We start from the raw sequence: 57,671 nt of genomic DNA on the forward strand, positions 1-57,671 counted from the left end.
GAATCGCTGGCGTGGGTGGGGGGGGGGGGGGGGGTGGCGCCCGGCTGACCGGGGGGGCCGTCGCCGCCCGGGCTTCTTTCGGTTCCCCCCGCGGGGGGGGGGGAGCCCGTGCCCCCCCCCCCCCGCGGCGATGTTTCACGTGAAACGGCGCTCAGCGACCGTAGCGGCGCTCCCGTAGGGAGTAGGAGCGCAGGGCACGCAGGAAGTCGATCTCGCGGAAGTCCGGCCAGTAGGTCTCACAGAAGTGGACCTCGGCGTACGCCGACTGCCAGAGCAGGAATCCGGAGAGGCGCTGTTCGCCGGAGGTGCGGATGATGAGGTCGGACTCGGAGCGTGTCTTGGAGTACAGGTGCTTGGAGATGTGCTCCATGGTGAAGGTCTCGATGAACTCGTCGATGTCGCCGCCCTGGGAGCTGTGCTCGGTCAGGGCGGAGCGCACGGCGTCGACGATCTCGCGTCTGCCCCCGTAGCCCACCGCGACGTCGACCTTGGTGCCGCCCTTGCGGTCCTGGGTGGCGGCGGTGGCGGTCTTGAGGCGGCTCGCGGACTCGGCCGGCAGCAGGTCCAGGGCGCCGACCGCTTCGACGCGCCAGGGGTTGCCCGGCGCGGCCAACCGCTCGACGACCTCGGCGATGATGTCGATGAGCGGGTTCAACTGCTCCTCGGGCCGGTGGAGGTTGTCGTCGGAGAGCATGAACAGGGTGACGTGTTCGATCTGTGCGGAGTCGCACCAGCGCAGGAAGTCCAGCACCTTCGCGCCGCCGGCCCGGTAGCCCTCGCGGGGGTCGTCGATGCCCGACATCTTGGCCCACCGGCGGTTGCCGTCGAGCATGATGCCGATGTGCTGGGGGCGTGGGCGTCCTTCCAACTCCCTGACCAGCCGCTTCATGTAGAGCGCGTCGAGAGCGGCTCGTACCTTCGCCCGCATGGTCAACCCCTTCCACCTCGTCGGTAGCGACCGGACGGCTCCGACGGCGATGAGCCCCGTGGCACCGCCCCGCAGGGGTGTGGCGCTGATGCCCTGTGGAGTGACGATATCAAGAGCGGACAGCACCGCCCGGGGGCCGAGAGGCGCCCGTCCTGGGGCCCGTTCCGGTTGTGGCGTGTGGGCCGGAGCGCTGTTCCGCGTGGTCAACTGGCGCTTTCCCTCCGGTCGTTGGTGATCATCCGGGCAGCGCGTGCGGCGTCGGGTGTGGTGCGCGGGTGAGGACCGTGAGGAACGTCTCCGCGCCGCCGGGCGCGGCGGCGGCACCGCGGTGGGCCGCCTGGATGACGCAGAGCGCCTCCGACATACGTTTCCGCAGGTCGGAGGCGCTCTTTACGGTGGAGCCTAGGGGAGTCGAACCCCTGACATCTGCCATGCAAAGACAGCGCTCTACCAACTGAGCTAAGGCCCCTCGCGAGGCGGTGTCGGTCCTGGTGTCGCGGGCCGCCGGTCGCCGCAGACAAGAGTACCGGGTCGCCCCCCGTATCTCACAAATGATTGGGGGTCCCGGGGAACGACCACGCTCCGTAAGATGCTCGGCGTGGTTCGCTGGAGCGAACTGCGGTTTTTGGGGAAGCGATGGGGAGACGCAATGGACGCCGCACAGCAGGAAGCCACCGCAAGAGCGCGGGAACTGCAGCGGAACTGGTACGGGGAGCCGCTGGGGGCGCTCTTCCGCAGGCTTATCGATGATCTCGGTCTCAACCAGGCTCGTCTCGCGGGAGTGCTGGGGCTGTCCGCGCCGATGCTGTCGCAGCTGATGAGCGGCCAGCGGGCGAAGATCGGCAATCCCGCGGTGGTCCAGCGGGTGCAACTGCTGCAGGATCTGGCGGGGCAGGTCGCCGACGGCAGTGTGAGCGCGGCCGAGGCGACGGAGCGCATGGACGAGATCAAGAAGTCGCAGGGGGGCTCGGTGCTCAGCAACACCACCACGACGACGAGCAGTTCGGGTGCGCCCACGGTCAAGCGGGTGGTCCGTGAGATCCAGTCGCTGCTGCGCTCCGTGGCGGCCGCCGGGGACATCATCGACGCGGCGGACGCGCTCTCCTCCTCGCATCCGGAGCTGGCGGAGTTCCTGCGGGTGTACGGCGCGGGCCGCACCTCGGACGCGGTCGCGCACTACCAGTCCCACCAGAACTGATCCCGGGATCCGGTCGCCGAGGGGGTCGGCGGCCGGGTCCGCGGGAGAGCGCGACAGGTCCCAGGGGAGGAGCGGCGCACAGCCATGGGTGAGGTCTTCGCGGGCCGGTACGAGCTGGTCGATCCGATCGGCCGGGGCGGGGTGGGTGCCGTATGGCGTGCCTGGGACCACCGGCGCAGGCGTTATGTGGCCGCGAAGGTGCTTCAGCAGCGGGACGCGCACTCGCTGCTGCGGTTCGTCCGCGAGCAGGCGCTGCGCATCGACCATCCCCATGTCCTCGCGCCCGCGAGCTGGGCCGCCGACGACGACCAGGTCCTGTTCACCATGGACCTGGTCACGGGTGGTTCGCTGGTGCACCTGGTCGGGGACTACGGTCCCCTGCCGCCCGACTTCGTGTGCACGCTGCTCGACCAGCTCCTGTCGGGCCTGGCGGCGGTGCACGGGGAGGGTGTGGTGCACCGTGACATCAAGCCCGCCAACCTGCTGCTCGAGGCGACGGGGACGGGCCGTCCGCGGCTGAGGCTGTCCGACTTCGGTATCGCGATGCGGCTGGGCGAGCCCCGGCTGACGGAGACCAACCTCGTGGTGGGGACGCCGGGTTACCTCGCGCCCGAGCAGATGACGGGGGCGGAGCCGGACTTCCCGGCGGACCTGTTCGCGGTGGGTCTGGTCGCCCTGTATCTGCTGGAGGGGGCGAAGCCGGACACCAAGGCGCTCGTGCAGCACTTCGCCGAGTACGGTACGCCGCCCGCGCCGCGAGGGATTCCCGAGCCGCTGTGGCAGGTCGTGGCGACGTTGGTGCAGCCGGATCCGCCGGCGAGGTTCCGCACCGCGACGGGGGCGCGCAAGGCGCTGGCCGCGGCGGTCGAGCTGCTGCCGGAGCCCGGCCCCGACGACGAGCTGATCGAGATATTCGACCAGGTGGGCCCGCTGCCACCGGGGTTCGGTCCCGAGGGGCCCCTCAAACGGGCGTCCGGCGTGGACGACGTACCGACGGACCCGCGACGGCCGACGGACCCGGCACCCTCCCCGCCCGCGGCCGCTGCGCCGCGGACCCCTTCCTGGACATCGGCGCCCCCGCCCGGCCCGTTTCCGGCACCGGACCTGCCCCCGGCGCCCCCGCCGCCGGGCGGCCCGCGTCCCGATCCGGGCGGCCCGCACCCCGATCCGGGCGGCCTCCGTCCCCTGCGCGACCGGACGCCCTCCGGCCCCGCCACGCCCCCGGCGCTCCCGCCGCCGGGCGGCCCGCGTCCCGATCCGGGCGGCCCGCGTCCCGATCCTGGCAGCCCGCACCCCGATCCGGGCGGCCTCCGTCCCCTGCGCGACCGGACGCCCTCCGGCCCCGCCACGCCCCCGGCGGGCACACCGTCGATTCCGGGGCCGGTCCCGCACCCCGCGGGTCCGCCGTCCGCCCTCGACGGCACCCCGGCCGCACCGGCCGGTACACCGCCGACCGGGACCGGCGCCCCGTCCGCCCCCCACGAAGGCGACGGCATCCCGCCGGCCCCGGCCGCCACGCCGTCCGCGGTGGCTCCCGGGGCCGAGCGGCGGGGCAGGATGTCGGAGACGGGGAGTTTCCACCTGCCGCCTCCGCTGCCGACCGTCACATCGGAGTCGGAGTCGGAGTCGGAGGCGAAGCCCGCGTCGGCGTCGGCGTCGGCGTCGGCGTCGGCGTCGGCGGCCGATGCGCAGCCGCCCGCCCAGAGCCCGGCCTTCACGGGCGGCCCGCACGACCAGCCGCCGTACCAGCCGCGATACCAGCCGCCGTACCGGCCGCCGCAGGTGCCGCCGCTTCCCGCTCAGGCCCTCGCGCCGTCCCCGCGGCAGCGTGCCGACGCGCCCACCGCCCCGTACACGGCCGGTGCCCCGCGGGCCGCCCCTCCCGCCCAGCACCGAGGGACACGGCGGCGCCGCCGTTCCGGGCCTCCGGCGAGGGTGGCGTTGCCGCTGCTGCTGCTCGCGCTGGCCTGTTACGCCGTGGGTTTCTGGGCACTGACCCGGACCTGAACCCGGCTACCGGAGGGTTCAGGGCCTGCGCCGGGCCGCCGCCGTCCACAGGGCCAGGCCGAGGAGGAGCAGGCTGCCGGCGCCGATCCCGCCGACGGCGACCGCCTTCATGGCGAGGTCGTCGTTCGCGGCCCCGGGCTCCGGTACCGCCACCCGGTCCTGTGCGGAGACCTCGAAGAGGCCCTGCGGCCGGGACTCCCCCGCGTAGTCGGGGCCGGTCCGCGCCGCTCCCCCGAGTCGTACGCGCAGTGTCAGCCCGAAAGGGCCCTGGCCGAAGCCGTCGGCCACCTGTGCCGCGAGGTGGACCACGACGTAGTAGTCACCGGCGAACCGCAGCGCGCCGACCTGTCCGGCCGTGGCGTACCGGTTGGAGTACGACACGGGCGGCAGCGGAGCGAGACCCACGGTGGTCTGCCGGCCGGTGTAGCCCCTGGCGGCGGCGTCGACCTCGCCGCGCACGGGATTGTGCAGCGCCAGTCGCAGGGCGCCGGTGGCGTAACCGGAGGCGTCCGCGGAGCCGGCCAGTTCGGCGGTCGCGTACACCTGGCGGCCCCAGTCGACCGGCACCTTGTAGTAGAGGGTCTCCCCGGGCCGGATGTCGTCGCGCCAGACTCCTTGCCCGACGAGGGTGGCGTGGGCGAACCCGCTGCCGCCGGGCCTGTGTTCCGGCTCGCCGGCGAGGGGCTCGGGCGAGGCGGAGTCCCAGGCCCCGGGCGTCCTGGTCGCGCCGGTACCTCGCGGGCGGGATTCGGTGGCGGCGGTGAGTTCCAGGTCCCAGGCGTCCGGCGGGGAGTCCTGGGGCCGGGTCCGCTCGACGGTGACGTAGTAGGTGCCGGGGTCCTGGCACCGGTTGGTGCCGGAGCCGAGCTCGCGCATGCCCCAGGCGGTGACCGGGCGGGGGCTGTGGGCGGCGCCGAACGTCGCGCTGTCCACGGAGCAGGAGCCGCCGTCGGCGTCCCGGACGGAGACCCGGATGCCGTCGACGGCGGTGACCTCGCCGTCGGCGCCGGGTACGGCGGTGACGGAGACGTAGGCGTCGGAGGCGGCGTCGAGTTCGAGGCGGTAATAGAGGGTGCCGTTCCGCGGCAGGGAACTGCGGTACGTGGAGCCGGCCTCCAGCGGTTCGGCGCCCGGGGCGGACCCCGCGCCCGCGAGACGCGGGGCGCCGTCCGCGAAGTCGTATCCGGTGCTCGCACCGGCCGCGCGGGCCGTGGCGCCGGGCAGGGCGGCCGCGGGCGGGGCGGCCGGCAGGGCGACTGCGGGCGGGGCGGCCGGCAGGGCGGCTGCCGTGGCCAGTACGGCGCTCACGACCGCCAGCCGTGCCGGCACCGGCGGGCGGGCGGGCACCGTCGGCCGCTCGCGTCCCGTTCCCCCGGTACGCCGTCGAGCCGTACACCACCGTCCCATGACCCGCCACCCCTCGCGCTCACCGGCTCCGCGCCGCCCGCCCCTGAGCGGACCGCGCCCCATCCTGCCGCGCCCCCTCGCGCTCGCACACCCCCCGCGCTCCCGCACCCCGCACCCCGCACGGCAAACGGCAAACGGCAAACGGCAAACGGCAAACGGCAAACGGCAACACAAAACCCCGACCGTTTGGCGGCCGGGGTCTGCTCAGGACCGGATGTCGGTCGTACTCACGAACCCGTGGGCACGGAGTCGGTCGCCTCCGTCCACAGATCCTGCTCGGCGCGATCCGCCTGGATCTGGCGGTACACGAGGAGCCCGCCGATGGCGGCCAGTGCGACCAGGAGAAGCTTCTTCACCGCGCGACCTCGTCTTTCCTTGACGTAGGGGACTTCTGGCGCCCGACTATACACACCGGCCGATACCGATCGGTGACCTGCGTCGGTGGTCAACTGCCCGCCGCCGGAACCCCTTTAGAAGCGGACGAAGCCGTTCTGATCGGAGGGTGATCACACCCTCACACGCTGCGGCTTTCGCCCGCCTTCCTCTCTTATTTGCACCTTTTATGGGCTTCTGAGGCCATTCGGGTGGTGTTCATCTGAACATCGACGCGCCACGGGCGTCGGTCCACCACATCGCGACGCTCATACACATCATGAGGAAAGTACGCAAATCGCCCAACCCGAAAGTGAGGGGCCATGGCCCGGAACAAGGTCCTGACGCTCTGGACCACCATCGTCACCGCCTTCCTCGCGCTGTGCACGGCGCTCGGACTCATCACGACGACGGCCGCCGCGGCCGTACCGCAGACCGGAACGCACAGCAACAGCGAGAGCGCCTCCCCCGAGGCGGCACCCGCTGCCGCGGCCGCTCCCCGGTCCTGGTCGCGCACCGGCTCCCTGCCCCCGACGATGAAGCAGCGCATCCGGGCCGAGGCCCACGGCGCGGCACCCAGTTGCCGCCACCGCCCGCTCGCCGGCACCACCGCCAGGACGACGGCCACGGCCACCGGCCTTCCGTGCGACGACACCGCCGCCGCCGAGCCCTCGGCCCAGCACACCATCCCGCTGCAGCGCTGAGCGGCCCGCGCCACCCCCGACCCCGACGTAACGGCGATCTGCGTACAGCACCACACGCGAGAAACGGCCCGGCCGCTCGACAGAGCAGCCGGGCCGCCGCCGTGTACGGGTGCACGGCGCCCCCGCCGACCCCCGGTCCCCACGGCCTCTCCGCGGGTCGTAGCCTGCGACCGCGACGACGGACCAGACGACGAACCCGACGACGGACCGGATGCGGTGAGTGCCAGTGCCAGAGGCGTACGAAGTGACCGCGGACGGTCCGCGCCGCCCGATCCGAGCCGGTGCAAGGCGGTGAGTGCCGCCGCGAACCGGCGCGTCGTCGTCGTCACGGCCGTGCACGGCCCCTCGGCCCCGTTCCTGCCGCAGGCCCACGCGTCGTTGTGCGCCCAGGAGTTGCCCGAGGGCTGGGAGTGGCGCTGGGTGATCCAGGAGGACGGCCGTACGCGGGACGTCCGGCCGCACGTGCCCGACGATCCGCGTGTCGTCTTCCGCCAGGGCCGGCCGGGGCGGCAGGGCGGGCCCGGCGTGGCCCGCACGATGGCCCTGGCCCACGCGGACGGCGAGTACGTGAAGGTCCTGGACGCCGACGACCGGCTCACTCCTGGCGCCCTCGCCCGCGACCTCGCCGCCCTGGAGGCCGACCCGGCGCTCGGATGGGCTACCTCACGGGCCCTGGACCTGCTGCCCGACGGTTCGACGGCCGGCTTCCCCGGCGATCCGGTGGACGGGCCGATCGAGCGCGGGGAGGTGCTCGACTTCTGGAAGGCGAACGGGTTCCGCGCCCAGGTCCACCCGGCGACCCTCCTGGTACGGCGTCGACTGCTGTTCGCCCTCGGCGGCTGGATGGCCCTGCCCGCGTCCGAGGACACCGGTCTGCTGCTGGCGCTCAACTGCGTGAGCCGGGGCTGGTTCTCCGAAGAGGTGGGCCTTCTCTACCGCAAGTGGGAGGGCCAGGAGACCGGCCAGGCATCCCATGCGGACCCCGTCGAACGCGACGCCCGGATGGCGGTCGTGGAGGCCAGGGCACGGGCTCTGATGTCCTTCGGCCGACGCCCGCCGGAGGACGCCGGCCGTCCGCGCGAGCGTCCGTGAGACAGGCGGCACGGCCCCGGACGGCCGGGCACAGCCCCACAGCGAACCGGACGGACGGCACAGCCCCGGACGGCCGGGCCCCCCACAGCGAACCAGTCACGGCAGCCGCTCCGCGTCGACGCGCGAGAAGATCAGGTCGCTCTCCTCGGTCACCGGCCCGCGCCAGCGAACCGGCGCCCGGGGCTCACCGCTCAGCGCCGCGGGGTAGCTCCCGGACGCGTAGTCGTTGGCCAGCCGGTAGACGTGGAACCCGGCGTCACGCATCACCGTGAGCAGGTCGTCGGCCGAGTCCCCGAGCCGGCTCATGCGCTCGGGTGCCACCTCGACGGTGATCTCCACGTCGGACCGCAGAGCGCCCAGCATCGGTGCGAGACCGCGCACGACGCTCCCCTCCGCGCCCTCGACGTCGATCTTGATCACCCGGGCGGTCGCGATCTCCGCCGGATCGAGGAGTTCGGGCAGCGGCCCGGCCCGTGTCTCGAAGCTGGACTCCACCGGGCCCTCGTACGGGACGATGCTGTTCGCCCCCGTGTTCCGTGAGCTGGCGAGCAGGAAGGTCAGCGTCCTGGTGCGGTCCGAGACGGCGGCGTTGAGCGCGCGGATGTTCCCGAGGTCGTTGAGCCGGGCGTGCCGCACCAGACGGCGGTGGAGGTCCGGGGACGCCTCGATCGCGACGACCCGGCCCCCGTCACCGACGAGCCGGGCCGCGAGGACGCTGAAGACGCCGATGTTGGCCCCGACGTCGACGAACCCGTCTCCCGGCCGCAGCCGGCGCCCGAGCCAGCCCGTCATGTGCGGCTCCCAGACGCCGAACAGGTACAGGTACCGCTGGATGAGATCCTGCGTGTCCACGACGAACAGACCGCCGGAACGCGCCTCGACGACTGCCCGGCGGGGGTGCTCACGCAGATGCGCGTTCAGCCAGCGTTCGGCGAGAGCCGCCTTCCCCAGGGTGCCGGGGCCGTTTCGCACGTACCGGGCGGCCAGGGTGACCAGGGCCTCCGGAACCGGGACGATCGATGCACCTCGGATGCTCAGTCTCCTCCCGTGATGGTGATCGCGGCGGACGGACATCCCTCGGCCGCCTCGCGCACCCGCGGGGCGTCGACATCGTGCTCCCGACCGGGCAGGACGGCACCGAGGCCGTCCACCCGGGTGAAGACGGAGGGGGCCCGGTGGACGCAGTCGCCGGAGCCGTAACACTGCTCGGGGTCGACCAAGATCCTCATGCGCACTCCAGCGGCGGTCGGTGTCGGAGCCTTCACGACGTGCCTGCCCGCGGACCGGCGCGCTGAATCCGCCCTGCCCGCCCGCCCGTTGCACCGGTCCTCCCGGTCGTCACCGGCCAGCGCGTGCGCGTCGGCATGGTTTGGCTCCGGTCCCTCCCCTCGTGGGGACCGGTGCCACACCATGCCGGCGCCGTTTTCGCGTGCGGTGGCGGTGGCGACAGCGGTACGGGGAACGGGTCGGGGAGGAACGGGCCACCGAAAGCTGACCGAGAACATGCGGCCTCATGGGGTGGCTATCCGAGTGCTGAGCCGCTGACCTGTCCGGGTGCCGCGGGGCCATCTCGCCACTGCGGCGCGATCCTGCCACCTGTGGTCGCCGCAGAGGAGGTTCCTGGCCCATGACACCGATGGAGCCGCAGGTCAGGCATATAGAGTGAGTTTTCCGGTCCGGACGTCCAGGTGCGGGGGAAGTAAGGAGTGGAGACCTTGAGTTTCGACTCAGGGGCACGCACGGCCTTCGCAGAACGCCTCGCACTGCTGTACAGGGAGGCCGGCAACCCTCCGCTCAAGCGCGTGTCCGAGGCCGTCGTCCGGCTCCAGCGGGTCGACGAACGAGGACGGCCCGTTCGGGTCTCCGCCCAGCGGATCAGCGACTGGCGGCGGGCCAGGAACGTGCCCGCCCAGTTCCCCGCCCTCGCGGCGGTTCTGCACGTCCTCATCCCCCAGGCGCGGCGCGCGCGGCCCGTACCCGTCTCCGCCGGACTGTACGACGTGGTCCAGTGGCAACGCCTGTGGGAGCGGGCGGTGGCCGACCCGACCGGCGAACGCCCCGGGCCGTCCGCGGCCGGGGGACAGCCCCCTGCCGAGGCCGCGGCCGCCCCCGGCGGGATCTGCCCCTACCGGGGGCTGGCCGCCTACCGCCGGGAGGACGCCGGCTGGTTCTTCGGGCGGGAACGGAGCACGCGGGCCCTCGTCGCCCAGCTCGACGCGGCGCGGGACACGGGCGGCCTGGTCATGCTCGTGGGCGCCTCCGGCGCGGGGAAGTCCTCCCTGCTGAACGCGGGCCTGGTACCGGCCCTGCGCGACGGCGCGCCGGACACCGGGGCCGGTCCGCCCAGAGAGGTCCTCCAGCTCGTACCGGGGGCCGACCCGCTCGGGGAGCTGACCCGGCTGGTACCGCGGCTCGCGCCCGTCGTCGGCGCCGCTCGGGAGGCGGCGGCGGGGGAGACGGGTCCGGGGCAGACAGGGTCGAGGGAGCCACGAGCCAGGGAGACGGGTACAAGCGAGCCAGGCGCAGGCGAGCCAGGCGCAGGCGAGCCAGGCGCAGGCCAGCCGGGCGCAGGCGAGCCACGAGCGAGAGAGCCAGGCGCAAGGGACACGGCGGCGGCGAAGCCGGGCGACCCCGGGACCCCGGACAGGCGCGACCCCCGCGCCCGGGACACGGACGATCCGCGGACCGAGGACGCCGTCAGGGCGGTCTTCGCGGGCTGGGCGGCACAGGGCGCGTCGGGCGCCACCTCGCCGGACGCCCGCCCGGTCGTCATCGTGGACCAGTTCGAGGAACTCTTCACGCTGTGCGCCGACGAGGCGGACCGGCGCGTGTTCATCCGGCTGCTCCAGGCCGCCTGCGTGCCCGGCGACGGCGGGGACGTCGCGCCGGTGCTCGTGACGCTGGGCGTACGCGCCGACTTCTACGACCGGTGCCTGCGCTATCCCGAGCTGGCCGACGCGCTGCAGCACCGGCACATGGTGCTCGGGCCGCTGACCACCGCGGAACTGCGCGAGGCCGTGACCGCCCCGGCCAGGGCCGTCGGCATGGAACTCGAGCCCGGACTCGCCGAGCTGATCATCAGGGAGGTGAGCACCGACGGCCCGCGCGGGGCCCACGACGCGGGCGTGCTGCCGCTCTTGTCCCACGCCCTGCTGGCCACCTGGCAGCGGCGCAAGGCGGGCCGGCTGACCCTGGCCGGATACCGCGCGGCCGGCGGCATCCAGGGAGCGGTGGCCGCGACCGCCGAGCGGGCCTGGTCGGGCCTGGACCCGGCGGCACGCACGGCCGCGAGGCTGCTGCTGCTCAGGCTGGTCCGGCTGAGCGAGGACACCCAGGCCACCCGCAGGCGCAGCACGCGGCGCCGGCTGGCCGAGGAGTCGGGGGACCCCGGCAAGACCGAGGAGTCCCTCGAGGCGCTGGTACGGGCCCGGCTGGTGACCCTCGACGCGGACACCGTGGAGATCACCCACGAGGCACTGCTGCACGCCTGGCCGCGGCTGCGCGACTGGATCGACGAGGACCGCGCCGGCAACCTGCTGCGCCAGCGGCTGGAGGAGGACGGCCTGGCCTGGGAGGAGTCCGACCGCGACGCCGCACTGCTCTACCGGGGCTCGCGGCTGGCACAGGCGAGCAGCTGGGCCGAGTCGGCCGGCGACACTTTCCTGACCCGCGGCGCGGTGGAGTTCCTGGCCGCCGCGGTCAGGCTGCGCAGGCGCACCGTCCTGGTCAGTCGTGCCGCGGTCTCGGCGCTGGTCGTCCTGGCCCTCGTGGCCGTCGGTTCGGCGGTGCTCGCCTGGCAGCAGCGCAACGACGCCGTGTTCGAGCAGGTGGTCGCGGAGGCGGACCGGGTCCAGGACACGGACCCGTCGCTGTCGGCCCAGCTCGACCTGGCGGCGCACCGCCTGCGGCCGGACGACGAGGACGTCAGGAACCGGCTGATCTCGATCGTGAACGCGCCACTGGCCACCCCGCTCCTCGGGCACACGGGCGCCGTCTACCTGACCTCCTTCAGCCCCGACGGGCGGATCCTGGCGACGGCCAGCTACGACCGGACCGTCCGGTTGTGGGACGTCTCGGACCCCGACCGCCCGAAACAGCTGGGCAAGCCCCTCACCGGACACACCAGCTGGGTGAGTACCGCGGTCTTCAGCCCGGACGGCCGCACCCTGGCCAGCGCCTCGGACGACGGCACGATCCGGCTGTGGGACGTGCGGGACCCCGGCCGCCCGCGCCCGCTCGGTACCCCCCTGCCCGGTCACGGCGGCACCGTCTACCTGCTCGCCTTCACCCCGGACGGCCGCACCCTGGCCTCCGCCCACGACGACCACGCCGTACGCCTGTGGAACGTGGCCGACCCGCGCCGCCCCAAGGCGCTCGACACTCTTACCGGCGCCACCGCCGCGGTGCGCTCGGTGGCGTTCGACCCCGACGGACACATGCTCGCGGCCGGCGGCGACGACGAGAAGGTCCGGCTCTGGGACGTCAGCGACCCCGCCCGCGCGAAGCCCGTCGGCGCACCGCTCACCGGCCACAGCGCTCTGGTGCACTCCGTGGCCTTCAGCCCCGACGGCCGCACCCTCGCCAGCGGCAGCGCGGACGACACCGTACGGCTCTGGGACGTCACCGACCCCGCCCGCGGCAAGCCCGTCGGTGCCCCGCTCACCGGCCACAGCGGCCCCGTCTGGGCGGTGGCCTTCAGCCCCGACGGTGCCATGCTCGCCGCGAGCAGCGCGGACAGTACGGCAAGCCTGTGGAACGTCAGCGACCCGGCCTACCCCTCGCAGGTCGGCGTGCCCCTGGCCGGAGGCAGCGGCGAGATGTACGCCCTCGGCTTCAGCCCCGACGGCCACACCCTCGCCACCGGCAGCGGCGACAGCAAGGTCCGCCTGTGGTCGCTGCCGACGTCGGACATGATCGGCCGCATCGGCGCGTTCCGTCCGGACGGGCGGGTGCTGGCCACGGCGGCCCGCGACGGCAGCGTCCGGCTGTGGAACGTGACGAACCCCGGCCGGCCCGTGTCGCTGAGCGCCCCCTTCAAACAGGGGGAGGGCGACATACGGTCCCTGGTGTTCTCCCCGGACGGCGACACACTCGCGGTGCTCACGGGAGGCAGTTCGCTCCGGTTGTGGGACGTCACGGACCCGGCGCGGCCCACCGCCCACGGACCGCCCGTGGCGTTGCGCACCCGCTACGCGGGCCCCGACACACTGGCGTTCAGCCCCGACGGCCGCACCCTGGCCACGGCGCACGACGACCGCACCGTCCAGTTGTGGAACACCGACGACCCGTCCCGCCCCCGCCGTCTGGGCAAGCCGCTCGGCGGCCACACGGGATACGTCAACACCCTGGTGTTCAGCCCGGACGGCCACACCCTGGCCAGCGGCGGCGCGGACGACGCCGTACGGCTCTGGGACGTCACCGACCCCGCGCACGCCACCCGTCTCGGCACGCCCCGCACCGGGCACCTCGGGCCCGTCAACGCCCTCGCCTACAGTCCCGACGGCCACACCCTGGCCAGCGGCAGCGACGACGGCACGGTCCGGCTCTGGGACGTCACCGACCCGGGCGGAGCGGCCGGGGCCGTGGCCACGCTCGCCGGACACACCGACTCGGTGGTGTCGCTGACGTTCAGCCAGGAAGGCGACACCCTGGCCAGCGGCGCCAACGACAACACGGTCCGGCTCTGGAGCGTCACCGACCCCTCCGGCGCCGCCCCCATCGGCCAGGCGATGAGCCCCAACGCCAAGACGGGCAACTTCCTCTCCTTCAGCCCCGTGCGCCACATGCTCGGGGTGTCCAGCGGCACGGACACCGTCCGGCTGTGGAGCCTGGGCGTCGACGACGCCATCGACCGCATCTGCTCCGCCACCCGGGGGGTACTGACCGAGGAGAAGTGGCACGAGTACCTGCCGCGTCTGGATTACGAGCCACCGTGCGACCGGTGAACCCCTCAGAAACCCCCACCGGGCACACGTGACCTCTGTCACATCCCTGCCACCCGACCGACCAGTCGGCACCCGCCGCACATCGGGCCTTGTTAGCCTTGGCGACAGCCCGACCGCTGGCGCATCCCCCGTCGCCAGCGGTCGGGTCTTTTCGACCGCCGCCCCGCCCCGGAAGCCGCGCACACGTCGAGACCCACGAACCACCCACGCCCACGAACGCCGAAGACCCCCAGCCGCATCCGGCTGGGGGTCTTCATGCTGGTGGGGCTAACAGGATTTGAACCTGTGGCCTCATCCTTATCAGGGATGCGCTCTAACCAACTGAGCTATAGCCCCGCCGCGCTCTGCGGTGTATGTCCCGCGCGCTGACCCCTGAAGATTAGCGCACGAGGCGGGCAGTCCCAAAATCGGTTGTCGCCAGGCCACGGAGCGGGAATCACTCGTCCTCGGCGAGCGTCAGCTCCACGCCGCCGACGAAGCCGGCGGACAGGTTGTAGATGAACGCGCCGAGGGTGGCCAGGGCCGTCGCGAGGACGACGTCGATGACCGCGATGATCGTCGTGAACAGCAGCACGTTGGGCAGCGAGAGGAAGGACTGCAGGTCGAAGCCGTTGGACTCGTTGGAGCCGGTGGCCTCGGAGATCGTGCCGCCGACCGTCGAGAAGACGCCCATGGCGTCCATGACCATCCACAGCACGGCGGACGCGACGATGGTGCAGATGCCGAGCGCGATGGAGAGCAGGAAGCTGACCTTCATCACCGACCACGGGTCGGCCTTCGACACGCGCAGGCGTGCCTTGCGGACCCGGGGCGTGGTGCGGGCGCCGGTGCGCGGGCGGCGCACGGCGGACGCCTTGCCGCCCTGGGTCTGGTAGGCCTGCGGCGGGTGGTAGGGCCCGCCCGGCTGCTGTGGCTGCCGTTCGCCCGGCAGCGGCGAGGCCGCCTGCTGAGTCTGCTGGCCTCGGGTGTCCGTCACAGTTCCCCCCTGGGATCCATGCGTCTTGGACGAGCTCGCCGAGTGCGAATCGGTCGCTCCGTCGTCGATCTTGCGCAGTTGAGTCGTGTGCGAATCCGTCGCACGCGCGGCGGAGCCACGGCCGCCGCCGTCCGTTTCCGTACCCGTGGGGGTACCGGCCGATCCGGCGCCCGTGGCTCCGCTCACGATGACTCTCTCCTCGTGCTACTCGGCCGAGGGCGCCTCACCCTCGTCCGTGCCGGTGGTCGCGGCACCCTCGGCGGTCTCGTCGACGACCACATCGCCGTCGACCTCCTCCGCCTCGCGTCCCGCCTCGGCGTTGCGTGCGATGCCGACGACGGCATCGCGCTTGCCCAGATTGATCAGTTGGACGCCCATGGTGTCACGGCCCGTCTCCCTGACCCCGCTGACTCGCGTACGAATCACACCGCCCGAGAGTGTGATGGCGAGGATCTCGTCGTGCTCCTCGACCACCAGCGCGCCCACGAGCGACCCGCGGTCCTCGACGATCTTGGCAGCCTTGATGCCGAGACCTCCGCGGCCCTGGACGCGGTACTCGTCGACGGAAGTGCGCTTTGCGTACCCGCCGTCGGTGGCAGTGAACACGAACGTACCGGCTCGAACAACATTCATCGAGAGCAGCTGGTCCCCTTCGCGGAAACTCATGCCCTTGACACCCGAGGTGGCACGGCCCATCGGGCGCAGCGTGTCGTCCGAGGCGGTGAACCTGATCGACTGCGCCTTCTTGCTGACCAGCAGCAGATCATCCTCGGCCGAGACGAGTTCGGCTCCGATCAGTTCGTCGTCGCTTCCGTCCTCCTGCTCGCGCAGGTTGATGGCGATGACACCACCGGAACGCGGCGAGTCGTAGTCCTTCAGCGGTGTCTTCTTCACCAGGCCCGCCTTGGTGGCCAGGACCAGGTACGGGACCGCCTCGTAGTCGCGGATCGCGCGGATCTGCGCGATCGACTCGTCCGGCTGGAAGGCCAGCAGGTTCGCCACGTGCTGCCCGCGCGCGTCCCGGCCGGCGTCGGGCAGTTCGTAGGCCTTCACCCGGTAGACCCGGCCCTTGTTCGTGAAGAACAGCAGCCAGTGGTGCGTCGTGGACACGAAGAAGTGGTTGACGATGTCGTCTTCCTTGAGCTTCGTGCCGCGTACGCCCTTGCCGCCGCGCTTCTGGGCCCGGTAGTCGTCGGTCTTGGTGCGCTTGATGTAGCCGCCGCGCGTGACCGTGACGACGATGTCCTCTTCGGCGATCAGGTCCTCGATGGACATGTCGCCCTCGTAGGGGATCAGCTTCGTCTTGCGGTCGTCGCCGTACTTCTCGACGAGCGCGGCCAGTTCCTCACTGACGATCCCGCGCTGGCGGACCGGCGAGGCCAGGATCTGGTTGTACTCGGTGATCTTCCGCTGGAGTTCGTCGTGCTCCTGGACGATCTTCTGGCGCTCCAGGGCCGCGAGGCGCCGCAGCTGCATCTCCAGGATCGCGTTGGCCTGGATCTCGTCGATCTCCAGGAGGCCCATCAGGCCCCCGCGGGCGATCTCGACGGTGTCACTGCGCCGGATCAGCGCGATGACGTCGTCGATGGCGTCCAGAGCCTTCAGCAGGCCGCGCAGGATGTGCGCCCGCTCCTCGGCCTTGCGCAGCCGGAACTTCGTACGCCGGACGATGACCTCGATCTGGTGGTTCACCCAGTGGCGGATGAACGCGTCCAGGGAGAGCGTGCGCGGCACGCCGTCGACCAGGGCCAGCATGTTGGCGCTGAAGTTGCTCTGCAGGTCGGTGTGCTTGTAGAGGTTGTTCAGGACGACCTTGGCGACCGCGTCCCGCTTGAGCACGATGACCAGGCGCTGACCGGTGCGCGAGCTGGTCTCGTCGCGGACGTCGGCGATGCCGCCGACCTTGCCGTCCTTCACCAGGTCGGCGATCTTCTGCGCGAGGTTGTCCGGGTTGGTCTGGTACGGCAGCTCCGTGACGACCAGGCACTGGCGGTTCTGGATCTCCTCGACCTCGACGACCGCCCGCATGGTGATCGAGCCGCGCCCGGTGCGGTAGGCCTCCTCGATGCCCTTGCGGCCCACGACCAGGGCGCCGGTGGGAAAGTCGGGGCCCTTGATGCGCTCGATCAGCGCGTCGAGGAGCTCCTCGTGCGAGGCCTCGTAGTTCTCCAGGTACCACTGGGCGCCGGCCGCCACCTCGCGCAGGTTGTGCGGCGGGATGTTGGTCGCCATGCCGACCGCGATGCCCGCCGAGCCGTTGATCAGCAGGTTGGGAAAACGGGCGGGCAGGACGGTCGGCTCCTGGGAGCGGCCGTCGTAGTTGTCCGTGAAGTCGACGGTCTCCTCGTCGATGTCCCGGACCATCTCCATCGACAGCGGCGCCATCTTGCACTCGGTGTAGCGCATGGCCGCCGCCGGGTCGTTGCCCGGCGAGCCGAAGTTGCCGTTGGAGTCGACGAGCGGCATCCGCATCGACCAGGGCTGGGCGAGGCGGACCAGGGCGTCGTAGATGGAGGAGTCGCCGTGGGGGTGGTAGTTGCCCATGACGTCGCCGACGACACGGGCGCACTTGTAGAAGCCGCGCTCGGGGCGGTAGCCGCCGTCGTACATGGCGTACAGCACCCGGCGGTGCACGGGCTTGAGGCCGTCGCGGACGTCGGGCAGCGCACGCGAGACGATGACGGACATCGCGTAGTCGAGGTAGGAGCGCTGCATCTCCGTCTCGAGCCCGACGGGCTCGACACGCATCGCCAGGGCGTCGCCCTCGGGCGTCGTCACAGGAGTGTTCTCGTCGGTCATTGCTGGTGAAGGTCCTTCCTGGTGCGGTCAGCCGAGACCGACTCAGATGTCGAGGAAGCGGACGTCCTTGGCGTTGCGCTGGATGAACGCGCGCCGTGCCTCGACGTCCTCGCCCATCAGCACCGAGAACAGGTCGTCGGCCTGCGCGGCGTCGTCGAGCGTGACCTGGCCGAGCACACGGTGCTCCTGGTCCATGGTCGTGATGCGCAGTTCCTCGGCGTTCATCTCGCCAAGGCCCTTGAAGCGCTGCACCGAGTCGTCGCGGACGCGCTTGCCGGCGTTGCGGCCCATCTCGATCAGCGCGTCACGCTCGCGGTCGGAGTACGCGTACTCGAAGTCGTCCCGGCCCCACTTGATCTTGTAGAGCGGCGGACGGGAGAGGTACACGTGCCCGGACTCGACCAGCGGCCGCATGAAGCGGAACAGGAAGGTCAGCAGCAGGGTGCTGATGTGCTGGCCGTCGACGTCGGCGTCCGCCATCAGGATGATCTTGTGATAGCGGAGCTTCTCGATGTCGAAGTCCTCGTGCACGCCCGTACCGAACGCGGAGATCATCGCCTGGATCTCCTGGTTCTGCAGGATCCGGTCGATGCGCGCCTTCTCGACGTTGAGGATCTTGCCGCGGATCGGGAGGATCGCCTGGTACTGCGGATTCCGGCCGGACTTGGCCGAACCGCCGGCGGAGTCTCCCTCGACGATGAAGATCTCGCACTTGGTCGGGTCGTTCGACTGGCAGTCGGACAGCTTGCCCGGCAGCGAGGCCGACTCCAGCAGACCCTTGCGACGGGTCAGGTCCCGGGCCTTGCGGGCCGCCACGCGCGCGGTGGCCGCCTGGATGCCCTTGCGGATGATGTCCGCGGCCTCGTTCGGATTGCGGTCGAGCCAGTCGGTCAGGTGCTCGTAGACGACCTTCTGGACGAAGGTCTTCACCTCGGTGTTGCCCAGCTTCGTCTTGGTCTGGCCCTCGAACTGGGGCTCGCTCAGCTTCACCGAGATGATCGCGGTCAGGCCCTCGCGGATGTCGTCACCCGTGAGGTTGTCGTCCTTCTCCCGCAGCATCCTCTTGTCGCGCGCGTACTTGTTGATCAGCGAGGTGAGCGCCGCGCGGAAGCCCTCCTCGTGCGTACCGCCCTCGTGCGTGTGGATGATGTTGGCGAACGAGTACACACCCTCGGTGTAGCCGCCGTTCCACTGCATCGCGATCTCGAGGGACAGGCTCCTGTCCCGGTCCTCGGCCTCCAGGTCGATCACGGTGGGGTGCACCAGCTCTCCCTTGCGGGAGTTGAGGTACTTCACGAAGTCGACGATGCCGCCCTCGTAGTGGTACGCGACGCTCTTGACCTCGTGCTTCTCGTCCTCGCCCGCCTCGTCCGCACCGGCGGTGGCCTTCGCCGACTCGCGCTCGTCGGTGAGGTTGATCTTCAGGCCCTTGTTGAGGAAGGCCATCTCCTGGAAGCGCCGGGAGAGCGTCTCGAAGGAGTAGTCGGTGGTCTCGAAGATGTCGCCGTCGGCCCAGAAGGTGACCGACGTGCCGGTCTCCTCGGTGGCCTCGTGCCGGGCGAGCGGTGCCGTGGGGACGCCCAGTTTGTATTCCTGCGTCCAGCGGTGGCCGTCGGTCCTGACCTCCACCGCGACCCTCGACGAGAGGGCGTTGACCACGGAGACACCCACGCCGTGCAGACCACCGGAGACCGCGTAGCCGCCGCCGCCGAACTTGCCGCCCGCGTGCAGCACGGTCAGCACGACCTCCAGCGCGGGCTTCCCCTCGGAGGGGACGATGCCCACCGGGATGCCACGGCCGTTGTCGACGACCCGGACGCCGCCGTCGGCGAGGATCGTGACGTCGATCGTGTCCGCGTGGCCGGCCAGCGCCTCGTCGACGGAGTTGTCCACAACCTCCTGCACCAGGTGGTGCAGGCCGCGTTCACCGGTGGAGCCGATGTACATACCGGGTCGCTTGCGGACCGCGTCCAGACCCTCGAGGACGGTGATGGCACTGGCGTCGTACGAGGCGGAGACCTCGACGTGCGAGATGCTCACCGCGTCGTTCACGCCGGTGTCGGTGGACGGGTTGTTCTCGTTGGGGTTGCCGGAATCGGCCACGAAGCGCCCTTTCTGGCACAGCACGAGCCGGGCTCGTCGGCAGGTTGCCGGAGCGGCTGCGGCATGTTGCGTTGGTAAGCCTTGATCAGCGTTGCTCAGCTAGTCCCGGACGGTCCCCATGTTCGGGGCGGGATTCCTTCCCATTCTACCGGTACCACTGACACTGATGGGGGTTTGCCGGTACCTGAGTCCGCATGTGCCGCCCTGAACGAGGCTCGTCCGACTCCCGATATACGGATGGGGGCCTCAAGAGGCTCACAACGGCACTCAGCGCTTCGAGGCGTCAACCCTTGGCTACTTGGGAGTCAGATAGCGACACGCCACCGCGCACGGCGATACGGCGCAGCGCGCGCCGACGGTTCACACCGACCGTCGGCACCTGTTTTTGTGAGGTACATCACGCAGTCCTGACGGGGCGCCAGATCGCCCGCAGGTCACCCGTAGGTGTCGCCCGGGCCCTGACTGCCGGGCGCCCGCAACGGCCCGTACCGCCGGCCCGGACCGCCCGGACCACCGGGTCCCAACACCTTGATCATCCGCACCGACCCGTGCCCCAGGTCCTCGTTGAGGCGGGCCACCAGGGTCGGAGCGAGCAGCCGCAGATTCGTCGCCCAGGCCGTCGAGTCACAGCGGACGACGAGCACCCGCTCGTCCTCGTCGTACCGCTCCGGCACACAGTGCTTCGCCACGTCCTCACCGACGATCTGCGGCCAGCGGCCCATCACCCCGCCCACCGCGGCAGGCGTCTCCCAGCCGCGCTCGGTGATCAGCCGGTTGATCGCCGAACCCAGCGCCATGGGGTCACGGCCGTCGGCCCGCGCCCCGGAACGCAGACCACCACGCCGCGCCTGCCTCTTCTGCTGGACCGCGTCCCCCCGCGCGCGCGCCGCTTCTCGTGCCGCCCTGAGGGCCACCCGCGCGAGATCGACACCGGACGGCTCCGGACCGCCCTTGTCCCGGCTGCCGGAAGGCTTCTCGGGGCCCGGCGCGTCCGCGCTCATACGCGCCCCACCGTCCCCTCCGCCACCGTGTACCGCGCCCCCGCCAGCACGGGCGGCACGTCGTCGTCGACCGCGGCGGTCACCAGCACCTGCTCGCCGGGCGCCACCAGCTCGGCCAGCCGCTCCCGGCGCCGCGCGTCCAGCTCGGCGAAGACGTCGTCCAGCACCAGCACCGGCTCGTTGCCCTCCGCCCGCAGCAGGTCGAACGACGCCAGCCGCAGCGCCAGCGCGTACGACCACGACTCGCCGTGGGAGGCATAGCCCTTGGCGGGCAGCGAGCCCAGTTTCAGCAGCAGGTCGTCCCGGTGCGGCCCCACCAGGGTGACGCCCCGCTCGATCTCCTGCTTGCGCGCCTCGGCGAACGCCGCCATCAGCTGCCCGTACAGGTCCTCGCGCGTGTGCGCCTCGCCGGGCGCCGACGGCTTGTACTCCAGGGCGACCGGGCCGCCCCCCGGGGCCAGTTGCTCGTACGCCTTGTCGGCCAGCGGCTGCAGGGCGGCGATCAGGCCGAGACGCCGGGCGAGCAGCTCGGCGCCCACGCGCGCGAGGTGCTGGTCCCAGACGTCCAGCGTGGACAGGTCCATCGTGCGGCCGCCGTGCCGGCGGGCGAGCGCGGCCGACTTCAGCAGGGTGTTGCGCTGCTTGAGGACCCGGTCGTAGTCGGAGCGCACCCCGGCCATCCGCGGGGAGCGGGCGGTGATCAGCTCGTCCAGGAAACGGCGCCGCTCACCGGGATCGCCCTTCACCAGCGCGAGATCCTCGGGCGCGAACAGGACGGTGCGCACGATACCGAGCACGTCACGCGGCCTGACCTGCGAGGACCTGTTGATGCGGGCGCGGTTGGCGCGGCCCGGGTTCAGCTCGAGCTCGATCAGCTGCTGCCGCTCGCCCTGCCGGACCTGCGCCCGGATCACCGCTCGCTCGGCGCCCACGCGCACCAGCGGGGCGTCGGAGGAGACCCGGTGGCTGCCGAGGGTGGCGAGGTAGCCGACCGCCTCGACGAGGTTCGTCTTGCCCTGCCCGTTGGGGCCCACGAAGGCGGTGACGCCCGGGTCCAGGGGCACCTCGACCCGGGCGTACGAACGGAAGTCGGCCAGCGACAGATGCGTGACGTGCATGGTCGTTCGCCGACCTCCCAACCTTCGGGTGCTGCTTACTTCTTCTCGACCGCGTGGCCACCGAACTGGTTGCGCAGCGCGGCGACCATCTTCATCTGCGGCGAGTCGTCCTGGCGGGACGCGAACCGCGCGAAGAGGGACGCCGTGATCGCGGGCAGCGGCACCGCGTTGTCGATCGCCGCCTCCACGGTCCAGCGTCCCTCACCGGAGTCCTGTGCATAACCCCGGAGCCCGTCCAGGTGCTCGTCGTCGTCGAGCGCGCCGACGGCCAGGTCCAGCAGCCAGGAGCGGATCACCGTGCCCTCCTGCCAGGAACGGAAGACCTCGCGGACGTTGTCCACGGAGTCCACCTTCTCCAGCAGCTCCCAGCCCTCGGCGTAGGCCTGCATCATCGCGTACTCGATGCCGTTGTGGACCATCTTCGCGAAGTGGCCCGCACCGACCTTGCCGGCGTGCACGGCGCCGAAGTCGCCCTCCGGCTTGAGGGCGTCGAAGACCGGCTGCACCCGGGCGACGTGCCCGGCGTCGCCGCCGTACATCAGCGCGTAGCCGTTCTCCAGGCCCCAGACGCCGCCCGAGACGCCGCAGTCGACGAAGCCTATGCCCTTGGCGGCCAGCTCCCCGGCGTGCTTCTCGTCGTCCGTCCAGCGGGAGTTGCCGCCGTCCACGACGACGTCGCCGGGCTCCAGCAGCTCACCGAGCCGGTCGACGGTGGCCTGGGTGGCCTCGCCGGCCGGGACCATCACCCAGACCACGCGCGGGGCGCTGAGCTTGCCCACGAGCTCTTCCAGACTGTGGACATCGGCGAGGTCCGGATTGCGGTCGTATCCGACGACGGTGTGGCCCGCGCGGCGGATCCGCTCGCGCATGTTGCCGCCCATCTTGCCGAGGCCGACGAGACCGAGCTCCATCAGTTGCGTTCCTTAGGTGTGCGAGGTGGCAAGGCGGCACCTCCGTACCCGCCGGATGTGCCGCGGCACTTTCGTACCCGCCTCCGAGCCTAAACCCGGACGCCCGTGCACAGCTGTGGGCATACGCGCTCAGACGTACGCCCTCACCTGCGGATTCGTCCCCACCCTGTGGACAGCGCCGATGGTGCGCCGTGCGACTGCGCCGCTCAGCCGCTCAGCCGCACCGGCATGATCAGGTACTTGTAGGCCTCGTCCGCCTCGGCGTCCACCGCGGGCCTGCCGCTGAGCAGCGCGGGCTTCGTGGACGTCGTGAAGGACAGCTGGGCCACCGGGGAGTCGATGGCGCTCAGGCCGTCCAGCAGGAAGGTCGGGTTGAAGGCGATCGAGATGTCGTCGCCCTCCAGTTGGGCGTCGACCCTTTCCACAGCCTGTGCGTCGTCGCTGGAGCCGGCCTCCAGGATGAGCACACCCTGCTCGAAGCTGAGCCGCACCGGGGTGTTGCGCTCGGCGACCAGGGCCACGCGCTTGACGGCCTCCACGAAGGGGGCGGTCTCGATCACGGCGACGCTGTTGAACTCGGTCGGGAACAGCGTCTTGTACTTCGGGAGGTCGCCCTCCAGCAGACGTGTCGTCGTCCGGCGGCCCGCGCCCTCGAAACCGATCAGGCCCTCGCCCGCACCTGAACCGGACAGCGCCAGGATCACCTGGTCACCGCTGGTCAGCGCCTTGGCGGTGTCCTGGAGCGTCTTGGCCGGCACCAGGGCGACCGCGGAGACCTCCGGATTCTCCGGCTTCCACAGGAACTCGCGGACCGCGAAGCGGTAGCGGTCGGTGGAGGCCAGCGTCACCGAGTCGCCCTCGATCTCGATGCGCACACCGGTGAGGACGGGCAGCGTGTCGTCGCGGCCCGCGGCGATGGCCACCTGCTGCACGGCCGAGGCGAAGACCTCGCCGGGGACGGTGCCCGTCGCCTCCGGCATCTGCGGCAGCGCCGGATACTCCTCCACCGGCAGGGTGTGGAGGGTGAACCGCGAGGAACCGCAGACCACCGTCGCCCGTACACCGTCTGTGGAAATCTCCACCGGCCGGTTGGGGAGGGCGCGGGAGATGTCCGCGAGGAGGCGGCCGGAGACCAGGACCGTGCCTTCCTCCTCCACCTCCGCCTCCACCGACACCCGTGCCGAGACCTCGTAGTCGAAGCTGGACAGGCTCAGCTGCCCCTCCTCGGCCTTCAGCAGCAGGCCCGCGAGGACCGGCGCCGGCGGACGGGCCGGGAGGCTGCGAGCCGCCCAGGCCACTGCCTCCGCGAGTACGTCGCGTTCCACCCGGATCTTCACTGTTGCCGCCTCCTGCTGTTGCCGGCGCTGCTCGCTCTGCCTGGCCTTCGTCGTCTGAGTCGGTGTCGTCGGTCCCATGAGGGGCAGAACACCGGGGACCAGTCTGACGCACCCCACTGACAGTAGGTGCCGTTCGGGGTCAAGTCGTGACGAGGGGCGGTCGGGCTCGAGAGGGCGAGTTGTGCACAGGACCCGCTTCTAAACGAATTCCGCACTCTCTCTAGTTGCTAGTAGTAGTAGGGCCTGTGGATACCGTGGATAACCTCGTTTGCCCAGGTCAGGGCAGGTATTTTGTCCACCGGTCCTGTGGGCGGAGCCGGTGGACAACCCGGCGCATCTGTGGAGAACAGAAAGTTCTGCACACTCCGTGCACAGGAGAGGGCGACTTCTCCCCAGCGCCGTCCCCAGCTTTCCCCACGTTTCCCACAGGCCGGCCAGTCACCTTGATGTGACGCCTTTCACTCGACGCGGTGACAGGGCGCGTCACGTTGCCGAACAGTGGACAGACATGTGGAGAAGCTGGAGATCGCTGGGGACAACCCGCTCCAGCCTGTGGGTTGCCCGTGGACAACTGGATGCACAGCCTGTGGATCATTTCTTTGTCCACAGCCTGTGGAGATCGTTCGTCCACGAATCCACAGGGAGCTGAACTGCCCTGATGATTCCTCACCACCCTGGCCTGTGGACAGGATCGGGACAACTTCCCAGTCCCCAAGGTGTGGACGGAAAAAAGTTGCCCAATCTGTGGAGGACGGCCGTAACCCGGCAGGTATTCGAACAGCGCTGTGGACCGCGGCGGGACGAAGCGAGGCCGCCGCACGACCCCGCGGACACGCGAAGGGCGCCCCCAGGGTGTCCGGGGGCGCCCTTCGCGGCCGGTGCCGCGCGGCCGTCAGCCGTTCTTGATGCGGTTGGTCAGCTCGGTCACCTGGTTGTAGATGGAGCGCCGCTCGGCCATCAGATTGCGGATCTTGCGGTCGGCGTGCATCACCGTGGTGTGGTCCCGGCCGCCGAACAGCGCGCCGATCTTCGGCAGTGAGAGGTCCGTCAGTTCACGGCACAGGTACATGGCGATCTGCCGTGCCGTCACCAGCGCGCGCCCGCGCGAGGTGCCGCACAGGTCCTCGACGGTGAGGCCGAAGTAGTCCGCGGTCGCGCCCATGATGGCCGTGGAGGTGATCTCGGGCGCCGAGTCCTCGCCGCCCGGGATCAGGTCCTTGAGGACGATCTCCGTCAGGCCCAGGTCGACGGGTTGCCGGTTGAGCGACGCGAACGCCGTGACCCGGATCAGCGCGCCCTCCAGCTCGCGGATGTTGCGCGAGATCCGCGAGGCGATGAACTCCAGCACCTCCGGCGGGGCGTTGAGCTGCTCCTGCACCGCCTTCTTGCGCAGGATCGCGATGCGCGTCTCCAGCTCCGGCGGCTGGACGTCGGTGATCAGCCCCCACTCGAAGCGGTTGCGGAGCCGGTCCTCCAGCGTCACCAGCTGCTTGGGCGGCCGGTCGCTGGAGAGCACGATCTGCTTGTTGGCGTTGTGGAGGGTGTTGAAGGTGTGGAAGAACTCCTCCTGCGTCGACTCCTTGTCCGCGAGGAACTGGATGTCGTCGACGAGCAGGATGTCCATCTCGCGGTAGCGCTTGCGGAAGCTGTCGCCCTTGCCGTCGCGGATGGAGTTGATGAACTCGTTGGTGAACTCCTCCGAACTCACGTAACGCACGCGCGTGCCCGGGTAGAGGCTGCGCGCGTAGTGCCCGATGGCGTGCAGCAGGTGGGTCTTGCCCAGACCCGACTCGCCATAGATGAAGAGGGGGTTGTACGCCTTGGCCGGCGCCTCGGCGACAGCGACCGCCGCCGCGTGGGCGAAGCGGTTGGAGGCACCGATGACGAAGGTGTCGAAGAGGTACTTCGGATTGAGACGCGCGGTCGGTTCGCCCGGGCCGGTCGCAGGCGCGGGCTGTGCGGCCAGCGGGCCGGGCGCCCCGGTGGCGGGCCCGGGGCCGACGGGACCGCCGCGGTGGACGTGTCCCGATCCGGTCGGGGGCTCGGGCAGGTCCCGGCGTGGCCCGCGCTGGTCGTAGTCCCCTCGCGGCTGCTGGTCGTAGTCTCCCCGGGACTGCTCGTAGTCGCTGCGGGGCTTGTCGTAGTCGCCGCGATGTTTGTCGTACTTACCCCGGGACTGCTCGTAGTCGCCGCGCTGGGAGTCGTACGACGGGCGCTCCGGGGGCTTCGGGCGGTAGTCCTGTTGCTGGTACGAGTCGTGGGAGTACTGCGACGACTCCTGGCCGTACGGCTCCTGCGGCGGGGACGCGTAGGGGTCCCGCTCCGGGAAGCCGAGGCGCTGCTGCTGCCAGCCGTAGTCGTCCTGCTGTGCCGGGCGGGGCCAGGAGCCGGGCTCGGGACGCTGGTATTCCCGCGGGTAGGCGGGACGGGTGGTGGGGAGCTGGTCGGCGCGGTTGCGGCCGTATCCCTCGTACTCGTCGCGGTATTCGTCACGGCCCTGGCCGGGGGCGGGGAGCTCGGACTCCTCGTAGCGGGGCTGGTGCCGTGAGGGTGGTGCCTGCGGAGGGGGGCCGGCGGGGTCGCCCGCGGTGTCGTCGACGGTGATCGCGATGCGGATCGGGCGGCCGCATTCGCGGGTCAGTGTCTCGCTGACGACCGGGGCGAGACGGCCCTCCAGTACGCCCTTCGCGAATTCGTTCGGCACTGCGAGCAGAGCGGTGTCGGCGACCAGCGCGAGCGGCTGGCAGCGCCGGATCCAGTGCTCGTCCTTCGACTCGACGCCTTCCCCGCGGCCCTCTCCGAGAAGTTGCTCCAATACGCGTGGCCACACTGCGGCAAGATCGGCAGGTACGTCAGCCACAGGGCACGCTCTCTCACGAGTCCCTCGAAGGTGTGATCCGGGGACGGGTCGGGATGAAACTCGGGTGGGGCGGGGGCAAGGGAACGAATCGGAGTCCGGTCACGGTAGTCAGCGCGACCGGTAGGGTTCAAGTTGTTGTCCCCAGCCTGTGGACAAGTGTCTCCCGGTCGACGCTGGTTTGACCGAATGGCGCAGCGCCACGTACCGTGACCAGGTCGAGTTGTCGATGGCTGCTGCCGCCTGCCTCCGATGGGCACAGGTCACGTCCAAGGTGATCGAAAAGCGGTGCACTCGGGCGTAACGCGAGCTACTCGTGGGCGCACGGTGACAGCCAGGACGGCACCCCGCCAACCCCGATTCTTTCTGGAGCCCCCGAGTGAGCAAGCGCACCTTCCAGCCGAACAACCGCCGCCGCGCGAAGACCCACGGTTTCCGGCTGCGTATGCGTACCCGCGCCGGCCGCGCCATTCTCGCGACCCGCCGCAGCAAGGGCCGCGCCCGCCTGTCCGCCTGATTCCGGTCAGGTCATGACATCGTGCTGCCCACCGAGAACCGGCTGAGGCGGCGCGAGGACTTCGCGACCGCGGTACGACGAGGCCGCCGGGCCGGCCGTCCGGCCCTTGTCGTCCATCTACGAAGCGGTTCCACGGACCCGCACGCGCCTGGGGAGAGCGCTTCCCCGACACGTGCGGGTTTCGTCGTGAGCAGAGCGGTGGGTGGCGCGGTGGTGCGCAACAAGGTGAAGCGCAGGCTTCGCCATCTGATGCGCGACCGGATCGACCTGTTGCCCCCCGGTAGCCTGGTAGTCGTACGAGCGCTGCCCGGTGCGGGTGACGCCGACCATGCACAGCTGGCCCGAGACCTGGACGCCGCCCTGGCGCGGCTACTGGGAGGGGGCGCGCGATGAAGTACCCGCTGCTGGCTCTGATCAAGCTCTACCAGTGGACGATCAGTCCGCTGCTGGGACCGGTGTGCAAGTACTACCCGTCGTGTTCCCACTACGGCTACACGGCCATCGACCGGCACGGAGCCATCAAGGGCACGGCGCTCACCGCCTGGCGCATCCTGCGGTGCAATCCGTGGTCGCTGGGCGGTGTGGACCATGTTCCGCCGCGCAAGCGTCCGCGGTGGCACGAAATGCTGCGTGCCGCCTGGCGGGCACGGAAGGGCGGGACCTCCGCCGCCGAACCGGCCACCGAAGGACGGCCCGCCCACACGAGCTCGTCCGATTCTTCGAGCCCGGCCGCAGAGACCTCGCCCCATGCCCAAGGAGCATGATTAGTGGACACGATTGCCAGCCTTTTCAGCTTTATCACCTGGCCCGTCTCCTGGGTCATCGTCCAGTTCCACACGGTGTACGGGGCGATCTTCGGACCTGACACCGGATGGGCCTGGGGCCTGTCCATCGTGTCCCTGGTGATCCTCATCCGTATCTGCCTGATCCCGCTCTTCGTGAAGCAGATCAAGGCGACGCGTGGGATGCAGACGCTCCAGCCGGAGATGAAGAAGATCCAGGAGCGCTACAAGAACGACAAGCAGCGTCAGTCCGAAGAGATGATGAAGCTGTACAAGGAGACGGGTACCAACCCGCTCTCCTCGTGCCTTCCCATCCTGGCGCAGTCCCCGTTCTTCTTCGCCCTGTACCACGTGCTCAACGCCATCGCGTCGGGCGACACCATCGGCGTGATCAACAAGAGCCTGCTGGAGAGCGCGCAGAAGGCTCACATCGTCGGTGCCCCGCTGGCCGCGAAGTTCACCGACGGTTCCTCCAAGGTGGAGGCCCTCGGTGCCTCGCTGACCGACGTCCGGGTCGTCACCGCGATCATGATCGTGCTGATGTCGGCGTCGCAGTTCTTCACCCAGCGCCAGCTGATGACCAAGAACGTCGACACCTCGGTGAAGACGCCGTTCATGCAGCAGCAGAAGATGCTGATGTACGTCTTCCCGGTCATGTTCGCCGTCTTCGGCATCAACTTTCCCGTCGGTGTCCTCGTCTACTGGCTGACCACGAACGTGTGGACCATGGGCCAGCAGATGTACGTCATCCGCAACAACCCGACGCCGGGTTCCAAGGCGCAGGCCGCCTACCTGGAGCGCTTGCACAAGAGCGTCACCGAGCACGGCAAGACCCGCAGCCGGGGCGAGAAGGTCATCGTGAAGGCCATCGTCGCCAAGGGGCGGGAGCGCAACGAGGCCGAGCGGAAGTTCATCAACGGTCTGAACAAGGCGGGCATGGCGGCTCAGGCCGACGGCAACGTGGTGAAGAACGACGCCGCTGTCGCCGAGCAGAGCGCGGACGGTTCGACCGTGACGACCACGGTCCAGCCCAAGCGTCAGCAGCCGAAGCGCCAGAGCAAGTCCCAGCGCCAGGCCAGGACCGTCGGTGAGTCCGAGCCGAAGACCTCGCTGACCAAGTCGGACGATCCGCAGGACGGCAAGCAGGAGGACAAGCCTGCCGCCGCTGCCAAGAAGCCGGCTCAGAAGTCCGGCGGCGGTGGCCGCAGCAAGGCCCAGTCCGGGCAGCGCAAGGGCCCGCAGCGGCCCAAGTCCCCGTCCAAGAAGTAAGAAGGAGTCCATCCCGTGACGGAAGGCACCACCTCCGCCGCTGCCGAGGGTGCAGACACCCTCACCCGCCTCGAGCAGGAGGGTGACATCGCCGCGGACTACCTGGAGGGTCTGCTCGACATCGCCGACCTCGACGGCGACATCGACATGGACGTCGAGGCCGACCGTGCCTCCGTCTCGATCATCAGCGACAGCAACAGCCGGGATCTGCAGAAGCTGGTCGGCCGGGACGGCGAGGTGCTGGAGGCTCTGCAGGAGCTCACGCGCCTGGCTGTGCACCGGGAAACCGGTGACCGCAGCCGGCTGATGCTCGACATCGCGGGCTACCGGGCCAACAAGCGGGCCGAGCTGTCCGAGCTGGGCGCCAAGGCCGCGGCCGAGGTCAGGAGCAGCGGCGAGTCCGTGCGGCTGAAGCCGATGACGCCCTTCGAGCGCAAGGTCGTGCACGACGCGATCAAGGCCGCAGGGCTGCGCAGTGAGTCCGAGGGCGAGGAGCCGGAGCGCTGCGTCGTCGTGCTTCCCGCCTGATCGGTTCCCTCGTTCCCCGGCCCCGTCTGTTGCGCAGGCGGGGCCGAATTTTGTCAGCCTGATAGTTCTGGTGGTTCTGGTACCGGCGCCCGGCGCGTCGGTACCGTACGGAAGGACGGTCCCCGTGTCGGAGGCAGCGGAGCTTCCCCCTGTACCCGAACAGGCACATGACGTGTTCGGTGATCGCTACGCGGACGCGGTCCGCTACGCGGAACTGCTCGCCGAGGCGGGCGTGAAGCGCGGTCTGATCGGTCCGCGCGAAGTCCCCCGTCTCTGGGAGCGGCATCTGCTGAACTGCGCGGTGCTTTCGGAGGTCGTCCCCGAGGGCGTGACGGTGTGCGACGTCGGCTCGGGCGCAGGGCTGCCCGGTATCCCGCTGGCCCTGGTGCGGGACGACCTGAAGATCACTCTCCTGGAGCCGCTGCTGCGCCGTACGAACTTCCTGACCGAGGTCGTGGAACTGCTGGGCCTGGACCATGTCACCGTTGTGCGTGGCCGGGCTGAGGAGGTCATGGGCAAGATGCCGCCGGTACACGTGGTGACGGCCCGCGCCGTTGCTCCGCTGGACCGCCTCGCCACTTGGGGAATTCCGCTACTACGCCCGTACGGCGAGATGCTCGCACTCAAGGGCGACACGGCCGAGGAGGAGCTGAAGGCCGCGACCGCGGCGTTGAGCAAACTCGGCGCCGCAAAGACGTCCGTCCTTCACGTCGGAGAGGGTGTCGTGGACCCCATGTCCACCGTGGTGCGGGTTGAGGTCGGCGAAAGTCCCGGGGGTGTGCGCTTTGCCGCCAAGCGGGCCAAGGCGGCTCGGACCGGGCGGACCCGTCGGCGTCGCGGATAGCGTCACGCCTGGTTGCGGCGACCGTGACGGCCCTCAGTCGTTCTGATGGCCCTTGAGGGCTGGCCGTACTCCACACAAGCTGCCCTACCTCCGCACACCGGAGTGTCGCGGCAGTTCGCCACCGGCTGCTGTGCATCGTGTTTCACGTGAAACGTCGCTCACTGCTGCACGGCATCATCAGTCGCGGCCGCGCCGCGGCCGATCCCCGTGACCGAAAGCCTCTCGGGTCGCTCGGAGAGGGCACAGAGTTGTCCACAGAGGTGGATTTCTCCACACAAGGCCAGGCCTCACTGGTTCATGACCCCGAAGGCATGGGAGGCTCTGTTCATTGCGAGCCTGAAGTCGAGGAGAGTGAATCCTTGCGGTCCGACGCCAATATCGCGGGACCGATGACCGATCCGGTCCCCGGTCCCCGTACCGAGTCGATGGGAGCGGATGTTTCACGTGAAACACCGCCTCCGATGGACGACACTCCGATCGGTCGTGCTGCCCAATTGGCGGTGGAGGCTCTGGGCCGCACCGGCGAGGGGCTGCCGCGGCCCGAGCAGACCCGGGTCATGGTCGTAGCGAACCAGAAGGGGGGTGTGGGCAAGACAACGACGACCGTCAATCTTGCCGCGTCACTCGCCCTGCACGGTGCCAGGGTCCTGGTCGTCGACCTTGACCCGCAGGGCAACGCCTCCACCGCGCTGGGTATCGACCATCACGCCGATGTCCCCTCGATCTACGACGTACTGGTCGAGAGCCGGCCGCTCTCGGAAGTGGTCCAGCCGGTCCCCGATGTCGAGGGTCTGTTCTGTGCGCCCGCCACGATCGATCTCGCCGGTGCGGAGATCGAACTGGTTTCTCTGGTCGCACGTGAGAGTCGACTCCAGCGGGCGATCACGGCATACGAGCAGCCGCTGGACTACATCCTCATCGACTGCCCGCCCTCCCTCGGCCTGTTGACGGTCAATGCGCTCGTCGCCGGTCAGGAGGTGCTGATTCCGATCCAGTGCGAGTACTACGCGCTGGAAGGGTTGGGGCAGTTGCTGCGCAACGTCGACCTGGTTCGGGGACACCTCAACCCCACACTGCATGTGTCGACGATCCTCCTCACCATGTACGACGGCAGGACGCGGCTCGCGTCCCAGGTCGCGGACGAGGTGCGCAGCCACTTCGGCGAGGAGGTGCTGCGGACGAGCATTCCCCGCTCGGTCCGCATCTCCGAGGCCCCGAGTTACGGGCAGACGGTACTGACCTACGATCCAGGATCGAGTGGAGCCCTCTCCTATCTGGAGGCGGCCCGCGAGATCGCGCTGAGGGGTGTGGGCGTCAACTACGACGCGACCCACGCACACCTCGGCGCTCAGAATGACCCGAGCATGGTGGAGGGGATCCAGTGAGTGAGCGACGGAGGGGGTTGGGCCGTGGTTTGGGCGCGCTGATCCCCAACGCCCCGACCGAGAAGTCGGTCGCCTCGGCGGCGCTGGGAAGCGTGGCTTCCGCGGCCCCTGGGGCGATGCCTCTGCTGCCGAACGAACGCGGGGTGGCCGCGGCAAAGGTGGCCACACTGTCGCGTGTTTCACGTGAAACGGCAGACCCGGCGGCACCGGAGGGTACGGAGGGGCTTCGGCCGCCCATGGGGGCGTACTTCGCCGAGGTCCCTCTCGACGCCATCACGCCGAATCCGAAGCAGCCGCGCAAGGACTTCGACGACGATGCGCTGGCCGAGCTCGTCACCTCCATCAGGGAGGTCGGCCTCCTCCAGCCGGTTGTCGTTCGGCCGACGGAGCCCGGGCGCTATGAGCTCATCATGGGTGAGCGCCGCTTCCGCGCCTGCCGAGAGTTGGAGCTGGAGGCCATCCCAGCGATCGTGCGAGCGACGGAGGACGAGAAGCTCCTTCTGGACGCACTCCTGGAGAACCTGCACCGCGCCCAGCTGAACCCGCTGGAGGAGGCGTTCGCCTACGACCAGCTGCTCAAGGACTTCAACTGCACGCACGATCAGCTGGCGGACCGCATCGGTCGTTCCCGTCCGCAGGTCTCCAACACGCTGCGTCTGCTGAAGCTCTCCCCGAAGGTGCAGAACCGGGTGGCCGCAGGTGTGCTCTCCGCGGGACATGCGCGCGCCTTGCTGTCCGTCGACGACTCGGAGGAGCAGGACCGGCTGGCCCATCGCATCGTGGCCGAAGGGCTCTCGGTGCGGTCGGTCGAGGAGATCGTGACCCTGATGGGATCCCGGCCGCAGAAGCCGCAGCGAGCCAAGGGCCCACGGGCCGGTTCCCTGGTTTCCCCGGCGCTCTCGGACCTGGCGACGCGGCTCTCGGACCGCTTCGAGACGCGAGTGAAGGTCGATCTGGGTCAGAAGAAGGGCAAGATCACCGTGGAGTTCGCCTCCATGGACGACCTCGAGCGGATCCTCGGCAGCCTCGCTCCAGGCGAAGGCCCCGTACTGCAGAAAGGCCTCATGGACGGCGAGAGCGAGGACGTCGAATCCTGATGCTCGGGTAGGTGGAGCATCCGGCGGCGCTTCAGCTGCCGCAAGGGCGTGTCGTGTCCGGCGCATACCGGAACACGGCCCGCCCTTTGCTTTGTGCCGGTGTCGAGGCCACCGCATCGTGGATACGATGCGATCGGGAGGGCTTTGTCACCTGGCAGTACCTCTGAGAGGAAGGCAGGGGCCATGCGAACGATGAGCCGCACCGAACTGGTGAGCGCGGGCTTGGGGCTGGGCGCGGTCGGTGGGTTCCTCGGCAGCCTGCTCAGGGAACGGAGCGCTCTGACAGCCGCCCGCGACGCGGCAGGCGAAGGAAGTGAGGAACAGCCTTCATGGGGCGTCGGCTCGTACCGCTCACGCTGGACAACCTTCAGGACCTCCCCCGACGCTGTCGCTCGTGCGTCTTCTGGGAACTGGACCCCGTCAGCGGCGAGGCCGCGGTAAAGGCGGGAACACCGGCCCTGGCGAAGGAGTCGTGGATCTCCGCCGTCCTGTTGGACTGGGGCTCGTGCGGCCGGGTGGTCTACGTCGATGACGTGCCCGTGGGCTTCGTCTTCTACGCACCGCCCGCGTATGTACCGCGCGCGACGGCGTTCCCGACCAGTCCGGTATCGTCCGACGCGGTCCAGCTGATGACCGCGTTCGTGATGCCGGGGTATCAGGGCCAGGGACTGGGCCGGGTGATGGTCCAGACGGTCGCCAAGGATCTTCTGCGCCGGGGCTTCAAAGCGATCGAGGCGTTCGGCGATGCCCGCTGGAAAGATCCAGCCTGCGTCCTGCCGGCGGACCATCTGCTGGCAGTGGGCTTCAAGACGGTCCGGCCCCACCCCCGCTATCCGCGGCTGCGGCTGGACCTTCGGTCCACGCTGTCCTGGAAGGAAGACGTGGAGATGGCACTGGACCGTCTACTCGGAGCGGTCCAGAAGGAACCGGTGCTGCGTCCGCTGTAACCAACGAATGGGCCGACCTGTGTAGGTCGGCCCATTCGCGTTTCACGTGAAACATCAGTCGGCGATGAAGTCCTCGAGGTCGCGGACGATCGCGGCCTTCGGCTTGGCGCCGACGATGGTCTTGGCGACCTCGCCACCCTGGTAGACGTTCAGGGTCGGGATGGACATGACGCCGTACTTGGCAGCCGTACCCGGGTTCTCGTCGATGTTCAGCTTGACGATTTCGATCTTGTCGCCGTACTCGGCGGCAATCGCTTCGAGGGACGGCGCGATCTGACGGCACGGACCGCACCAGGCGGCCCAGAAGTCCACCAGGACGGGCTTGTCGTTCTTGAGGACGTCCTGCTCGAAGGAGTCGTCGGTCACATGCTTCAGGGTGCCGGCCACGGCGGGCTCCTTAACTGGTTGGTGCGGGAATGGGGTGGTCAGACGGCGGTCTTCTCGGGCTCCGCTTTGTCCTCGTCGCTGAGGGCGGCGAGGAAGCGCTCGGCGTCGAGAGCGGCGGAGCAGCCGGTGCCCGCGGCGGTGATCGCCTGGCGGTAGGTGTGGTCGACCACGTCACCAGCGCCGAAGACACCCGTCAGGTTGGTGCGGGTCGAGGGCGCGTCGACCTTCAGGTAACCCTCCGAGTCCAGGTCGAGCTGGCCCTTGAAGAGCTCGGTGCGAGGGTCGTGGCCGATCGCGATGAACAGGCCGGTCACCGGCAGGTCCGAAAGCTCGCCGGTCTTGACATTGCGCAGCTTCAGGCCCGCCAGCTTCTGGTCGCCCTGAACCTCGGCGATTTCGCTGTCCCAGACGAACGTGATCTTGGGGTCGGCGAAGGCGCGCTCCTGCATCGCCTTGGAGGCGCGCAGGGTGTCCCGGCGGTGGACGATCGTCACGGACTTCGCGAAGCGGGAGAGGAACGTGGCCTCTTCCATCGCGGTGTCCCCGCCACCGATCACTGCGATGTCCTGATCCTTGAAGAAGAAGCCGTCACAGGTCGCGCACCAGGAGACTCCGCGGCCGGACAGAGCGTCCTCGTTCGGCAGGCCGAGCTTGCGGTGCTGGGAACCGGTGGTGACGATGACGGCCTTGGCCTGATGGACGGTGCCCGCGGTGTCGGTGACGGTCTTGATCTCACTGGTGAGGTCGACGGCGACGATGTCGTCCGGGATCAGCTCGGCACCGAAGCGCTCGGCCTGGGCCCGCATGTTGTCCATGAGCTCGGGGCCCATGATGCCGTCCTGGAAACCAGGGAAGTTCTCCACCTCGGTGGTGTTCATCAGCGCTCCGCCCGCGGTGACGGCACCCTCGAACACCAGCGGCTTCAGTGACGCGCGCGCGGTGTAGAGCGCCGCCGTGTAGCCGGCGGGCCCGGAGCCGATGATGATCACGTTTCGGACGTCGCTCACGGCTTCATTCCTCGTCTCTGGACTGGGTCTTCAGGCCGGGTGGAGAGCTGCACTCTGCACTCTCACCCCACCTAACGGATCCTACGGGGCGCGCATTCCCTCTGTGCCCGGGCACACGGCGACAGGGCCGGGACGCCATGTGTGAAGGAAGCCCGACCGCTACGAACGCGCGTAGGAGTGCTTCAGAAGGATCTTGGCCTTGCCGACCACGGGCTGGTCCACACACGTCGACTCGACGATGTAGGCGGTGACCCGGGTGTCGTTGGAGGCATCGGGCAGTACCACCAGCAGTGCTTCCTTGCCCTTGTAGACACCCTGTTCCGTGGCGATCGCGGGGTCGTCGCGGCCGATGCCCTTCTGAATGCACTCGGGGACCGTCGGCTTCTTGAAGACATGGTTCTCGGCGGTCTGGCCACCGTTCTGGGACTCCATGCCGAAGCTACGCGGTGTGCGGGACCCGTTCTGGGCGCCGTCGTCCGTGAGGAGGCCGGTCACCTTGTCCCTGAGCTGTCCCTCGGAGAACGTGTCCGCGAGTACGGTCTGCTGCTCGTGGGCGGTGTCGCCGGACGGACGCCCCCCGGTCAGGGAGGACACGATGACCGATCCGAGTCCGATGGCGGCAGCGGCGGCCACGGCGCCGAGTACAGCGATTCTTCGTCGTCCTCCTCGCCGGTGGTCCTTGCGGCCGGGGCCGGTGGAGGAGGGGCGGGCGTGCCCGGCCGGCCGGTCGGCCGCGGCTGATGTTTCACGTGAAACACGCACGTCGTCGTCGCCGGAGGAGGTCTCCGCGGGGTGAGGTTCCGCGCTGTCGGCACTCGACAGCGCCTCGGCTGCCAGGGCGGCGTCGATCCGGGCGGCCACGTCGTCCGGCATGCGGGGCGGGGCCGGGAGGGTGCCGAGCAGTCCCTGGATCTCCGCCAGGGACGCGAAGACGTCCGTGCAGAGCTCGCAGCTCTCCAGGTGTCGTCGTACGTCGGTGGTCCGCGTGTCCGGGAGGAGACCTTCGGCGAGGTCGGAGATCTCGGCGACGTCCGGGTGTCCGGTCATGTCAGTCGTCGACGACGTCACGCTCGTCCACCTCCGCCCTTCACCGCGGCTGAATCGCTCGGCCCTGTCTTCGGCGGGCCCGTCCGGTGCGGCCCCGCTGCCGGTGGGACGGATGCACCCTGCGTCCGGTTCCGCCCCGCGTCGGGCTTCCAGTCCTCATCGCTGCCGTCCTGACGCAGGTGGGTGAGCAGCGGCAGGAGTCTGGCTCTCCCCCGGGCGCACCGGCTCTTGATCGTGCCCGTCGGCACGTCGAGGATGCGAGCGGCCTCCGCGACGGGATAACCCTGCATGTCCACCAGGACGAGGGCCGCCCGCTGGTCGGTCGGCAGGGTGGACAGGGCCTCCAGCAGCTGGCGGTGCAGGTCGTTGCGCTCGGCGGGGGCTGACGCCGACTCGTGCGGCTCCAGAAGCTGCTCCAGGCGCTCGGTGTCGTCGACGGGAGCGGTCCTCCGCGAGGCGGCCTTGCGGGCACGGTCCAGACAGGCGTTCACCGTGATCCGGTGCAGCCAGGTTGTGACGGCCGCCTGCCCGCGGAAGGTGTGGGCGGCCCGGTAGGCGGAGACGAGTGCGTCCTGAACGGCGTCGGCGGCCTCCTCGCGATCTCCCAGCGTCCGCAGGGCCACTGCCCAGAGACGGTCGCGGTGCCGGCGCACGAGTTCACCGAAGGCGTCGGGGTCGCCTTCGACGTGCAGGGCGAGGAGCTCCTGATCGCCGATGTCGCCGTATGCGATGTCACCTGCCATCGGCCTCCTCCCCCTTTCCCCGGCGAGCTCTCAGCCCTTGAACGTCACGTCGGTGATCGCCTGCTTGTAGCCCGCGCCGCTGTAGCCGTCGGAAGGGGCGCTCGGCACGTCGGTCATCCACAGCAGGACGTACTGGGTCTTGACGGACTTCGATGCCTTGGCCGTGAGCGAGGTGCCGGTGGTGGTGGCGCTCGCGATTTCCTTCAGGCCGTCGACTCCTGTCGTAGGCGACAGCGAATCGGTGGCGTAGAGGTGCACGGTCGTGTGATCGCCGTTGTACCGGAGCGCTATCGACGCCGCCGAGACCTGCTGGGGCGATCCGAGGTCATAGACGATGCCGACACCGGGCTTGTACGGCGCGAGCTTGGGACCTTCGTTGTACCGCTTCGTGCGCCAGAAGGTGGAGTCGTCGCCGTCGTAGGTCTTGGCCACGTCCTGCGGTGCCTGGGCTTCGCCACTGGCGACGTACTCCTGGGCTCCTTGAACGCTGATCGGCTTGGTCGGCTTGGTCCGCTCGTCGTTCTTGTCGTTGCCGTCCACCGTCTGTGTCTGGTTCTGGTCGTCGGCCTTGCCGCCTCGCTCCATCAGGGCGTCCGCGAGCTGCCAGCTGCCGAGGCCGAGCGCGGCGATCAGCAGGGCCGAGACGCCCCACTTCAGTGCCTTGCCGGTACGGCTCTGCAGTGGGGGCGGCGGCGTCGGCACGGCCTGGGTGACCCCTGGATGCGGTGCCGGACGGCCGTAGGGGCCCTGCTGATAGGCCGTGCGCTGGTACTGGGGCGGAGCGGTGTACGCCGGCTCCGGCGGGCGGATGCGGGGCATCTCGCCGATCGCCTTCACCAGTTCCTCCGGCGTGGTGCACGGGGACTCGTGGCGGGAGGCGGTGGCGCCGTCGTTGGCGAGTGCCCGCATCGCCAGCTCGGACAGACCGCGGTGGACGCCCGCACGGACCTGGTCCGGCGGGATCAGTCCGATGTCCTTGGGCAGACCCGCCAGACCGTGGGCGTCGCTCTCGTACGGCCAGCGCTGGGTGAGGGTGGCGTACAGAAGGGCGCCGATGGCCTCGGTGTCGGTGCGTTGCGGGGTGTCGGAACTGATGCCGCGCAGTGCGGCGTTGACGGCGAGTCCGCGGATCCGCCACTGGCCCGTCGACGTGCGCAGTACCGCGTTGGGGCTCAGGCGCAGATGGGCGAGGCCCTCTCGGTGGGCGGCCGCCATGGCCGACGTGATCTGACTGACCATCTGGTAGGCGTCGTACACCTCCAGTGGTCCGGAGGCGAGCAGTGCGGTCAGCTCGGTGGCGTCGGGGAGCCACTCGTGCACGACGTAGACGAGGTCGTTGTCCTCGACGGCATCCAGTACCTGGACGAAGCGGGGGTCACCGAGCAGGGCGGAGGACCGTGCCGCGGCCAGCACGGAGCGGGCTCGTGGGTGGTCCGCCGGAAGGAGGTGGACTCCGACGGCGCGGCGCAGCTTCTCGTCCACGGCCCGCCAGCTGCTGAAGCCGTCCAGACGGGTGACGCACTCCTCGAGGCGGTAGCGTCTGGCGAGCTTGTGCCCGCTGTGCAGTTCGGGAGGCGAGGACTTGCCGGAATCCTCGCTCGTGGGGTCCCCCTGTGCCTCGTCGCTGTCCGTGTCCCGCTCCCGGTTGTTGGCCACCCCGTCGGCCGTGGACTGGTCCGCCTGCGCGGTCAGCGGCTCATCGCCACTGTTGTCTGCCACGTCGACGGCAGCTGTGCTCCGTTCCGCCACCGCCGTTCCTGCCTCCCCATTCCATGCGCGTCGGCCGACTCCCGATCCGCGCGTCCGACGCCGAACCCAATTGTGCCCACAGTCCGCCGCTATGCACGACACACAGCGGGGGACGATGGTTGTGCGCCTACCCCCGGGCTCAGCGTCCCAGGCGTCCGCGCACCATGCCGACCAGTGAGTTGACTTCCTCGATGCGCATGCGGCGGGCGGCGACGAAGAAGACACCGAACAGGAGCAGTCCGCCGGCCAGCAGCGCGGCGAACGACCCCACGACGTCCTGGCCGAGCGCACGGCTGATCGCGTAGCAGGCCGCGCCGCTGAGCAGGGCGGCCGGGACGGACGCGATGCACAGCCGGGCGTACGTCCGCAGCACCCTGGCGCCGTCCAGGTCCCCGCCCAGCCGCTTGCGCAGCCTGCGCCAGGCGATGCCCACACCGATCACATAGGCCAGGCCGTAGGAGGCGGCCATGCCCACGACGGCCCAGCGCGACGGCAGCAGGAAGTAACACAGGCCCGAGGCGGCGGCGTTGACCACGGCCACGATGACGGTGTTGTAGAAGGGCGTCCGGGTGTCCTCGTATGCGTAGAAGGCACGCAGGACGACGTACTGCACCGAGTACGGAATGAGGCCGAGACCGAAGGCCATCAGCATGTAGCCCATGTTCGTGGCTTCGCTGGTTCCCGAGGAGCCGAACATGAGCGTGCACATCGGGATGCCGAGCGCGACGAAGCCGAAGGAGACGGGAACGATGGCCACGGCCGTCGTGCGCAGGCCCTGCGAGATGTCGTCCCGGACGGCTCCTCCGTCCTCCTCGGATGCCGAGCGGGAAATGCGGGGCAACAGGGCGGCCATCAGCGAGACGGTGATGATGGCCTGAGGCAGTCCCCAGATCAGCTGCGCGTTGGCGTAGGCGGCGAAACCCGTGCCGTCGACGGGCGACGCCTTGCCCGCAGCGGTGGAGAGCTGGATGACGATCATGGCGCCCGCCTGGTTGGCGAGAACGAACAGGACCGTCCACTTGGCGAGGGTGACGGCCTTGCCGAGTCCGTGGCCCCTCCAGTCGAAGCGCAGCCGAAGCCGGAAACCCGTCTCCCGCAGGTACGGAATCATGGCCAGGGACTGCACGATGAGGCCCAGCAACACTCCGACCCCGAGCAGACGCTGGCCCTCCGGCGGAATGCTCGTGACCTTCAGTCCCGAGTTTTCCGCAGTGCCGTAGACCCAGAGGAACATTCCCAGCGTCACGATGATGACGATGTTGTTCAGGACCGGGGTCCACATCATCGCGCCGAACCTGCCGCGGGCATTGAGGACCTGCCCCATCACCACGTGCAGACCCATGAAGAAGATCGACGGCAGGAAGTAGCGGACGAAGGTGATGCCGACCTCGTTCGCGGCCGGGTCGCTCGCGACGGGGTTGGACAGGAGCCGGATCAGCAAGGGCGCGGCAAGGACCGTGATCACAGTCAGCGCGCCCAGCGCCACCATGACGAGGGTCAGCAGGCGGTTGGCGTAGGCCTCACCACCGTCGTCGTCGTCCTTCATGGCTCGTACGAGCTGTGGAACGAAGACGGAGTTGAGGCCGCCGCCGACGGTAAGGATGTAGATCATCGTGGGCAGCTGGTAGGCGACCTGGAAGGTGTCGCCGAGCAGGCCGACGCCCAGCGCCGAGACGATCATCGCCGACCGGATGAATCCGGTCAGCCGCGACACCATCGTGCCCGCCGCCATCAGGGCGCTCGACTTCAGCAGACCCCCCGCCCGTCCGCCCTTCTTGGGCGCGGCCACCGGTGGGGCGGACTCGGGTCCCTGGAGTGGGGCCTCGGCCGCTTCGGGGGTGGGGGCCACCGCGTTCTGGCCGGGCGCGGGCGCCGCGTGCCGGCCGGCCGTCGCAGTGGGGCCGGCGTACTGGCCGGGCGTCGGAGCGTTCCCGTACGGGTCGGGCCCCTGGTGCCCGCCGTACTGGCCCGGTGTCGGTGTCGTGCCGGACTGCCCCGGCGCCCCGCCGTACGGCCCGGGTGCCGGGGCCGGAGCGGGTACGGACGCCTGGTCGTCGTACGAGGGGTGGCCGCCGCCCTGCTGCTGGTCCCGGAACAGGTGGGCGAAGGCGTCCGGCTCGTGGCGCTGGTCACCGGCCTGGCCGACCAGGTCGTCCACGCCGACGAACTGAGTGGTCCGAGGGTCGTCGCCGTACGGCAGGTACTGTGTGGGGCCCTCCGGCTCGGGGGCCGGGGTCTGGGCCCAGACGCGAGGGTCGGGAGCGTAGGGCGACTGGGAGGGCTCGGAGTACAGCGGCTGCTGCGGTGGATACGTGCCCGGAGGCGGAGGGGGGTGCGCCGCGCGGTCGTAGAGCGCCTCGGAGACCGGGTCCTGGGCGGAGAGGTCCTGCGCCCGGTAGGGGTCCTGGTCGTAGGCGTCCTGGAGGTACGTGTCCGCGGGCGGCTGCGGCTGCGGCGCTGGCCGGCCGGGGTCCGGTGGCGGGTCCTGGGGGTGACCCGAGCCGTCCACGGCCTGACCGCGGTCACCGTCGTACGGCGCGTTCATGGTTACCCCACCTCATCGTCCCGGGCCGACCGGCCACGACATCCTCAACGGTCCACTCTCTCACCCGTGCCGGACGGGTCCGCGCTTTCCGCTGCGGTGTCCGGTGTCGGGTCACTCGGCTGCTCCGCGTCGCCTGCCGGGCTCTGTGCCCCGGACTCCTCCACGAGACGTCCGTCGGTGCCTTCCGGGTTCTCCGGGGCGTCCTGGGTGTTCTCCGACGGCGCCGACTCCCCGGATTCGGCCTTCTCGGCGGCACGGGCCACGGCGCGCTTGCGCTGCGTGTACATCCGGAAGCCGGCGAGGACGAGCAGCAGGACGCCGCCGCCGATGACGAGCATCACGGTGGCCGTGATCTCGGTGACCTTCACGTCGAAGGTGACGGGCTCGCCGTACTTCCGGCCGTCCGTCGTGTACAGCTGGGCGATCACCGTCGCCCGTCCGTTGGCGTTGGCCGACGTCGTGAACTTCACCGACTGGCTGTGGCCGCCGGAGACCGAGATCGGCTGCTCCTCGTAGCCGGCACCGCCGATCTCGAGGCGCGTGGGGTTCGTGGAGGTGAGCCGCAGAACCAGGGGCCCGACGTCCTGCACCAGGTTGTTCTGCACCGTCACCGGGATGGTGGCGCTGCGGCCGGAGAGCTTCGTCTCCGACTTGTCGATCAGTCTGACCCGGCCGGACAACCCGTCGAGGTACGACTTCACACCGGCGCGGAACGACTCCGCCTCGGCGGGCCGGCCCCGCCACGACACGGACATCTCCCGGTTCAGGGCACGCCCGAAGGGGGTCACCACCCGGGACGGGTCCGAGAGAACGACCCTGAAGTTGTTCAGTGAGTCCTGCGTCCGCGCGCTCTCCACGAAGGCCGATCGCGGCAGCTCCTTCTTGCGCAGCGCCGAGGGATAGGAGGAGGTTCCCGGTACCTTTTTGGTGGCGTCCGGGTCCGGCTTCGCGGCAGAGGCCGCCGCCAGCTTCTGGGACTCGGACCAGGTGCCGCTCTGCAGGGCACGCAGCGCCTCGGCCATCGCACGGGCCTGGCTTCCCGAGGGCGTGCGCTGCGGGGCGATGACCACGCTGCGCTGTTTGCCGGTCTGGAGGCTCAGCCCCAGACTCTGGGCGAGGAAGCGCTGCACGGCGAGCGTGGAGACGGAGGCCTTGGTCAGGTCGCCCTCGAACGCCGTGGACATCCGGGCGTCCGCCACCACGGCCGTGGTGCCGCCGCCGATGGGGCGGGCGGCGGAGGGCGTGTAGGACAGGCCGCTGCTCTCCTGGAGGCTGTCGCTGCGCGCGATCACCTTGTCGGCGCCCGCGGAGGTGGCGACCTTGACGATCGACCGGTCGACGGCACCCTCCACGGGCCAGGCGAAGTCGGTGTTCGGCTTCACATGGAGAATCGGCTCGACCGTGTTGTCGATGACGTCCGTCGCGTCCTTGAGCTGGCTCAGGGAACCGGTGACGTCCGTGCCGTTGTGGGCCAGGGAGGCAAGGTCGGGGTCGGCGAAGGGGAGGGCGACGACCTCCTTGTCGGCCACCGCGTCCTGCAGGTCGGCCAGCCACTGCTTGGCGATCGCCTGGTGGGTGCCGGCGGCGGTCTTGTCCCCGTCCCGGACCCGGTAGCTGCCCGTCATGGCGTCGACGGAGGCGAGCAGATCCGGATCGACCACCCAGGTGACGTCGAGATCCTTGCCCAGAGTAACCATCTGGTTCAGGCGGCCGCCGGGAGAGATCTCCTTGGCCAGGTCGTCATTGAGGAAGACCGGCGTCTGCTCCTCGTTCGGCCCCGTCTCGGCGGCCATGTGCGTGCTCGAGACGAGCGGCCACAGTGCTGTGGTCCTCATCCTGATGTCGGCCTCCTCGGGCTGCCACGGCAGGAAGGTCCGCTGGATGCCCAGGATCTGCTCCCACGGCTGCGCGGAGGTCTGTCCGGACAGCGAGACGGCGAGTTCGTAGACGCCGTTCTCGCCGAGATCCAGATCGTCGACCGGCACGGAGATGTTGAAGTGCTCGGCGACGCCGGGGGCGAGCTTGGAGAACTTCTCGGTGTACTTGTTGTCGATCTCCGGGGAGATGGAACCCTGGAGATCGTCGCTGTCCTTGGCGATCGCGTCGACCGACGAGCGGGTGTCGATCTCGGGGCCCACACGCAGGCCCACATGGGCGTCGGTGACGGCCCGCTTGCCGTTGTTGGTCACGGTGCCCGACACGGTCACCGTGTCCCCGTCCGTGGGCGCGGAGGGGGCGAGCGAGTCGACCGCCACGGCCACCGAACCCGAGTCGGCGTCGGCCAGGGCTGCGGCCGCTTCCTCGGCGTGCGCCGAGCCGGCGGCGGGCAGCTGGGCCAGGCCGGCCAGCAGCGGCGCCCCGGCGAGCAGTGCCGTGGTGCGCCGGAGCCACCGGCGGGCAGGTGAGGCACTGGTCCCCTGGAAGTCTGCCGCCTCGGCCACGCGCTCGCCCGTCCCTCGTCGTGATCAGTGGTCGTCGGAATGTGCGTCCACGCATGGTAACGATGTGCGGCGAGGGGAAGTGCCGCGGAGTACGCCACAAGATCCGCGCTCAGGCCGGGCGGCCCTGTATGTGCGCCTATAAAGGGAACGGTGTGGAAGTGGGGGATTGGGCAGGCGATCAATGGGGGCGCCTGTCTCCGCCCGGGCCACGTACCCTGTTCTGTTGTGCCGAACGCCAACGAAGTCAGCCCCAGTGCCCTGAGCCGGGAGCAGCACCACGCGGTGAGTGAGCCGCTGCGGGTCGCCCCTGTCGCCGACGATCTCGCCCGCCGTTTTCAGGAGGCCGGGTTCTCGCTTGCCCTGGTCGGCGGCTCGGTCCGGGACGCCTTGCTCGGCCGGCTCGGCAACGACCTGGACTTCACGACCGACGCCCGCCCTCAGGACGTACTCGAGATCGTGCGGCCGTGGGCGGACGCGGTCTGGGAGGTCGGGATCGCCTTCGGCACGGTCGGGGCGCAGAAAGAGGGTTTCCAGATCGAGGTGACCACCTATCGGTCGGAGGCGTACGACCGCACCTCACGCAAGCCTGAGGTGTCCTACGGCGACTCCATCGAGGAGGACCTCGTCCGGCGTGACTTCACCGTGAACGCGATGGCCGTCGCCCTTCCGGAGAAGGTGTTCATCGACCCGCACGGAGGACTCGACGATCTCGCGGCCCGCCTGCTGCGTACCCCGGGTACTCCCGAGGACTCGTTCTCCGACGACCCGCTGCGGATGATGCGAGCCGCGCGCTTCGCCGCTCAGCTCGACTTCGAGGTGGCGCCGGAGGTCGTCAAGGCCATGAAGGACATGGCCGACCGCATCGACATCGTCTCGGCCGAGCGGGTCAGGGACGAGCTGAACAAGCTCATCCTCTCCTCGCACCCGCGCAAGGGGCTGACCCTGCTGGTGGACTCGGGCCTCGCCGACCGGGTCCTGCCCGAGCTGCCGGCGCTGCGGCTTGAACGGGACGAGCACCACCGGCACAAGGACGTCTACGACCACACGCTCATCGTTCTGGAGCAAGCGATGGCCCTGGAGAGTGAGGGTCCCGACCTGACTCTCCGCCTGGCCGCCCTGCTGCACGACATCGGCAAGCCGCGGACCCGCCGCTTCGAGGAGGACGGCAGGGTCTCGTTCCACCACCACGAGGTGGTCGGGGCCAAGATGACGAAGAAGCGCATGATCGCGCTGAAGTACTCGAACGACCTGGTGAAGGATGTCTCACGCCTGGTCGAGCTGCACCTGCGTTTCCACGGTTACGGCACGGGTGAGTGGACGGACTCCGCGGTTCGCCGCTACGTCCGGGACGCCGGGCCACTGCTCGACCGCCTCCACAAGCTGACGCGGTCGGACTGCACGACCCGTAACAAGCGCAAGGCGTCGGCCCTCTCCCGTGCGTACGACGGTCTGGAGAAACGGATCGAGCAGCTTCAGCAGCAGGAAGAGCTGGACGCGATTCGCCCGGACCTGGACGGCAACCAGATCATGGAGATCCTCGGCGTCCGCCCTGGGCCGGCGGTGGGGCAGGCATACAAGCACCTGCTGGAGCTTCGCCTGGAGAACGGCCCGATGGAGCACGACGCGGCGGTGGCGGCGCTCAGGGAGTGGTGGGCCGAACAGGAGGCGTGAACTGCGGAGCGGGTGATGTTTCACGTGAAACATCACCCGCTCCGGCCTGACCTACAGGGCTTACTTCACTTCCTTGAGGCAGAGAACCACATCGTGGTTGTCGCCCGTCTGGTAGTAAGCGATCGTCGCTTCCTTAACGGCCTCGCACTTGCTGTCGTCGCTGGTGTTGTCGAACTTCTCGACGACCTTGTACTGGGCGTCACTTGACGAGCAGTCGACGGATGCGAGGTCGGGACTGACCTGCGTGCCTTCGTTGTGCATGCAGCTGCCCACCGACGTGGTCTCGGCGTCTGACTGTCCCCAGTACCACTTGCCCAAGGCGATCAGAATCGCTACGACGATGACGGCGCCGACGCGCAGCAGCTTCTTGCTGAAGCGGTTGGGACGGCCGGGCGGCGGAACGGTGGCGCCGGGCGGGGGAAACCCCGGCTGGCCGGCCTGCTGCGGGAAGCCCGGCTGCCCCTGGGCGAAGGGGTTCTGTCCCTGGGGCTGCTGCGGGGCCTGCGGCTGGCCCTGCGCGAACGGGTTGCCCTGAGGCGGCGGCTGAGTGGTCACTGGGGGTCCCCCTGAAAATAGGTACGTGTCGCGGACATGGCGCGAGATAAGACGCACGTAAGCTACCGGGTCCCACTGACAACTCTGCACTCCGGTGGATCTCTGTGTCACTGATGTGACACATACTGACGCTCAAACCGGGCCATAGCTGCCGCAACCGCTCCGTAGACCACGGCGACCGTCACGACCAGCGCTACCGATCGGCCGTCCGGCGGCAGCATGAGCGCGGCCACCCCGGCGGCGCCGACGAAGGCGACGTTGAACAGCACGTCGTAGACGGAGAAGATCCGGCCGCGGTAGGCGTCGTCGACCGAGGACTGCACGACCGTATCGGTCGCGATCTTCGCCCCTTGCGTCGTCAGGCCAAGCACGAACGCCGCGGCGAGCAGCGGCACCTTGGCGAACGGCAGGCCGAGCGCCGGCACCAGTACGGTGGCGGCCGCCGCGCAGACCGCCATCCAGCGACCGGGTCCCAGCCGTCCCGCCGCCCAGGGGGTGACCATCGCGGCCGCGAAGAAGCCCGCACCGGAGACGCCCAGCGCCAGACCCAGCAGGGCCAGCCCCTCGTCCGTGTCCGAGGTCAGGGCGTACCGGCACAGCATCAGCAGCATCACCAGCAGGGCGCCGTAGCAGAACCGCATCAACGTCATGCCCGCGAGCGCCCAGGCCGCTTCCCGGCGTGCGGGCGCGGCGAGGTGGCGTACGCCCGCCACCAGGTCGCGGACGGTGCCGGCGAGCGCCGAGGTCAGGCTCGGCGGCACGAGCGCGAGGTCGGGGCCGAGCAGCGCCACGGCGATACGCAGCGACGCCAGCGCCCCGCACAGATAGAGGCCGGCGCCGAGGAGCACCACGGCGGCGTCGGAGTCCGCGACCGCGAAACGCACGACGAAGGCGAGGCCGCCGCCCGCCGTGGCGGCCAGGGTGCCGGCCGTCGGGGACAGCGAGTTCGCGATCACCAGACGTTCGGCGTCGACCACTCGCGGCAGCGCGGCGGACAGGCCGGCGAGAACGAAACGGTTGACGGCCGTGACGCAGAGGGCCGAGGCGTAGAAGAGCCAGTCAGGAACGGACGCGATGATCAGCACCGCCGTCACCGAGGCCAGCACGGCGCGCAGGAGGTTGCCGTACAGAAAGACCTGGCGGCGGCGCCAGCGGTCCAGCAGGACACCGGCGAAGGGGCCCACCAAGGAGTACGGGAGCAGCAGAACCGCCATCGCGGAGGCGATCGCGGCGGCCGAGGTCTGCTTCTCCGGGGAGAAGACGACGTAGGTGGCGAGCGCGACCTGGTAGACACCGTCGGCGCCCTGGGAGAGCAGGCGAACGGCGAGCAGGCGCCGGAACCCCTTCAGGCGCAGCAGGACGCGCAGGTCACGGACGACGGCCATGGGGCACAGCCTCACATACGGGAAGGGTCCCCGGGTCATGCGACCCGGGGACCCTCGGCGGACCGGAGTCCGAGGTGCTCAGCGCTCGACCTCGCCCGCGATGAACTTCTCGACGTTGGCACGCGCCTCGTCGTCGAAGTACTGGACCGGCGGGGACTTCATGAAGTAGCTCGACGCCGACAGGATCGGGCCGCCGATGCCGCGGTCCTGGGCGATCTTCGCGGCGCGCAGGGCGTCGATGATGACACCGGCCGAGTTCGGGGAGTCCCAGACCTCGAGCTTGTACTCCAGGTTCAGCGGGACGTCACCGAACGCGCGGCCCTCGAGGCGGACGTAGGCCCACTTGCGGTCATCCAGCCAGGCGACATAGTCGGACGGGCCGATGTGGACGTTGTCCGCGCCCAGGTCGCGGTCGGGAATCTGGGAGGTGACGGCCTGCGTCTTGGAGATCTTCTTGGACTCCAGGCGCTCGCGCTCGAGCATGTTCTTGAAGTCCATGTTGCCGCCGACGTTCAGCTGCATCGTGCGGTCCAGGACGACGCCCCGGTCCTCGAACAGCTTCGCCATGACGCGGTGCGTGATGGTGGCGCCGACCTGCGACTTGATGTCGTCGCCGACGATCGGGACGCCCGCCTCGGTGAACTTGTCCGCCCACTCCTTGGTGCCGGCGATGAAGACCGGAAGGGCGTTGACGAAGGCGACCTTGGCGTCGATGGCGCACTGGGCATAGTACTTCGCCGCGGCCTCGGAACCGACGGGCAGGTAGCAGACGAGAACGTCGACCTGCTTGTCCTTGAGGACCTGGACGATGTCGACCGGCGCCTCGGCGGACTCCTCGATGGTCTGTCGGTAGTACTTGCCGAGACCGTCGTGCGTGTGGCCGCGCTGGACCTGGACGCCACTGTTCGGCACGTCGCAGATCTTGATGGTGTTGTTCTCGGAGGCGCCGATGGCGTCCGCGAGGTCAAGACCGACCTTCTTGGCGTCCACGTCGAAGGCGGCGACGAACTCGATGTCACTGACGTGGTAGTCGCCGAACTGGACGTGCATGAGGCCGGGGACCTTGGCCGCCGGGTCGGCGTCCTTGTAGTACTCGACGCCCTGCACCAACGATGCGGCGCAGTTGCCCACTCCGACGATGGCTACGCGAACCGAACCCATTCCGGTTGCTCCCTGTGTGTACGAGTGAGGCCCTGACTGGGCGCTCACGTGGCGGTGTCGCCGGGCGTATCCGGCCGGGGGTCGTCCCCCGGCCGGGGCAGGCCGCCCGTCGCTCCAGATGTCGTGTCCTGATGAGCGGTCCCCTCGGCGGCGGGACCCCTGAGGTCCCGTCCCGCCCGCTCGCTCTCGATGAGCTCGTTCAGCCAGCGCACTTCGCGCTCCACGGACTCCATTCCGTGGCGCTGGAGCTCAAGCGTGTAGTCGTCGAGTCGCTCCCGGGTGCGGGCCAGGGAGGCCCGCATCTTCTCCAGGCGCTCCTCCAGCCGGCTGCGCCGGCCTTCGAGCACGCGCATGCGTACGTCACGGGACGTCTGCCCGAAGAACGCGAAGCGGGCGGCGAAGGTCTCGTCGTCGTACGCGTCCGGGCCCGTCTGTGAGAGGAGCTGCTCGAAATGTTCCTTACCATCGGCCGTCAACCGGTAGACGATCTTGGCGCGGCGTCCCGTGAGGGAAGCGGCGGCCTCGTCGACGTTCCCCGGTTCCTCGATCAACCAGCCGTTGGCGACCAGCGTCTTGAGGCACGGGTAGAGCGTCCCGTAGCTGAAAGCCCGGAACACACCCAGTGACGTGTTGAGCCGTTTGCGCAGCTCATAGCCGTGCATCGGGGACTCGCGGAGCAGGCCGAGTACGGCGAACTCGAGGATGCCGGATCGCCGGCTCATCGTCGCCTCCTCTCGCCCTTATGCCGCGCTGATGTATCGAGTCGATACATCAGCACGATAGAACGAGCTTCCGCGCGCGGCAAGAGGGGAACTGGTGAACGGGATCACATCAGGGTTTCATCGCGAGCAAGTTGCCTGATTTGAGGTGAACTTCGGGCCTCAGGGGTTTTGACGGTGCGTAGTGTGTGCGCCATGCAAACCACCGGGAACCGAGTGACGTCCGGGGGCGTCCCTGTCCCCGGTGCAGTACGGGTGAATGCGGAAGGGGCCGCATCCGTACTTCGGGGGGACCGGAAACCAGCCGCCTTTACCAGGCGCGCAAAGGTGCGCCTGCCCGAGGAGTAGTCGTTCGATGAGCGAGCACCGTCGCAAACCGCCGCAGCCGCAGGGAGGCGGACGTGCCGCGGCCCGACGAGGCCAGTCCGGCTCGTCCTCCGGCCGCCGTGCGACACCGCGAGGCGCCACAGGGTCTCCGTCCGGCTCGTACGGTCCGGAGGACGAGGAGCGTGCATACGGGAGCCGTGCCGAAGCCCGGCGCGCGGCACAGCGGAACGGGGGCGGCCGTCGCAGAGCGGCCGAACCGGGCCGCGGCGGCCGACGGGGAGGCACCGGCGAATCGGGGCCCGGGCGGGGACGCGCCGGCGCGCCCGGCAAGAAGCGAATGATCGACTACCCGCGCCACAACAAGGACGGGTGGCAGCGCTGGGTGCCCTCCTGGAGGCTCGTCTCCGGGCTGTGCATCGCGTTCTTCGGCTGCCTGGTCGGCGCCGCCGGCCTCGCGTACGCCATGGTGAGCGTTCCCGTTGTCGACGACTCCGCCACGGCGCAGAACAACGTCTACTACTGGGCCGACGACAGCCGGATGGTGGCCACGGGTGGTGAGCGCAACCGCCAGAGCGTCAATCTCTCGCAGATTCCCAAGGCGATGCGCAATGCCGTCATCTCGCAGGAGAACAAGACGTTCTACTCCGACAGCGGCATCGACCCCAAGGGCATCGCCCGCGCCGTGTTCAACATGGCCAAGGGCGGCGAGACGCAGGGCGGCTCCACCATCACCCAGCAGTACGTGAAGAACGCGATGCTGAACGACCAGTCGCAGACGGTCTCCCGCAAGGTCAAGGAGATCTTCGTCTCGATCAAGGTCGGCGCCGAGGAGCCGAAGAACAAGATCCTCGAGGGCTACCTGAACTCCGCCTACTACGGTCGCGGCGCCTACGGCATCCAGGCCGCCGCACGGGCGTACTTCAACGTGGACGCCGTCGACCTCGACCCGGGCCAGTGCGCCTTCCTGTCGGCGGTGCTCAAGGGCGCCACCTACTACGACCCGGCCGGATCGATCTCGATCGACCCGGCTGCCACGCCGGAGGCCAACAGCAAGCGGGCCAAGAACCAGATGCAGGACACCCTCGACAAGATGGTGGAGTACGGGCATCTGAGCCAGGACGACCGGGCGAAGTACACCGACCTTCCCAAGGTGCAGAACCCGCAGTCGAACGCCCAGCTGGGCGGCCAGATCGGTTACCTCGTCAGGCTCGCCAAGTCCTCCGTGGTCAGGAGCGGCGTGGTGTCGGAACAGCAGCTGGAGAAGGGCGGTTACTCGATCTACACGACCTTCGACAAGAAGAAGGTCAACGAGCTCGAGAAGGCGGTCCAGAAGGTCTACAAGGAGAAGATCGACCCCAAGAAGCGCCCCGACAAGGACACTCACGTCCAGTTCGGCGGGGCGTCCATCGACGCCAAGACCGGGGCCATCAAAGCCATCTACGGGGGCGAGGACGCCACCAAGCACTTCACCAACAACGCCGACGTGACCGGTGCCCAGGTCGGTTCGACGTTCAAGCCGTTCGTGCTCGCGGCGGCGATGAAGTGGGGGGTGCGCGACCCGGACCTCGGCGAGGTCCAGGCCCAGGACGAGCGCACCGTCGTCTCGCCGAAGAGCCTTTACAGCGGCAAGAACAACCTCAAGATCAACAACTACGACGGGTCGATCTGGGAGAACGAGAAGGGCGAGCAGTGGCGTCAGGCTAACGACGGCAAGGACAGCGTAGGCAGTCCGCCGGACTACAAGATCGACCTTCGTGAGGCCATGCGGTTGTCGGTGAACTCCGCTTTCGTGCAGCTCGGCATGGATGTCGGCCTGGACAAGGTGAAGGAGTCCGCCGTCGACGCGGGGCTCCTGGAGGACAGCCTGGCCGGCTCCGGCTACCCGTCCTTCTCCATCGGTGTCTCGGACCCGAGCGCCATCCGCATGGCGGGCGCGTACGCCACCTTCGCCGACAGCGGTAAGCAGCGTGAGCCGTACTCCGTCACGAAGGTGACGAACAAGGACGGCACGATCTTCACGCACAAGGTCGAGGAGAAGCAGGCCTTCACCGCGAAGGTCGCCGACAATGTGACGGACGTCCTGAAGACCGTCGTCGAAAAGGGAACGGGCACCAACGCCCAGCTGTCCGGCCGTGACGTGGCCGGTAAGACCGGTACCACGGACGGCAACAAGTCCGCCTGGTTCGTCGGCTACACCCCCCAGCTGTCGACCGCGATCAGCATGTATCGCTACCCGGACGACGAGTCCATCAAGAACCGCACGTTCCTGGAGATGTACGGAACGGGTGGCGAGAAGAAGATCCACGGCGCTTCCTTCCCGTCCACGATCTGGCAGGACTACATGTCGGACGCGGTGAAGGGAATGAAGGCCGAGAAGTTCCCGAAGCCGGAACCCATCGGCGAGGTCATCAACGACGCTCCATCGCCGACCCCCACGCCCTCTCCCTCGCCCTCTGCCTCCGAGACCGAGGAGGTCACCCCGTCGCCGAGCCCGTCGCCCAGCGACACGGAGACCAGTCCCTCGCCTCCCGCACCGACCGATACGTGCGGTGTCTTCGACTTCAACTGCGACGACGGAAACAGCGCCGGCAATGGCAACGGAGGCAACGGCGCGGGCGGCTCGGAAGGAAGTGAATCGCCTTCGCCGTCGGCCAGTGAGACGGAGGAGGACGGCGGCGGTAATGGAAACAGCCGCGGAAACACCATTTGGGGCGCGAACGGTTAGCCGCGTAGTCACCCCACATGGGTGTTTCACGTGAAACATCCGCACGTTCCACGTGAAACAGGGGCCGCCGCATTCATCAGGGTGCGGCGGCCCCGGCGTGTTCCCAGGTGCGTACGGCAGGATGTGCCCCATGCCCAGTGCAGAATCGACGCCAGCGAGCGTGCGCGAGCCGGACCCGGTGCAGCCGACCAGGGAAGACACGATCGCCGTAGTCGGCAGCGAGCTGATCGGCGGCCCTCTGGGCCGACGTGCCCTGCTCGGCACGTCCTGGTGGACCCCCGTGAGGGTGATCGCACTCGTGGCGATCGGCATGTTCGCCCTCGGCCTGGTCCAGAAAGCACCCTGCTACAACGGCGCGTGGTTCTTCGGGGCCAGCTCCCAGTACACACACGCGTGCTACTCGGACATCCCGCACCTCTACCAGGGACGCGGGTTCGTCGACGGGCTGGTGCCGTACTTCGACAAGCTCCCCGGTGACATGGAGTACCTGGAGTACCCCGTGCTGACCGGCCTGTTCATGGAGGTCGCGTCCTGGCTCACGCCGGGCAGCGGCACCATCCGGGACCAGGAGCAGTGGTACTGGATGGTCAACGCCGGGATGCTCATGGTCTGTGCGGCCGTCATCGCCGTCTGCGTGGCCCGCACGCACACCCGGCGTCCGTGGGACGGCCTGCTGGTCGCCCTGGCGCCCGCCTTCGCGCTGACCGCCACCGTCAACTGGGATCTGCTGGCGGTCGCCCTGACGGCCGCTGCCGTTCTCATGTGGTCGCGGAAGCGCCCGCTGGCCTTCGGAGTGCTGCTGGGCCTGGCCACGGCCGCCAAGCTCTATCCCTTCCTGATCCTCGGCCCGCTTCTCGTCCTGTGCTGGCGGGCGGGCAAGTGGCGGGCCTTCGGAACAGCAGTGGGGGGCGCAGCCGGTGCCTGGCTCGTGGTGAACCTGCCGGTGATGCTCTACGCCTTCGACGGTTGGTCGAAGTTCTACACGTTCAGCCAGGAACGGGGCGTGGACTTCGGGTCCTTCTGGCTGATCCTGGTACAGAACTCCGACACCCCGCCCAGCACCGAGACCGTCAACACCCTCGCCACGCTTCTGATGCTGCTGTGCTGCGGCGCCGTCGCGGCGCTCACACTGACTGCTCCCCGCCGCCCGCGGTTCGCCCAGCTGGCCTTCCTGATCGTCGCGGCGTTCATTCTCACCAACAAGGTGTACTCACCGCAGTACGTGCTCTGGCTGGTGCCGCTGGCCGCGCTGGCGCGGCCGAAGTGGCGGGACTTTCTGATCTGGCAGGCGTGCGAGGTGGCCTACTTCCTCGGTATCTGGATGTACCTCGCGTACACGACCAGCGGCGACGCCCACAAGGGTCTGCCGACGGACGGCTACCACTGGGCCATCGCCCTGCACCTGCTGGGAACGCTGTTCCTCTGCGCCACGGTCGTGCGCGACATCCTGGTGCCGGACCGGGACCCGGTCCGGCGGACAGGTGACGACGACCCGTCGGGCGGTGTGCTGGACGGCGCGGAGGACGTCTTCGTCCTGGGTCCCGCGGCTTCCGAGCAGTCCGTGGCCCACTGCCAGGGGCCGCAGGTGCAGTGGGCCAAGGGTCAGCAACCGGGCGGTTCACTCTGAGCGAACGCGTGAAGGGCCGTGCACGAGGAGTCGTGCACGGCCCTTCACTGGTACGGCTCGCCCGCTAGCGATCGAGGACGCGGTCGAACTGCGTGGTGGTGTGCCGCAGATGGGCCACCAGTTCGTCACCCACCTGGGGCTCGGACGCGTCCGAGGGAACGAACAGGATCGACACCTGCATGTGCGGCGGCTCTGCGAACCAGCGCTGCTTGCCGCTCCAGACGAACGGCGAGAGGTTCCGGTTGACCGTGGCGAGGCCGGCCCGGGCAACGCCCTTGGCGCGCGGCATGACGCCGTGCAGGGCCTTCGGTGCCTCCAGCCCCACCCCGTGGGACGTACCGCCCGCCACGACCACCAGGAAACCGTCGGAGGCCGCTCTCTGCTGCCGGTAGCCGAAACGCTCGCCCTTCGCTACGCGAGTGACGTCCAGGACCGCGCCGCGGTACTCGGTGGCCTCGTGGTCGCCCAGCCACAGCCGGGTGCCGATGCGGGCGCGGAAGCGGGTCTGCGGGAACTGCTGCTGGAGCCGGCTCAGTTCGTCCGCCTTGAGATGGCTGACGAACATGGTGTGCAGCGGAAGCCGGGCCGCGCGCAGCCGGTCCATCCAGCCGATGACCTCCTCGACGGCGTCCGAGCCGTCGGTACGGTCCAGGGGCAGGTGGATGGCGAAGCCTTCCAGCCGGACGTTCTCTATGGCGGCGTGCAGCTGCGGCAGGTCCTGCTCGCTGATGCCGTGCCGCTTCATCGAGGACATCACCTCGATGACCACACGCGCACCCACCAGGCCGTACACGCCGTCGATGGACGACACCGAACGCACCACCCGGTCGGGCAGCGGAACGGGCTCCTCACCGCGTCGGTACGGCGTCAGGACCAGCAGGTCGCCGCCGAAGAAGTCCTTGATCCGGGCGGCCTCGTAGGTGGTGCCGACGGCCAGCACGTCTGAACCCAGTCGTGTGGCCTCCTCCGCCAACCGCTCGTGACCGAATCCGTAGCCGTTGCCCTTGCAGACCGGGACCAGCCCGGGGAACTGCTCCTGCACGTGCTTGTGATGCGCCCGCCAGCGCGCGGTGTCGACGTAGAGCGTGAGCGCCATGGCCGGACCTGGAACCTTTCTCGTGGCTGTCAGAGGTGCGGATCGGGGATGTGCTGTGCGGTCAGCGGCGCGACATGTAGATGTCGAGTGCCTTGTGCAGCAGCTTGTTCAGCGGGAAGTCCCACTCGCCGAGGTACTCGGCCGCCTGACCGCCCGTACCCACCTTGAACTGGATCAGACCGAAGAGGTGGTCGCTCTCGTCCAGCGAGTCGGAGATGCCGCGCAGGTCGTAGACGGTCGCCCCCAGGGCGTAGGCGTCGCGGAGCATGGCCCACTGCATGGCGTTCGAGGGCCGGACCTCGCGGCCGATGTTGTCCGAGGCGCCGTAGGAGTACCAGACGTGCCCGCCGACGACCAGCATGGTCGCCGCCGACAGGTTCACCCCGTTGTGCCGGGCGAAGTACAGGCGCATGCGGTTGGGGTCCTCGTTGTTGAGGGCCGCCCACATGCGCTGGAAGTACGACAACGGGCGCGGTCGGAAGTGGTCGCGCACGGCTGTGATCTCGTACAGACGCTGCCACTCCTCGAGATCGTGGTAGCCGCCCTGGACCACCTCGACGCCGGCCTTCTCCGCCTTCTTGATGTTGCGGCGCCACAGCTGGTTGAAGTTCTTGTGGACTTCTTCCAGGGAGCGGTTGGCCAGCGGCACCTGGAAGACGTAACGGGGCTGCACGTCACCGAAACCGGCGCCACCGTCCTCGCCCTGCTGCCAGCCCATACGGCGCAGCTTGTCGGCCACCTCGAAGGCGCGCGGCTCGATGTGATCCGCCTCTATGTCCCGCAGGCGCTTGACGTCCGGGTCCTGGATGCCCTTCTTGATGGACGTGGCGTCCCAACGCCTGATGATCACAGGCGGGCCCATCTTGACGGAGAAGGCGCCCTGCTGCTTCAGGTGCGCCAGCATGGGCTCCATCCACTCCTGGAGGTTCGGCGCGAACCAGTTGATGACCGGGCCCTCGGGGAGGTAGGCGAGGTAGCGCTTGATCTTGGGCAGCTGCCGGTAGAGGACGAGACCCGCGCCGACCAGCTCACCCGTCCGGTCGTCGAACCAGCCGAGGTTCTCCGAGCGCCACTCCGCCTTGACGTCCGCCCATGCCGGGACCTGCATGTGACTAGCCGCCGGCAGGCTCTGGATGTATGCCAGATGCTGCTCGCGACTGATGGTCCTCAGGGTCAGGCTCATTCGGGGCGCTCCTCGGGCTGGTGTGTCCCCATGGGTACAGGGGCTCCGGCTCTCGCGCGAAGCCTACTGCGCCCTGTGAGCGCCACGTCCGGCGTACGGCCGGAAGGCGGCCGTCGCCGGGTGCCGGCGGCCGGAGCTCAGCCGCCGATGAACCCGCCGAAGTTGCTGAACGGCCCGCCGTGGGCCATGCCGAAATAGAAACCGATCGCACAGGCTCCGATACCCAGGATCAGGCCGAACCGCTCCCGGGTCGTCTCGGAGACGTACTGGCCGTAGCCGCCCGTCAGGATTCCGATGAGGCCGGCCCACGAACTCAGGACGTGGAGCCAGGAGAACCCCGCGGTGACCAGGGCCAGCACGCCGAGCGCCAGCGTCACGACCAGCAGCGTGTCCTGGAGGGGGTGCGGTTTGCCGTCGGTGGCCAGCAGGCCCGTCCGGGGCTTCGCGGGTCGCATGATCTGTGCCATGGGAAACCTCCTGCCAGAGGCAGTGTGCCTTCGCCCTCACATCCGCTGAGTACCGATTGTGTCCCCTCACAGCCGGATTTCAACCGCAAGCGGATGGCCGGGTACTCTGTACCTTCTGCGCTGGTGTCTTCTGCCGTCCACGGCTGGGCCTCCTCCCCGGAGGGAGCCCGATTGTCAGTGGGTCCTGGTTTACTCGTTGATACCGGTGCGAACGCATCGCAACCCTCCTGCCACGGAACGACCGTGGCCGCTGAGTCCGAAGGAGGTGGGTTCCACATGCGTCACTACGAGGTGATGGTCATCCTCGACCCCGAGATCGAGGAGCGCTCTGTCTCCCCGCTGATCGAGAACTTCCTCTCTGTCGTCCGTGACGGCGGCGGAAAGGTCGAGAAGGTCGACACCTGGGGCCGTCGTCGTCTCTCGTACGAGATCAAGAAGAAGCCCGAGGGCATCTACTCGGTCATCGACCTGCAGGCCGAGCCTGCGGTCGTCAAGGAGCTCGACCGCCAGATGAACCTGAACGAGTCGGTCCTCCGGACCAAGGTCCTCCGTCCCGAGACCCACTGAGCCCTCCCGCTCAGCTGATCCCGGGATTCGAGTAGCAGCAACCAAGCAGCCAGAGCAAACCCGCCGAGAGGTTCCCCATGGCAGGCGAGACCGTCATCACGGTCGTCGGCAATCTTGTCGACGACCCCGAGCTGCGCTTCACCCC

At 69.5% G+C, this 57,671-nt stretch carries 47 protein-coding genes and 2 tRNA genes (1 of these 49 running past the window's edge); 19 read left to right on the forward strand and 30 right to left on the reverse strand.

Going from position 1 to position 57,671, the window contains the following annotated elements:
* Positions 1-151: 151 nt before the first annotated feature.
* The 3 genes from ACGFYH_RS16955 to ACGFYH_RS16965 all read right to left on the reverse strand — a co-directional run bounded on the left by ACGFYH_RS16955 (position 152) and on the right by ACGFYH_RS16965 (position 1,397).
* The gene (locus ACGFYH_RS16955; RefSeq protein ID WP_393803911.1) at positions 152-928 is read right to left on the reverse strand and encodes an isoprenyl transferase; all 777 of its coding nucleotides are present in this window, start codon (positions 926-928) and stop codon (positions 152-154) included.
* A 235-nt stretch (positions 929-1,163) separates the two neighbouring features.
* Entirely contained in the window at positions 1,164-1,292 is a 129-nt protein-coding gene (locus ACGFYH_RS16960; RefSeq protein ID WP_393803912.1) for a hypothetical protein, read from the reverse strand.
* 32 nt (positions 1,293-1,324) lie between these two features.
* A tRNA-Ala gene (locus ACGFYH_RS16965) sits at positions 1,325-1,397 on the reverse strand.
* Between the two features lie 180 nt (positions 1,398-1,577).
* Here ACGFYH_RS16965 and ACGFYH_RS16970 point away from each other — a divergent pair.
* Entirely contained in the window at positions 1,578-2,126 is a 549-nt protein-coding gene (locus ACGFYH_RS16970) for a DNA-binding protein (protein ID WP_087808365.1), read from the forward strand.
* A gap of 84 nt (positions 2,127-2,210) precedes the next feature.
* Complete coding sequence (locus ACGFYH_RS16975; RefSeq protein ID WP_393803913.1) at positions 2,211-4,133, forward strand: protein kinase; 1,923 nt, start codon at positions 2,211-2,213, stop codon at positions 4,131-4,133.
* An 18-nt stretch (positions 4,134-4,151) separates the two neighbouring features.
* Here ACGFYH_RS16975 and ACGFYH_RS16980 read toward each other — a convergent pair whose 3' ends face one another.
* Together ACGFYH_RS16980 and ACGFYH_RS16985 are read right to left on the reverse strand one after the other, a co-directional pair.
* Positions 4,152-5,540 (reverse strand): hypothetical protein, encoded by a 1,389-nt coding sequence (locus ACGFYH_RS16980; protein ID WP_393803914.1) that lies wholly within the window; start codon positions 5,538-5,540, stop codon positions 4,152-4,154.
* Between the two features lie 227 nt (positions 5,541-5,767).
* Complete coding sequence (locus tag ACGFYH_RS16985; RefSeq protein WP_003999697.1) at positions 5,768-5,896, reverse strand: DLW-39 family protein; 129 nt, start codon at positions 5,894-5,896, stop codon at positions 5,768-5,770.
* 339 nt (positions 5,897-6,235) lie between these two features.
* On the opposite strand from ACGFYH_RS16985, the gene ACGFYH_RS16990 reads away from it, so the two are divergent.
* Both ACGFYH_RS16990 and ACGFYH_RS16995 read left to right on the forward strand, forming a co-directional pair.
* On the forward strand, positions 6,236-6,616 hold the full coding sequence (locus ACGFYH_RS16990; RefSeq protein ID WP_393803915.1) for a DUF6344 domain-containing protein: 381 nt from the start codon (positions 6,236-6,238) through the stop codon (positions 6,614-6,616).
* A gap of 291 nt (positions 6,617-6,907) precedes the next feature.
* The gene (locus ACGFYH_RS16995; RefSeq protein ID WP_393803916.1) at positions 6,908-7,708 is read left to right on the forward strand and encodes a glycosyltransferase family 2 protein; all 801 of its coding nucleotides are present in this window, start codon (positions 6,908-6,910) and stop codon (positions 7,706-7,708) included.
* Positions 7,709-7,804: 96 nt separating this feature from the next.
* Here ACGFYH_RS16995 and ACGFYH_RS17000 read toward each other — a convergent pair whose 3' ends face one another.
* On the reverse strand, positions 7,805-8,680 hold the full coding sequence (locus ACGFYH_RS17000) for an FkbM family methyltransferase (protein WP_393803917.1): 876 nt from the start codon (positions 8,678-8,680) through the stop codon (positions 7,805-7,807).
* Positions 8,681-8,742: 62 nt separating this feature from the next.
* The gene (locus ACGFYH_RS17005) at positions 8,743-8,937 is read right to left on the reverse strand and encodes a ferredoxin (protein ID WP_393803918.1); all 195 of its coding nucleotides are present in this window, start codon (positions 8,935-8,937) and stop codon (positions 8,743-8,745) included.
* A gap of 477 nt (positions 8,938-9,414) precedes the next feature.
* Between ACGFYH_RS17005 and ACGFYH_RS17010 the strand changes: the two genes are divergently transcribed.
* Positions 9,415-13,653, forward strand: coding sequence for a hypothetical protein (locus ACGFYH_RS17010; protein ID WP_393803919.1), 4,239 nt, complete (start codon positions 9,415-9,417; stop codon positions 13,651-13,653).
* 259 nt (positions 13,654-13,912) lie between these two features.
* Here the strand turns inward: ACGFYH_RS17010 and ACGFYH_RS17015 are convergent.
* The 9 genes from ACGFYH_RS17015 to dnaA all read right to left on the reverse strand — a co-directional run bounded on the left by ACGFYH_RS17015 (position 13,913) and on the right by dnaA (position 26,758).
* Positions 13,913-13,989, reverse strand: a tRNA-Ile gene (locus ACGFYH_RS17015).
* Between the two features lie 100 nt (positions 13,990-14,089).
* The gene (locus tag ACGFYH_RS17020; RefSeq protein WP_393803920.1) at positions 14,090-14,815 is read right to left on the reverse strand and encodes a DUF3566 domain-containing protein; all 726 of its coding nucleotides are present in this window, start codon (positions 14,813-14,815) and stop codon (positions 14,090-14,092) included.
* A gap of 18 nt (positions 14,816-14,833) precedes the next feature.
* Positions 14,834-17,428: a DNA gyrase subunit A gene (gene gyrA / locus ACGFYH_RS17025; RefSeq protein ID WP_393803921.1), complete on the reverse strand. Its 2,595-nt coding sequence runs from the start codon at positions 17,426-17,428 to the stop codon at positions 14,834-14,836.
* A 42-nt stretch (positions 17,429-17,470) separates the two neighbouring features.
* Positions 17,471-19,531 (reverse strand): DNA topoisomerase (ATP-hydrolyzing) subunit B, encoded by a 2,061-nt coding sequence (gene gyrB / locus ACGFYH_RS17030; RefSeq protein ID WP_393803922.1) that lies wholly within the window; start codon positions 19,529-19,531, stop codon positions 17,471-17,473.
* Positions 19,532-19,965: 434 nt separating this feature from the next.
* The gene (locus ACGFYH_RS17035; RefSeq protein ID WP_393803923.1) at positions 19,966-20,532 is read right to left on the reverse strand and encodes a DUF721 domain-containing protein; all 567 of its coding nucleotides are present in this window, start codon (positions 20,530-20,532) and stop codon (positions 19,966-19,968) included.
* Positions 20,529-21,650, reverse strand: coding sequence for a DNA replication/repair protein RecF (recF, locus tag ACGFYH_RS17040; protein WP_393803924.1), 1,122 nt, complete (start codon positions 21,648-21,650; stop codon positions 20,529-20,531). The genes ACGFYH_RS17035 and recF overlap by 4 nt, the downstream gene beginning before the upstream one ends.
* 35 nt (positions 21,651-21,685) lie before the next feature.
* Positions 21,686-22,561, reverse strand: coding sequence for a phosphogluconate dehydrogenase (NAD(+)-dependent, decarboxylating) (gene gnd, locus ACGFYH_RS17045; RefSeq protein ID WP_393803925.1), 876 nt, complete (start codon positions 22,559-22,561; stop codon positions 21,686-21,688).
* 206 nt (positions 22,562-22,767) lie between these two features.
* Positions 22,768-23,898 carry a DNA polymerase III subunit beta gene (dnaN, locus tag ACGFYH_RS17050; protein WP_393804074.1) on the reverse strand — a complete coding sequence of 377 codons (1,131 nt, stop codon included), beginning with the start codon at positions 23,896-23,898 and terminating at the stop codon, positions 22,768-22,770.
* An 892-nt stretch (positions 23,899-24,790) separates the two neighbouring features.
* Positions 24,791-26,758, reverse strand: coding sequence for a chromosomal replication initiator protein DnaA (gene dnaA, locus ACGFYH_RS17055; RefSeq protein WP_393803926.1), 1,968 nt, complete (start codon positions 26,756-26,758; stop codon positions 24,791-24,793).
* Between the two features lie 376 nt (positions 26,759-27,134).
* On the opposite strand from dnaA, the gene rpmH reads away from it, so the two are divergent.
* From rpmH to ACGFYH_RS17100, 9 genes are all read left to right on the forward strand, one after another.
* Positions 27,135-27,272 carry a 50S ribosomal protein L34 gene (rpmH, locus tag ACGFYH_RS17060; RefSeq protein ID WP_003975051.1) on the forward strand — a complete coding sequence of 46 codons (138 nt, stop codon included), beginning with the start codon at positions 27,135-27,137 and terminating at the stop codon, positions 27,270-27,272.
* Between the two features lie 21 nt (positions 27,273-27,293).
* Positions 27,294-27,665, forward strand: coding sequence for a ribonuclease P protein component (rnpA, locus tag ACGFYH_RS17065; protein ID WP_393803927.1), 372 nt, complete (start codon positions 27,294-27,296; stop codon positions 27,663-27,665).
* The gene (yidD, locus tag ACGFYH_RS17070) at positions 27,662-28,036 is read left to right on the forward strand and encodes a membrane protein insertion efficiency factor YidD (protein ID WP_393803928.1); all 375 of its coding nucleotides are present in this window, start codon (positions 27,662-27,664) and stop codon (positions 28,034-28,036) included. Before rnpA ends, yidD begins: the two co-directional genes overlap by 4 nt.
* A gap of 3 nt (positions 28,037-28,039) precedes the next feature.
* A complete protein-coding gene (gene yidC, locus ACGFYH_RS17075; RefSeq protein ID WP_393803929.1) occupies positions 28,040-29,323 on the forward strand; it encodes a membrane protein insertase YidC in 1,284 nt (427 codons plus the stop codon).
* 15 nt (positions 29,324-29,338) lie between these two features.
* Positions 29,339-29,851, forward strand: a complete 513-nt coding sequence (locus ACGFYH_RS17080; protein WP_393803930.1) for a protein jag — start codon at positions 29,339-29,341, stop codon at positions 29,849-29,851.
* A 124-nt stretch (positions 29,852-29,975) separates the two neighbouring features.
* Positions 29,976-30,695: a 16S rRNA (guanine(527)-N(7))-methyltransferase RsmG gene (gene rsmG, locus ACGFYH_RS17085; protein ID WP_393803931.1), complete on the forward strand. Its 720-nt coding sequence runs from the start codon at positions 29,976-29,978 to the stop codon at positions 30,693-30,695.
* 311 nt (positions 30,696-31,006) lie between these two features.
* Positions 31,007-32,080, forward strand: coding sequence for a ParA family protein (locus tag ACGFYH_RS17090; RefSeq protein ID WP_393804075.1), 1,074 nt, complete (start codon positions 31,007-31,009; stop codon positions 32,078-32,080).
* A complete protein-coding gene (locus ACGFYH_RS17095) occupies positions 32,077-33,177 on the forward strand; it encodes a ParB/RepB/Spo0J family partition protein (protein ID WP_393803932.1) in 1,101 nt (366 codons plus the stop codon). Before ACGFYH_RS17090 ends, ACGFYH_RS17095 begins: the two co-directional genes overlap by 4 nt.
* 329 nt (positions 33,178-33,506) lie before the next feature.
* Positions 33,507-34,124, forward strand: coding sequence for a GNAT family N-acetyltransferase (locus tag ACGFYH_RS17100; RefSeq protein ID WP_393803933.1), 618 nt, complete (start codon positions 33,507-33,509; stop codon positions 34,122-34,124).
* A gap of 54 nt (positions 34,125-34,178) precedes the next feature.
* On the opposite strand, the gene trxA is transcribed toward ACGFYH_RS17100, so the two are convergent.
* From trxA to ACGFYH_RS17135, 7 genes are all read right to left on the reverse strand, one after another.
* Positions 34,179-34,511 carry a thioredoxin gene (trxA, locus tag ACGFYH_RS17105; RefSeq protein WP_003975042.1) on the reverse strand — a complete coding sequence of 111 codons (333 nt, stop codon included), beginning with the start codon at positions 34,509-34,511 and terminating at the stop codon, positions 34,179-34,181.
* A 38-nt stretch (positions 34,512-34,549) separates the two neighbouring features.
* On the reverse strand, positions 34,550-35,518 hold the full coding sequence (trxB, locus tag ACGFYH_RS17110) for a thioredoxin-disulfide reductase (RefSeq protein WP_393803934.1): 969 nt from the start codon (positions 35,516-35,518) through the stop codon (positions 34,550-34,552).
* A gap of 159 nt (positions 35,519-35,677) precedes the next feature.
* On the reverse strand, positions 35,678-36,565 hold the full coding sequence (locus tag ACGFYH_RS17115) for an anti-sigma factor family protein (protein WP_393804076.1): 888 nt from the start codon (positions 36,563-36,565) through the stop codon (positions 35,678-35,680).
* 17 nt (positions 36,566-36,582) lie between these two features.
* Positions 36,583-37,308, reverse strand: coding sequence for an RNA polymerase sigma factor SigM (sigM, locus tag ACGFYH_RS17120; RefSeq protein ID WP_393803935.1), 726 nt, complete (start codon positions 37,306-37,308; stop codon positions 36,583-36,585).
* Between the two features lie 30 nt (positions 37,309-37,338).
* Positions 37,339-39,057 (reverse strand): serine/threonine protein kinase, encoded by a 1,719-nt coding sequence (locus ACGFYH_RS17125; protein ID WP_393803936.1) that lies wholly within the window; start codon positions 39,055-39,057, stop codon positions 37,339-37,341.
* A gap of 139 nt (positions 39,058-39,196) precedes the next feature.
* Complete coding sequence (gene murJ, locus ACGFYH_RS17130; protein ID WP_393803937.1) at positions 39,197-41,602, reverse strand: murein biosynthesis integral membrane protein MurJ; 2,406 nt, start codon at positions 41,600-41,602, stop codon at positions 39,197-39,199.
* Between the two features lie 44 nt (positions 41,603-41,646).
* The gene (locus ACGFYH_RS17135) at positions 41,647-44,043 is read right to left on the reverse strand and encodes a DUF6049 family protein (RefSeq protein WP_393803938.1); all 2,397 of its coding nucleotides are present in this window, start codon (positions 44,041-44,043) and stop codon (positions 41,647-41,649) included.
* Positions 44,044-44,268: 225 nt separating this feature from the next.
* Here ACGFYH_RS17135 and ACGFYH_RS17140 point away from each other — a divergent pair, with 225 nt between their 5' ends.
* Positions 44,269-45,714 (forward strand): CCA tRNA nucleotidyltransferase, encoded by a 1,446-nt coding sequence (locus tag ACGFYH_RS17140; protein WP_393803939.1) that lies wholly within the window; start codon positions 44,269-44,271, stop codon positions 45,712-45,714.
* 60 nt (positions 45,715-45,774) lie between these two features.
* Here ACGFYH_RS17140 and ACGFYH_RS17145 read toward each other — a convergent pair whose 3' ends face one another.
* The 4 genes from ACGFYH_RS17145 to ACGFYH_RS17160 form a co-directional block, all read right to left on the reverse strand.
* Complete coding sequence (locus ACGFYH_RS17145) at positions 45,775-46,269, reverse strand: hypothetical protein (RefSeq protein WP_393803940.1); 495 nt, start codon at positions 46,267-46,269, stop codon at positions 45,775-45,777.
* A 107-nt stretch (positions 46,270-46,376) separates the two neighbouring features.
* Positions 46,377-47,654 carry an MFS transporter gene (locus ACGFYH_RS17150; protein WP_393803941.1) on the reverse strand — a complete coding sequence of 426 codons (1,278 nt, stop codon included), beginning with the start codon at positions 47,652-47,654 and terminating at the stop codon, positions 46,377-46,379.
* 78 nt (positions 47,655-47,732) lie between these two features.
* Entirely contained in the window at positions 47,733-48,815 is a 1,083-nt protein-coding gene (locus ACGFYH_RS17155) for an inositol-3-phosphate synthase (protein WP_393803942.1), read from the reverse strand.
* A gap of 44 nt (positions 48,816-48,859) precedes the next feature.
* Complete coding sequence (locus ACGFYH_RS17160) at positions 48,860-49,537, reverse strand: PadR family transcriptional regulator (RefSeq protein ID WP_393803943.1); 678 nt, start codon at positions 49,535-49,537, stop codon at positions 48,860-48,862.
* A gap of 661 nt (positions 49,538-50,198) precedes the next feature.
* On the opposite strand from ACGFYH_RS17160, the gene ACGFYH_RS17165 reads away from it, so the two are divergent.
* A complete protein-coding gene (locus ACGFYH_RS17165) occupies positions 50,199-52,586 on the forward strand; it encodes a transglycosylase domain-containing protein (RefSeq protein WP_393803944.1) in 2,388 nt (795 codons plus the stop codon).
* A 121-nt stretch (positions 52,587-52,707) separates the two neighbouring features.
* Positions 52,708-54,213, forward strand: a complete 1,506-nt coding sequence (locus ACGFYH_RS17170) for a glycosyltransferase family 87 protein (protein WP_393803945.1) — start codon at positions 52,708-52,710, stop codon at positions 54,211-54,213.
* A 64-nt stretch (positions 54,214-54,277) separates the two neighbouring features.
* Here ACGFYH_RS17170 and ACGFYH_RS17175 read toward each other — a convergent pair whose 3' ends face one another.
* The 3 genes from ACGFYH_RS17175 to ACGFYH_RS17185 all read right to left on the reverse strand — a co-directional run bounded on the left by ACGFYH_RS17175 (position 54,278) and on the right by ACGFYH_RS17185 (position 56,959).
* Positions 54,278-55,309 (reverse strand): alanine racemase, encoded by a 1,032-nt coding sequence (locus ACGFYH_RS17175; protein WP_393803946.1) that lies wholly within the window; start codon positions 55,307-55,309, stop codon positions 54,278-54,280.
* Positions 55,310-55,370: 61 nt separating this feature from the next.
* Positions 55,371-56,492: a peptidoglycan bridge formation glycyltransferase FemX gene (gene femX / locus ACGFYH_RS17180; protein ID WP_064728796.1), complete on the reverse strand. Its 1,122-nt coding sequence runs from the start codon at positions 56,490-56,492 to the stop codon at positions 55,371-55,373.
* 137 nt (positions 56,493-56,629) lie between these two features.
* Complete coding sequence (locus ACGFYH_RS17185; protein WP_393803947.1) at positions 56,630-56,959, reverse strand: hypothetical protein; 330 nt, start codon at positions 56,957-56,959, stop codon at positions 56,630-56,632.
* Between the two features lie 276 nt (positions 56,960-57,235).
* Here ACGFYH_RS17185 and rpsF point away from each other — a divergent pair, with 276 nt between their 5' ends.
* Positions 57,236-57,526 (forward strand): 30S ribosomal protein S6, encoded by a 291-nt coding sequence (gene rpsF, locus ACGFYH_RS17190; protein WP_393803948.1) that lies wholly within the window; start codon positions 57,236-57,238, stop codon positions 57,524-57,526.
* Between the two features lie 77 nt (positions 57,527-57,603).
* Positions 57,604-57,671, forward strand: the start of a protein-coding gene (locus ACGFYH_RS17195) for a single-stranded DNA-binding protein (protein WP_393803949.1). The gene runs 532 nt beyond the window's last position; only the first 68 of its 600 coding nucleotides appear in the window; the start codon lies at positions 57,604-57,606; its stop codon lies off the right edge, out of view.

This window comes from Streptomyces sp. NPDC048392, from assembly GCF_043200575.1.
In the GTDB taxonomy this organism is placed as follows: domain Bacteria; phylum Actinomycetota; class Actinomycetes; order Streptomycetales; family Streptomycetaceae; genus Streptomyces.

Excerpts from the sequence above, each read along its gene's own strand:
- ACGFYH_RS16955 (WP_393803911.1), bottom strand. The coding sequence starts at position 928 with ATGCGGGCGAAGGTACGAGCCGCTCTCGACGCGCTCTACATGAAGCGG.
- ACGFYH_RS16960 (WP_393803912.1), bottom strand. The coding sequence starts at position 1,292 with ATGTCGGAGGCGCTCTGCGTCATCCAGGCGGCCCACCGCGGTGCCGCC.
- ACGFYH_RS16970 (WP_087808365.1), top strand. The coding sequence starts at position 1,578 with ATGGACGCCGCACAGCAGGAAGCCACCGCAAGAGCGCGGGAACTGCAG.
- ACGFYH_RS16975 (WP_393803913.1), top strand. The coding sequence starts at position 2,211 with ATGGGTGAGGTCTTCGCGGGCCGGTACGAGCTGGTCGATCCGATCGGC.
- ACGFYH_RS16980 (WP_393803914.1), bottom strand. The coding sequence starts at position 5,540 with ATGGGACGGTGGTGTACGGCTCGACGGCGTACCGGGGGAACGGGACGC.
- ACGFYH_RS16990 (WP_393803915.1), top strand. The coding sequence starts at position 6,236 with ATGGCCCGGAACAAGGTCCTGACGCTCTGGACCACCATCGTCACCGCC.
- ACGFYH_RS17005 (WP_393803918.1), bottom strand. The coding sequence starts at position 8,937 with ATGAGGATCTTGGTCGACCCCGAGCAGTGTTACGGCTCCGGCGACTGC.
- gyrA (WP_393803921.1), bottom strand. The coding sequence starts at position 17,428 with ATGACCGACGAGAACACTCCTGTGACGACGCCCGAGGGCGACGCCCTG.
- ACGFYH_RS17035 (WP_393803923.1), bottom strand. The coding sequence starts at position 20,532 with ATGAGCGCGGACGCGCCGGGCCCCGAGAAGCCTTCCGGCAGCCGGGAC.
- recF (WP_393803924.1), bottom strand. The coding sequence starts at position 21,650 with ATGCACGTCACGCATCTGTCGCTGGCCGACTTCCGTTCGTACGCCCGG.
- gnd (WP_393803925.1), bottom strand. The coding sequence starts at position 22,561 with ATGGAGCTCGGTCTCGTCGGCCTCGGCAAGATGGGCGGCAACATGCGC.
- yidD (WP_393803928.1), top strand. The coding sequence starts at position 27,662 with ATGAAGTACCCGCTGCTGGCTCTGATCAAGCTCTACCAGTGGACGATC.
- ACGFYH_RS17090 (WP_393804075.1), top strand. The coding sequence starts at position 31,007 with ATGGGAGGCTCTGTTCATTGCGAGCCTGAAGTCGAGGAGAGTGAATCC.
- ACGFYH_RS17100 (WP_393803933.1), top strand. The coding sequence starts at position 33,507 with ATGGGGCGTCGGCTCGTACCGCTCACGCTGGACAACCTTCAGGACCTC.
- ACGFYH_RS17115 (WP_393804076.1), bottom strand. The coding sequence starts at position 36,565 with ATGACCGGACACCCGGACGTCGCCGAGATCTCCGACCTCGCCGAAGGT.
- sigM (WP_393803935.1), bottom strand. The coding sequence starts at position 37,308 with ATGGCAGGTGACATCGCATACGGCGACATCGGCGATCAGGAGCTCCTC.
- murJ (WP_393803937.1), bottom strand. The coding sequence starts at position 41,602 with ATGAACGCGCCGTACGACGGTGACCGCGGTCAGGCCGTGGACGGCTCG.
- ACGFYH_RS17150 (WP_393803941.1), bottom strand. The coding sequence starts at position 47,654 with ATGGCCGTCGTCCGTGACCTGCGCGTCCTGCTGCGCCTGAAGGGGTTC.
- ACGFYH_RS17155 (WP_393803942.1), bottom strand. The coding sequence starts at position 48,815 with ATGGGTTCGGTTCGCGTAGCCATCGTCGGAGTGGGCAACTGCGCCGCA.
- ACGFYH_RS17160 (WP_393803943.1), bottom strand. The coding sequence starts at position 49,537 with ATGAGCCGGCGATCCGGCATCCTCGAGTTCGCCGTACTCGGCCTGCTC.
- ACGFYH_RS17165 (WP_393803944.1), top strand. The coding sequence starts at position 50,199 with ATGATCGACTACCCGCGCCACAACAAGGACGGGTGGCAGCGCTGGGTG.
- ACGFYH_RS17170 (WP_393803945.1), top strand. The coding sequence starts at position 52,708 with ATGTGCCCCATGCCCAGTGCAGAATCGACGCCAGCGAGCGTGCGCGAG.
- ACGFYH_RS17175 (WP_393803946.1), bottom strand. The coding sequence starts at position 55,309 with ATGGCGCTCACGCTCTACGTCGACACCGCGCGCTGGCGGGCGCATCAC.
- femX (WP_064728796.1), bottom strand. The coding sequence starts at position 56,492 with ATGAGCCTGACCCTGAGGACCATCAGTCGCGAGCAGCATCTGGCATAC.
- ACGFYH_RS17185 (WP_393803947.1), bottom strand. The coding sequence starts at position 56,959 with ATGGCACAGATCATGCGACCCGCGAAGCCCCGGACGGGCCTGCTGGCC.
- rpsF (WP_393803948.1), top strand. The coding sequence starts at position 57,236 with ATGCGTCACTACGAGGTGATGGTCATCCTCGACCCCGAGATCGAGGAG.